Source organism: Nitrosomonas nitrosa, assembly GCF_003051105.1.
In the GTDB taxonomy this organism is placed as follows: Bacteria; Pseudomonadota; Gammaproteobacteria; order Burkholderiales; family Nitrosomonadaceae; genus Nitrosomonas; species Nitrosomonas nitrosa.
The window spans coordinates 57,672-115,342 of record NZ_QAOO01000003.1; the positions used below are offsets into that span (position 1 = coordinate 57,672).

50 protein-coding genes and 2 pseudogenes (2 of these 52 cut by a window edge) are annotated in these 57,671 nt (G+C 50.8%); 28 read left to right on the top strand and 24 right to left on the bottom strand.

The window, feature by feature from the left end; genetic code table 11:
* Positions 1-1,530, bottom strand: partial view of a leucine--tRNA ligase gene (gene leuS, locus C8R30_RS02110; RefSeq protein WP_107789423.1) — the 5' portion only. 1,068 nt of this gene lie to the left of the window's left edge; only the first 1,530 of its 2,598 coding nucleotides appear in the window; it begins with the start codon at positions 1,528-1,530; its stop codon lies off the left edge, out of view.
* A 117-nt stretch (positions 1,531-1,647) separates the two neighbouring features.
* Between leuS and C8R30_RS02115 the strand changes: the two genes are divergently transcribed.
* From C8R30_RS02115 to C8R30_RS02125, 3 genes are all read left to right on the top strand, one after another.
* Positions 1,648-2,445 (top strand): M48 family metallopeptidase, encoded by a 798-nt coding sequence (locus tag C8R30_RS02115; protein ID WP_090667211.1) that lies wholly within the window; start codon positions 1,648-1,650, stop codon positions 2,443-2,445.
* 188 nt (positions 2,446-2,633) lie between these two features.
* Positions 2,634-3,503, top strand: coding sequence for a phosphoribulokinase (locus tag C8R30_RS02120; protein ID WP_107789424.1), 870 nt, complete (start codon positions 2,634-2,636; stop codon positions 3,501-3,503).
* A 130-nt stretch (positions 3,504-3,633) separates the two neighbouring features.
* A complete protein-coding gene (locus C8R30_RS02125; RefSeq protein WP_107789425.1) occupies positions 3,634-5,874 on the top strand; it encodes a UvrD-helicase domain-containing protein in 2,241 nt (746 codons plus the stop codon).
* Between the two features lie 3 nt (positions 5,875-5,877).
* On the opposite strand, the gene C8R30_RS02130 is transcribed toward C8R30_RS02125, so the two are convergent.
* The 4 genes from C8R30_RS02130 to C8R30_RS02145 form a co-directional block, all read right to left on the bottom strand.
* Complete coding sequence (locus tag C8R30_RS02130) at positions 5,878-6,690, bottom strand: BPSS1780 family membrane protein (RefSeq protein ID WP_090667202.1); 813 nt, start codon at positions 6,688-6,690, stop codon at positions 5,878-5,880.
* Between the two features lie 300 nt (positions 6,691-6,990).
* Entirely contained in the window at positions 6,991-7,944 is a 954-nt protein-coding gene (locus C8R30_RS02135) for a homoserine kinase (protein ID WP_107789426.1), read from the bottom strand.
* 81 nt (positions 7,945-8,025) lie between these two features.
* Positions 8,026-8,403, bottom strand: a complete 378-nt coding sequence (locus C8R30_RS02140) for a DUF2782 domain-containing protein (protein ID WP_107789427.1) — start codon at positions 8,401-8,403, stop codon at positions 8,026-8,028.
* Positions 8,404-8,455: 52 nt separating this feature from the next.
* Positions 8,456-9,175 (bottom strand): LOG family protein, encoded by a 720-nt coding sequence (locus tag C8R30_RS02145; protein WP_107789428.1) that lies wholly within the window; start codon positions 9,173-9,175, stop codon positions 8,456-8,458.
* A 16-nt stretch (positions 9,176-9,191) separates the two neighbouring features.
* Here C8R30_RS02145 and polA point away from each other — a divergent pair, with 16 nt between their 5' ends.
* From polA to C8R30_RS02160, 3 genes are all read left to right on the top strand, one after another.
* Positions 9,192-11,930 (top strand): DNA polymerase I, encoded by a 2,739-nt coding sequence (polA, locus tag C8R30_RS02150; protein WP_107789429.1) that lies wholly within the window; start codon positions 9,192-9,194, stop codon positions 11,928-11,930.
* A 74-nt stretch (positions 11,931-12,004) separates the two neighbouring features.
* Positions 12,005-13,312 (top strand): aminopeptidase P N-terminal domain-containing protein, encoded by a 1,308-nt coding sequence (locus tag C8R30_RS02155; RefSeq protein WP_090667240.1) that lies wholly within the window; start codon positions 12,005-12,007, stop codon positions 13,310-13,312.
* Positions 13,309-13,659, top strand: a complete 351-nt coding sequence (locus C8R30_RS02160; protein WP_090667188.1) for a hypothetical protein — start codon at positions 13,309-13,311, stop codon at positions 13,657-13,659. The genes C8R30_RS02155 and C8R30_RS02160 overlap by 4 nt, the downstream gene beginning before the upstream one ends.
* A 186-nt stretch (positions 13,660-13,845) precedes the next feature.
* On the opposite strand, the gene C8R30_RS02165 is transcribed toward C8R30_RS02160, so the two are convergent.
* From C8R30_RS02165 to argH, 3 genes are all read right to left on the bottom strand, one after another.
* Positions 13,846-15,390 (bottom strand): dynamin family protein, encoded by a 1,545-nt coding sequence (locus C8R30_RS02165; RefSeq protein ID WP_107789430.1) that lies wholly within the window; start codon positions 15,388-15,390, stop codon positions 13,846-13,848.
* Between the two features lie 273 nt (positions 15,391-15,663).
* A complete protein-coding gene (locus C8R30_RS02170) occupies positions 15,664-16,569 on the bottom strand; it encodes a fructosamine kinase family protein (RefSeq protein WP_090667184.1) in 906 nt (301 codons plus the stop codon).
* 5 nt (positions 16,570-16,574) lie between these two features.
* Positions 16,575-17,972 carry an argininosuccinate lyase gene (gene argH / locus C8R30_RS02175; RefSeq protein WP_090667181.1) on the bottom strand — a complete coding sequence of 466 codons (1,398 nt, stop codon included), beginning with the start codon at positions 17,970-17,972 and terminating at the stop codon, positions 16,575-16,577.
* Between the two features lie 432 nt (positions 17,973-18,404).
* On the opposite strand from argH, the gene C8R30_RS02180 reads away from it, so the two are divergent.
* Entirely contained in the window at positions 18,405-19,073 is a 669-nt protein-coding gene (locus C8R30_RS02180) for a hypothetical protein (protein WP_090667179.1), read from the top strand.
* Positions 19,074-19,128: 55 nt separating this feature from the next.
* On the opposite strand, the gene murA is transcribed toward C8R30_RS02180, so the two are convergent.
* Positions 19,129-20,385, bottom strand: coding sequence for a UDP-N-acetylglucosamine 1-carboxyvinyltransferase (gene murA / locus C8R30_RS02185; RefSeq protein WP_090667174.1), 1,257 nt, complete (start codon positions 20,383-20,385; stop codon positions 19,129-19,131).
* Between the two features lie 116 nt (positions 20,386-20,501).
* On the opposite strand from murA, the gene C8R30_RS02190 reads away from it, so the two are divergent.
* On the top strand, positions 20,502-20,897 hold the full coding sequence (locus C8R30_RS02190; RefSeq protein ID WP_090667171.1) for a RidA family protein: 396 nt from the start codon (positions 20,502-20,504) through the stop codon (positions 20,895-20,897).
* A gap of 53 nt (positions 20,898-20,950) precedes the next feature.
* Complete coding sequence (gene recG, locus C8R30_RS02195; protein ID WP_258191915.1) at positions 20,951-23,017, top strand: ATP-dependent DNA helicase RecG; 2,067 nt, start codon at positions 20,951-20,953, stop codon at positions 23,015-23,017.
* A gap of 717 nt (positions 23,018-23,734) precedes the next feature.
* On the opposite strand, the gene C8R30_RS02200 is transcribed toward recG, so the two are convergent.
* The gene (locus C8R30_RS02200) at positions 23,735-23,956 is read right to left on the bottom strand and encodes a type II toxin-antitoxin system HicA family toxin (protein WP_107789431.1); all 222 of its coding nucleotides are present in this window, start codon (positions 23,954-23,956) and stop codon (positions 23,735-23,737) included.
* Positions 23,949-24,173, bottom strand: coding sequence for a type II toxin-antitoxin system HicB family antitoxin (locus C8R30_RS02205; RefSeq protein WP_090667165.1), 225 nt, complete (start codon positions 24,171-24,173; stop codon positions 23,949-23,951). The genes C8R30_RS02200 and C8R30_RS02205 overlap by 8 nt, the downstream gene beginning before the upstream one ends.
* 27 nt (positions 24,174-24,200) lie before the next feature.
* Between C8R30_RS02205 and zapE the strand changes: the two genes are divergently transcribed.
* The 4 genes from zapE to C8R30_RS02220 all read left to right on the top strand — a co-directional run bounded on the left by zapE (position 24,201) and on the right by C8R30_RS02220 (position 25,618).
* Positions 24,201-24,470: an AFG1/ZapE family ATPase gene (gene zapE / locus C8R30_RS16345; protein WP_258191916.1), complete on the top strand. Its 270-nt coding sequence runs from the start codon at positions 24,201-24,203 to the stop codon at positions 24,468-24,470.
* A 204-nt stretch (positions 24,471-24,674) separates the two neighbouring features.
* Positions 24,675-24,848, top strand: coding sequence for a hypothetical protein (locus tag C8R30_RS16350; RefSeq protein WP_181258684.1), 174 nt, complete (start codon positions 24,675-24,677; stop codon positions 24,846-24,848).
* Between the two features lie 178 nt (positions 24,849-25,026).
* Positions 25,027-25,308 (top strand): BrnT family toxin, encoded by a 282-nt coding sequence (locus C8R30_RS02215; RefSeq protein WP_107789432.1) that lies wholly within the window; start codon positions 25,027-25,029, stop codon positions 25,306-25,308.
* A complete protein-coding gene (locus C8R30_RS02220; protein ID WP_107789433.1) occupies positions 25,283-25,618 on the top strand; it encodes a helix-turn-helix domain-containing protein in 336 nt (111 codons plus the stop codon). Before C8R30_RS02215 ends, C8R30_RS02220 begins: the two co-directional genes overlap by 26 nt.
* Before the next feature lie 336 nt (positions 25,619-25,954).
* Here C8R30_RS02220 and C8R30_RS02225 read toward each other — a convergent pair whose 3' ends face one another.
* Positions 25,955-27,910 carry a DNA repair helicase YoaA gene (locus tag C8R30_RS02225; RefSeq protein WP_107789434.1) on the bottom strand — a complete coding sequence of 652 codons (1,956 nt, stop codon included), beginning with the start codon at positions 27,908-27,910 and terminating at the stop codon, positions 25,955-25,957.
* Positions 27,911-28,291: 381 nt separating this feature from the next.
* Here C8R30_RS02225 and C8R30_RS02230 point away from each other — a divergent pair, with 381 nt between their 5' ends.
* From C8R30_RS02230 to rsmA, 4 genes are all read left to right on the top strand, one after another.
* On the top strand, positions 28,292-30,571 hold the full coding sequence (locus C8R30_RS02230; RefSeq protein ID WP_107789435.1) for an LPS-assembly protein LptD: 2,280 nt from the start codon (positions 28,292-28,294) through the stop codon (positions 30,569-30,571).
* A gap of 106 nt (positions 30,572-30,677) precedes the next feature.
* Positions 30,678-32,009, top strand: coding sequence for a peptidylprolyl isomerase (locus tag C8R30_RS02235; RefSeq protein WP_107789436.1), 1,332 nt, complete (start codon positions 30,678-30,680; stop codon positions 32,007-32,009).
* Between the two features lie 13 nt (positions 32,010-32,022).
* Complete coding sequence (gene pdxA, locus C8R30_RS02240; RefSeq protein WP_107789437.1) at positions 32,023-33,009, top strand: 4-hydroxythreonine-4-phosphate dehydrogenase PdxA; 987 nt, start codon at positions 32,023-32,025, stop codon at positions 33,007-33,009.
* Between the two features lie 62 nt (positions 33,010-33,071).
* Entirely contained in the window at positions 33,072-33,848 is a 777-nt protein-coding gene (rsmA, locus tag C8R30_RS02245; RefSeq protein WP_181258691.1) for a 16S rRNA (adenine(1518)-N(6)/adenine(1519)-N(6))-dimethyltransferase RsmA, read from the top strand.
* A gap of 143 nt (positions 33,849-33,991) precedes the next feature.
* Here the strand turns inward: rsmA and hemF are convergent, their stop codons facing one another.
* Complete coding sequence (hemF, locus tag C8R30_RS02250; RefSeq protein ID WP_107789438.1) at positions 33,992-34,894, bottom strand: oxygen-dependent coproporphyrinogen oxidase; 903 nt, start codon at positions 34,892-34,894, stop codon at positions 33,992-33,994.
* Between the two features lie 170 nt (positions 34,895-35,064).
* On the opposite strand from hemF, the gene aroC reads away from it, so the two are divergent.
* On the top strand, positions 35,065-36,237 hold the full coding sequence (aroC, locus tag C8R30_RS02255; RefSeq protein WP_107789439.1) for a chorismate synthase: 1,173 nt from the start codon (positions 35,065-35,067) through the stop codon (positions 36,235-36,237).
* Between the two features lie 94 nt (positions 36,238-36,331).
* Here aroC and C8R30_RS02260 read toward each other — a convergent pair whose 3' ends face one another.
* The 7 genes and pseudogenes from C8R30_RS02260 to C8R30_RS16550 all read right to left on the bottom strand — a co-directional run.
* The gene (locus C8R30_RS02260; protein ID WP_090667142.1) at positions 36,332-36,823 is read right to left on the bottom strand and encodes a methylated-DNA--[protein]-cysteine S-methyltransferase; all 492 of its coding nucleotides are present in this window, start codon (positions 36,821-36,823) and stop codon (positions 36,332-36,334) included.
* Positions 36,824-36,858: 35 nt separating this feature from the next.
* Positions 36,859-37,725: a DNA-3-methyladenine glycosylase family protein gene (locus C8R30_RS02265; RefSeq protein ID WP_090667139.1), complete on the bottom strand. Its 867-nt coding sequence runs from the start codon at positions 37,723-37,725 to the stop codon at positions 36,859-36,861.
* Positions 37,726-37,763: 38 nt separating this feature from the next.
* On the bottom strand, positions 37,764-38,573 hold the full coding sequence (locus C8R30_RS02270) for a TrmH family RNA methyltransferase (protein WP_107789440.1): 810 nt from the start codon (positions 38,571-38,573) through the stop codon (positions 37,764-37,766).
* A gap of 369 nt (positions 38,574-38,942) precedes the next feature.
* Positions 38,943-39,260: a P-II family nitrogen regulator gene (locus C8R30_RS02275; protein ID WP_090667133.1), complete on the bottom strand. Its 318-nt coding sequence runs from the start codon at positions 39,258-39,260 to the stop codon at positions 38,943-38,945.
* A 636-nt stretch (positions 39,261-39,896) separates the two neighbouring features.
* Positions 39,897-40,085: a hypothetical protein gene (locus tag C8R30_RS02280; RefSeq protein WP_107789441.1), complete on the bottom strand. Its 189-nt coding sequence runs from the start codon at positions 40,083-40,085 to the stop codon at positions 39,897-39,899.
* 82 nt (positions 40,086-40,167) lie between these two features.
* Positions 40,168-40,590, bottom strand: coding sequence for a transposase family protein (locus C8R30_RS16545; RefSeq protein WP_338065844.1), 423 nt, complete (start codon positions 40,588-40,590; stop codon positions 40,168-40,170).
* Between the two features lie 144 nt (positions 40,591-40,734).
* Positions 40,735-40,947: pseudogene (locus C8R30_RS16550) on the bottom strand (Druantia anti-phage system protein DruA); the annotation flags it as partial.
* Positions 40,948-41,409: 462 nt separating this feature from the next.
* Here C8R30_RS16550 and C8R30_RS16755 point away from each other — a divergent pair.
* From C8R30_RS16755 to C8R30_RS02315, 8 genes and pseudogenes are all read left to right on the top strand, one after another.
* Positions 41,410-41,487 (top strand): annotated as a pseudogene (locus tag C8R30_RS16755) (hypothetical protein); the annotation flags it as partial.
* Positions 41,484-41,627: a hypothetical protein gene (locus C8R30_RS15790; RefSeq protein ID WP_181258685.1), complete on the top strand. Its 144-nt coding sequence runs from the start codon at positions 41,484-41,486 to the stop codon at positions 41,625-41,627. The pseudogene C8R30_RS16755 and the gene C8R30_RS15790, both read left to right, overlap by 4 nt.
* A gap of 16 nt (positions 41,628-41,643) precedes the next feature.
* On the top strand, positions 41,644-41,883 hold the full coding sequence (locus C8R30_RS15795) for a hypothetical protein (RefSeq protein ID WP_181258686.1): 240 nt from the start codon (positions 41,644-41,646) through the stop codon (positions 41,881-41,883).
* Between the two features lie 347 nt (positions 41,884-42,230).
* Positions 42,231-44,639: an EcoAI/FtnUII family type I restriction enzme subunit R gene (gene hsdR, locus C8R30_RS02295; RefSeq protein ID WP_107789478.1), complete on the top strand. Its 2,409-nt coding sequence runs from the start codon at positions 42,231-42,233 to the stop codon at positions 44,637-44,639.
* A 14-nt stretch (positions 44,640-44,653) separates the two neighbouring features.
* Entirely contained in the window at positions 44,654-46,450 is a 1,797-nt protein-coding gene (locus tag C8R30_RS02300) for a class I SAM-dependent DNA methyltransferase (RefSeq protein ID WP_107789443.1), read from the top strand.
* Entirely contained in the window at positions 46,447-47,586 is a 1,140-nt protein-coding gene (locus C8R30_RS02305; protein ID WP_107789444.1) for a restriction endonuclease subunit S, read from the top strand. The genes C8R30_RS02300 and C8R30_RS02305 overlap by 4 nt, the downstream gene beginning before the upstream one ends.
* Before the next feature lie 22 nt (positions 47,587-47,608).
* The gene (locus C8R30_RS02310; RefSeq protein WP_107789445.1) at positions 47,609-49,441 is read left to right on the top strand and encodes an ATP-dependent nuclease; all 1,833 of its coding nucleotides are present in this window, start codon (positions 47,609-47,611) and stop codon (positions 49,439-49,441) included.
* Entirely contained in the window at positions 49,438-50,775 is a 1,338-nt protein-coding gene (locus tag C8R30_RS02315) for an ATP-binding domain-containing protein (RefSeq protein ID WP_107789446.1), read from the top strand. The genes C8R30_RS02310 and C8R30_RS02315 overlap by 4 nt, the downstream gene beginning before the upstream one ends.
* A gap of 363 nt (positions 50,776-51,138) precedes the next feature.
* Here the strand turns inward: C8R30_RS02315 and C8R30_RS02320 are convergent, their stop codons facing one another.
* Positions 51,139-53,544: a Tex family protein gene (locus tag C8R30_RS02320; RefSeq protein ID WP_107789447.1), complete on the bottom strand. Its 2,406-nt coding sequence runs from the start codon at positions 53,542-53,544 to the stop codon at positions 51,139-51,141.
* A gap of 243 nt (positions 53,545-53,787) precedes the next feature.
* Positions 53,788-54,936, bottom strand: a complete 1,149-nt coding sequence (locus tag C8R30_RS02325) for an HD domain-containing phosphohydrolase (RefSeq protein ID WP_107789448.1) — start codon at positions 54,934-54,936, stop codon at positions 53,788-53,790.
* Positions 54,937-55,223: 287 nt separating this feature from the next.
* Between C8R30_RS02325 and C8R30_RS02330 the strand changes: the two genes are divergently transcribed.
* Positions 55,224-55,436: a hypothetical protein gene (locus C8R30_RS02330; protein ID WP_090667124.1), complete on the top strand. Its 213-nt coding sequence runs from the start codon at positions 55,224-55,226 to the stop codon at positions 55,434-55,436.
* A gap of 106 nt (positions 55,437-55,542) precedes the next feature.
* Positions 55,543-56,415, top strand: a complete 873-nt coding sequence (locus C8R30_RS02335; RefSeq protein WP_107789449.1) for a PA4780 family RIO1-like protein kinase — start codon at positions 55,543-55,545, stop codon at positions 56,413-56,415.
* A 96-nt stretch (positions 56,416-56,511) separates the two neighbouring features.
* Here the strand turns inward: C8R30_RS02335 and hpnA are convergent, their stop codons facing one another.
* Together hpnA and C8R30_RS02345 are read right to left on the bottom strand one after the other, a co-directional pair.
* The gene (hpnA, locus tag C8R30_RS02340; RefSeq protein ID WP_107789450.1) at positions 56,512-57,498 is read right to left on the bottom strand and encodes a hopanoid-associated sugar epimerase; all 987 of its coding nucleotides are present in this window, start codon (positions 57,496-57,498) and stop codon (positions 56,512-56,514) included.
* A 100-nt stretch (positions 57,499-57,598) separates the two neighbouring features.
* A protein-coding gene (locus C8R30_RS02345) for a phytoene/squalene synthase family protein (RefSeq protein WP_258191917.1) crosses the window boundary here: on the bottom strand, positions 57,599-57,671 show its 3' end. Its footprint extends 995 nt past the window's final position; the window shows 73 of its 1,068 coding nt (coding positions 996-1,068); its start codon lies beyond the right edge, outside the window — the gene reads right to left on this strand; the stop codon is at positions 57,599-57,601.

Here is a 57,671-nt window from a genome sequence, read left to right on the forward strand (position 1 = left end):
GCAGGCGTAGCGGATGTAATACCAGGAGGAATCGACGAAGGTATCCATGGTGTCGGTTTCGCGGCGTGCGGCCTGACCGCAGCGCGGGCAACTGCATTCGTAGAAAGCGGGTGATTTGGCAAGCGGGTTGCCCGAGCCATCCGGTACCAATTCTTCCGGTAAAACTACAGGGAGCTCTTCGTCGGGTACGGGCACCACACCACATCGATCGCAATGGATCAATGGAATGGGGCAACCCCAATAGCGTTGGCGTGAGATGCCCCAATCGCGCAGGCGGTAGCGCACCCGTTTTTCACCCAATCCTTTTTGTGCCAGGGCGTGCGCGATGGCCTCCACGGCAGCGTCAAAATCCAACCCTGAGAAGTCTCCCGAATTGAAAGTGACACCATGCGCAGTATAAGCCTGGGTCAGCGGCAGCTCGATTTCCTCATCTTTAGGGGTTACGACCGCTTTGATGGGGAGCGCGTATTGTGTGGCGAATTCGAAATCGCGTTCGTCATGTGCCGGAACCGCCATGACTGCGCCCTCACCATAGCTCATGAGGACATAATTGGCGACCCATACCGGGAGACGTTCTCCCGTGAGGGGATGAAGCACGTGCAATCCGGTAGCCATGCCTTTCTTTTCCTGGGTGGCCAGCTCCGCTTCCATGGTGGCGCCGTGTTTGCATTCTTCGATGAATGCGGCAAGCTGTGGATTGTCCTTGGCAGCATGCTGCGCGAGCGGATGCTCAGCGGCAACGGCAACATAGGTCGCGCCCATCAGCGTGTCGGCGCGGGTGGTGAATACTTTGATGTCCTGTGGCGTACCCGATGGTTTGTCTGCGGGAAAAACGATATCTACCCCATAACTTTTACCAATCCAGTTGGCCTGCATGGTTTTGACGCGCTCGGGCCAACCAGGGAGTTTTTCCAGATCATTGAGGAGCTCGTCCGCGTATTGGGTGATGGCCAGGTAGTAACCCGGTATTTCACGTTTCTCAACCAATGCGCCGGTACGCCAGCCGCGTCCTTCGATCACCTGTTCGTTAGCCAGTACGGTTTGATCGATCGGGTCCCAGTTGACGACTTGCGTTTTTTTGTAGGCGATGCCTTTTTCGAGCATGCGGAGAAACAACCATTGATTCCATCGGTAGTAATGGGGATGGCAAGTGGCGATTTCCCGGTCCCAATCGATTCCCAGCCCCAGACTTTTCAATTGCTTGCGCATGTAGGCGATATTGTCGTAAGTCCATTTGGCGGGCGGGACGCCATGTTGCATGGCGGCATTCTCGGCAGGCAAGCCAAATGCGTCCCAACCCATGGGCTGGAGGACATTGTAGCCCTGCATGCGCCGGTAGCGAGACAATACATCGCCTATCGTGTAATTACGTACATGCCCCATGTGCAGTTTGCCGGATGGGTAGGGGAACATGGACAGGCAGTAATATTTGGGTGTGCCAGGTGTTTCAGTGACATTGAATGCGGCCGTTTTTTCCCAGTGTTGCTGTGCATCGTGTTCGATTTCCTGGGGATGGTATTTTTCTTGCATGGGACGAGTTTCCTGGCTATGAACAAAAGGCGAATTATACCGTGAACGATTGCGCTTGATATGCCTCAACTGCTCATGATAGCCTCATCTCACACATATTTGTTGAGAGGGTTTGAAATGATGATCGATCGCTACCTGAAGTCGCTTTACGTTTTGCTGCTTGTTTCTTTTCTGACCGCATGCGCAACCTCCCCAATGGGCCGCACGCAGCTCGCTTTTCTGCCGGATGCCGAACTCGATAGCATGGGGCTCCAGGCATTCGAGAACTTGAAAAAAGAAAAGCCAATCAGCCGCAACGCGCGGGAAACTGAATTCGTTCGTTGCATTACCAGTGCAATCGCGCGTGAAGTGGGTGGGGAATGGGAAGTGGTCGTTTTCGAAGATGCTTCTCTCAATGCCTTTGCGTTGCCGGGTAGAAAAATTGGCGTTCATACCGGCTTGATCGATCTGGTCGATAATCAAGACCAATTGGCTGCAGTGATCGGGCACGAGGTGGGTCATGTGATGGCGAGACATAGCAATGAGCGCATGTCGCAGCAAATGGGCGCACAAGCTGGAATAGCTTTGGTGCAGGCCGTCGCTGCACCTCAGACTGCGATGGGGCAGACCGCTGTCAGTCTGCTGGGAATCGGCGCAGAATACGGAATCATCATGCCCTTCAGCCGATTGCACGAAAGTGAAGCTGATATGATTGGGTTGGATTTGATGGCGAAAGCGGGTTTCAATCCTGCGGAAAGCGTCACTTTATGGCTGAAAATGGCGCAAGCGAGTCAGGGTCCACGACCTGTCGAGTTTCTCTCGACCCACCCTTCTCATGAAACGCGCATCGAAGATTTGCAAGCGCGTTTGCCGCATGCCCTACAGTTACAGCAACAAGCGATCGCTGCGGGCAAGAATCCGCGTTGCGCAAAATGATTCGGTCGCGATTGATTGAACCTCAAGTCGTAGCCTAGAACGCAATACGGGATTTTTTTGTTCACATTTTCAAATGATTCCCTGCCAAAACAGTATGGAAAGCAGGTATCATACGCGGTTATCGCCAATGGTATGGAAGCCAGGCGCCATAGATTATTATTTTTTAAATTTAAGGAGATAGTAGCAAAATGTCGCAAAAACACCCCGTAATTGCCGTGACTGGTTCATCCGGTGCGGGCACATCCACGGTTAAGAATAGTTTCGAGCATATCTTCCGTCGTGAAAAATTGAATGTTGCGATCGTGGAAGGGGATAGTTTTCATCGCTATGACCGTGAATCAATGAAAAATGCCGTGGCCGAGTCTGAAAAAAATGGTGGTCGCCCGATCAGCCATTTCGGGCCGGAAGCGAATGAATTTGAAAAGCTGGAAGCGTTGTTCAAAGAATATGGCGAAACGGGTTCGGGTATGACCCGTTTGTATCTGCATAACGAAGAAGAAGCTGCACCTTATAATCAAAAGCCAGGTACATTTACACCGTGGAAAGCGATTACCCCTGGCACGGATCTGCTGTTTTATGAGGGTTTGCACGGTGGCGCGAAGAGCGATACGGCGGATATCGCAAAATATGTCGATTTATTGGTAGGGGTCGTGCCGATCGTCAATCTCGAATGGATCCAGAAGATTCATCGCGATACGAATGCACGCGGTTATTCGGCCGAAGCCGTTACCCAAACCATTCTGCGCCGCATGCATGATTATGTGCACTATATTACGCCGCAGTTTTCACGCACCCATATCAATTTTCAGCGTGTTCCGACGGTCGATACCTCCAATCCCTTCATTGCGCGCGAGATTCCGACATTGGATGAAAGTCTGGTGGTGATTCGTTTCCGCGATTACAAGATGGTCGATTTTCCTTTCTTGCTGAACATGATTCATGATTCGTTCATGTCGCGCCCCAATACCATCGTAGTGCCAGGTGGCAAAATGGGAATGGCGATCGAATTGATTCTGACCCCCCTCATCCTGGATTTGGCTGCAAAAAGCAAGCGATAGATGTTCTCCATCCTGCCTGGGAAGATCAAAGCAAGCTATTGGTCGCTGGTCGCAGCGGCACGAACAGCTTGCTTTTAAGTATTCCCAGGTAGGGTGACTCCATGCACTTACTGAAGTTGTTCTCTGAGCGATGACCTCCCTACTCGCTGGATTGAATCCAGCGCAACTCGAAGCCGTTACTTTGCCTCGCCTATCGGCGTTGATATTGGCAGGTGCAGGTAGTGGAAAAACACGTGTACTTACCACGCGTATCGCCTACCTGATTCAGTCCGGCCAAGTAAGCCCGAACGGTATCCTTGCCGTCACGTTTACCAACAAAGCGGCCAGAGAAATGATGGTGCGGATTGCCTCCATGCTGCCCATCAATACACGCGGCATGTGGATCGGTACCTTTCACGGGTTATGTCACCGCATGTTGCGTGCGCATTATCAACATGCCGGGTTGCCGCAAACTTTCCAGATTTTCGATGTGAGCGACCAACAGGCGGTCATCAAGCGGTTGCTCAAAACGCTTGCGGTCGATGAAAAAGCTTATCCTCCCCGGCAAGTTCAATGGTTTATCAACCATGCAAAAGAAGAAGGGTTGCGGGCGGCGCAAGTCGAGGTGCATGATCGTTTTACACAGACTATGCAGCATGTTTATGACGCCTATGAGGTCTTGTGCCGACGGGAAGGGATTGTCGATTTTGCTGAACTCTTGCTGCGCTGCTACGAATTGCTCGCGCAGCATGAAACGCTGCGCAATCATTACCGGGAGCGTTTCAGTCACATCCTGGTCGATGAATTTCAGGATACCAATCGTTTGCAATATCAATGGCTCAAGCTGCTGGCGGGGATGGGATTGCCAAATCCTGCAGCCGTATTTGCCGTCGGCGACGATGATCAGAGTATCTATGCTTTTCGTGGGGCACGTGCCGGTAACATGCAAGATTTCGAGCGTGACTTCGCGGTGCAGAAGATCATCAAGCTGGAGCAAAATTATCGTTCGCACGGCAATATACTGGAAGCGGCAAATGCGTTGATCGAACACAATCGCGGACGCCTCGGCAAGAATTTGTGGACTGCGGAAGGTCAGGGCGAGCCTGTGCGCGTGTATAACGCGATGACGGATTTTGATGAAGCTGCGTTTATCGTCGATGAGGTTAAAGCGTTGCATGCCGAAGGGGTTGCACTTTCCGATATGGCCTTGCTTTATCGATCCAATGCGCAATCCCGTGTACTCGAGCATAGCCTGTTCAATGCCGCCTTGTCTTATCGCGTTTATGGCGGCATGCGTTTTTATGAGCGCCAGGAGATCAAGCATGCCTTGGCCTATTTGCGGTTGATCGCGCATCCTGATGATGATCAGGCGCTGTTGCGCGTCATCAACTTCCCGCCGCGCGGCATTGGCGCACGGAGCTTGGAGCAACTGCAAGACGCGTCAAGATTACAGCATACGAGCTTGTGGGCGACTGCCCTCAACAAGTGCGGGGGCGAGCAGGCTGCTATGGCTGAACAACGTACCCTTAAGAAAGGCTTGCCCAGTTTTGTATCGTTGATTCTGACCATGCAACGCGCATGCGCGGATTTGCCGCTACCCGAGACGATACGCCATGTGCTGGCGCAAAGCGGTTTGATCGATCATTATCAGGCCGAGCGGGAGGGTGCGGATCGGCTGGAGAATCTGAATGAGTTGATCAACGCGGCAACCAGTTTTGTGCATGAAGCAGAAGACGATAGCTTGATGGCTTTTCTTTCTCATGCGTCGCTCGAAGGTGGGGAGCACCAGGCAGACTATCATCAGGATGCGTTGCAGCTCATGACCGTTCATTCGGCCAAAGGGCTGGAATTTCATACGGTTTTTCTGAGTGGGTTGGAAGAGGGGTTGTTTCCGCATGAAAACAGCCGCAACGAAGCCAATGGCCTGGAAGAAGAGCGGCGTCTGATGTATGTGGCAACGACTCGCGCACGGCGGCGATTATACTTGAGTTTTTCGCAAAGCCGGATGCTGCATGGCCAGACCCATTACAATGTCCCGTCGCGGTTTATCAATGAAATTCCGGAACATTTGCTGAAATGGCTGCAGCCTTCATCTAAGGGAAGCGGTGGATCGTTCCGATGGACAAGTCCCCAGGGCGAGTTTTCTACGGCGAATCACTTGACGAATCAGACCACGAACCATTCGATGCGGGCAGGGAGAACGCCTGCCGATCCAACAGCGCATCCCTACGCTTGGCGCATCGGGCAGACGGTTTCGCATGAGAAATTTGGAACCGGCGTCATTATCAACTATGAAGGGCAGGGTGTTGATATGCGCGTGCAAGTTCAATTCAGCCGAGCAGGCACCAAATGGCTCCTGCTCGAATACGCCAAGCTCACGCCGTTGCAATGAGCGTCAGTTTTTGGGTTGCCGGTCGCTTTCTGTCGTTTCTTGATTTTCAGTCGTTTCTTTATTGGCTTCGTTATCTTCTTTTGTTAGCTCGTCACTGCTTGGTATCGACTCGGATTGGAAGATGTCTTCGTAGCTGACATAGATTGAAGCGAATACGGTCGGAATCCAGATAATGAGACCTAATCCAAAAGGCATGATGGCGAGCACGAGGAGTACGATCAGTATGATGGCGTAGATCTGAAACGGAATGATATTCTTCAGGCAGGCAAAAAAACTTTTGCGCATGGCTATGACGGGCGGCATGTTTTCGAACATGATCAGCAAGGGAGCGAACCACATCGCCATCATCAGCGGTATCGTCAACAACAGGCCGGCCAGCGAAGCGGAGAGGGCGTTATCCATGACTTCCATCAGCTCACGTTCATCGAAGCGCTTGCCATACAGCAGCATATCGACCAGCGAGCTGCCCCCGATCATCATGAATACGCCGATGATCAATACTTGCCCAATTAAATACATGCCGCCCAGTGTAATCAACTGCGCCGTATTTCTTTTGAAACCGACAAATAAGTGAACTAACTCCAGTTGATCACCCCGTATTTGGCTTCTACAGCCCACCATGATGCCCGCCATAAATACCGGTGAAATGAGTGTGAAAATGAATTTCCCCAATAAAGGCAAAAGCTCCATCGTCATCGCTATCAATAGCAGGGTAAAACATAGCAAGATCCACACTAAAGGCGCCTGGCGAAATAGATAAAAGCCACTGAGTATCCATTGCAATCCTTGTCTACCACGAACTTGTCGAGCTTCCATTAGTTTGTTTTCTCCAATAAATTGTGTGACGGGTTATCTGATTTGAATAATAGCGAATACGAGAGCGTCTGTGTTCGGAGTCTTCTTTTTTATTATTCTAAATCGACCATCCTAAATAGCCTAGGTGAAACGGCTTTATTTTCGATTCTTGTTATTGTCGTCAAAGCGCAGATGAGCGGATGCGCTGAGTGATGCCTACGCACATCACAATGCAGTTTCTATCATCCCTCATTCAGCCTTCTCCAGCGGGAGAAGGTAGCGACGCCGAATTTTGAGGTGCGAAGCGTCTATTTTAGTCGATTAATCAACCCAGATTTGCATCAATTGGGCATGATGGGATAAATGCAGTTGCAGAATGGCTTTGAAATGCGTTGGGTCTTTTTTATGCGTCAGCTCGCCTGCACGCGGCAAATGGTAATCATACAAACGAGAGATCCAGAAACGTAAAGCGCCTGCGCGCAACATGCGTGGCCAGGCCGCATGCTCTCCCGCGGCGAGAGGGCGCACTTGGTGATATGCTGTCAGGAGCGCCTGGGCGCGTTTTTCATCCAGCGCCATTTCTTCGGAAATACACCAATCATTGACTGTGATGGCAAGGTCATACAGCAGCGCATCGTTGCAGGCAAAATAAAAATCGATAATACCGCCTACCGTGTTATCGCTAAACAGGACGTTGTCGCGAAATAAATCGGCATGAATCACGCCTTGAGGAAGGAGTTCCGTTTGATGCTGCGATTGAAACCGGAGTTCTTCTTGGAGCAGCGCTTGCTCTGCTTCGTCTAAAAAGGGCATAACGGCTTCTGATGCGCTGCGCCACCATTTGAAGCCGCGGGGATTATCCATTTTTGTCGGATAAGATAAACCGGCAAGGTGCATTTTGGCCAGTATTTCCCCTATTTCAGCGCATTGTGCCGGAGTAGGGTGAATGAGCGATTTGCCTGGCAGGAAAGTGACGATGCTTGCGGGTTTGCCATTCAGCTCACCCAAGAATTTTTGTGCTCGTGTGGCGACTGGATGAGGGCAAGGAATGCCACAATCCGATAGATGCGCCATGAGATTGAGATAGAAAGGCAGTTCCGCTGCCGTCAATTTTTCGAAGAGCGTTAGAATGTATTTACCCAGCGATGTCTTCACAAGGTAATTGGTATTTTCAATACCTGATGAGATCCCTTGAAGATCGATCAGTGAACCAAGTTCATAATTTTGCAGCCAGAAGGCGAGTTGTTCCTGCGTAACCGGAGTAAAGACAGACATGAGTGGACAAGTAGAGTTAACTTCAAAAAAAGAGAGGCATGTTACGTTGCGATCATCGTCTTGTGTCGATCTCCTTGCCTATTAGAATCTGTAAAGTTCCCACATCGGCACGCTGATACCTGACTCAAGATCGCCACGATGCGGTTCACCCACGGGACTTCGTTTGTTCATCAAGTAAAAAGGCTTGCCAATGCGAGGAATGACTTTGATCATATAGAGTTGGCCATTGACCCGGTATTCTTCGATCGTTTCTTCTTTGCCTTGGATGATCGTGACTTCGGGTTCCAGTGCAGGGTCCCCGCCCAGATCGGGAAGATCGGGTTCTTCATGCGCTAAATCAGGCAACTCGGGAAGCGGTTGCAGATCTTTGGGTGGCTGATCGGACTGATTGGATTGTGCTAGTACGGATAACGTAAACCCAATCGCACATAAGAATGAAATAATCTTTATGGGTTGCATGCTGATTCCTGGCGACTCGGGGCCTCCATTCTATCTGAAATAGGGCCGATTGTTACAAATTGAGCTGAATTTCTCTTTCAGCGGGCGTCGGTTCGAAGCCGGACGTTTCATAATACTGAAAAATGGCGTTGACCACTTGGGCAGGCTCATCGATTACATGGATGAGATCCATATCTTCAGGAGAGATGTAGCCTTCCGCAATCAACACCTGTTGGAACCAGTCGAGCAATCCACTCCAGAAATCGGAGCACACAAGGATGATCGGCATTTTTCTCGTTTTTCCCGTTTGAACGAGCGTCAATGCTTCCATCAATTCATCCAATGTGCCAAATCCACCTGGCATAACGACATAAGCCGTCGCAAATTTGATAAACATATATTTACGGGCGAAAAAGTGACGGAAAGTTTGGCTGACATCTTGGTAGATATTGCGGTGTTGCTCGTGGGGAAGTTGGATGTTGAGGCCAACACTGGCCGATTTGCCAAAAAAAGCGCCTTTGTTGGCGGCTTCCATGATGCCTGGCCCGCCCCCGGAAATAACGGAGAAACCCGCATCCGACAATTGCCGTGCGATCGCTTCAGTTAATTTATAATAAGGGTGATCCGGCTTGGTACGCGCACTGCCGAAGATACTGACCGCGGGTTGGATATATTCCATGCGCTCGGTACCTTCGACAAACTCTGACATGATTCCAAAGACACGCCATGACTCCCTTACTGACCAAGGTTTATCAAGCGACATGATACCGCCTAGTTTTTCTTGCAAGCTCATAGAGGTCCTTTACTAGATGAAAACACTTTTATTGGTTGATGGTTCATCTTATTTATATCGTGCTTTTCATGCGCTACCTGATTTGCGCAATCGACAGAATGAACCGACCGGCGCAGTTTACGGCGTGCTCAGCATGCTGCGGCGTTTGCACAAGGATTTTCATGCCGATTATAGCGCGTGCGTGTTTGATGCAAAAGGCAAAACTTTTCGTGACGAAATTTACCCGCAATACAAAGCGCACCGTCCTCCCATGCCTGCCGATTTATCCGGGCAGATCGAGCCATTGCATCGATGCATCGAAGCGATGGGTTGGCCGATCTTGGTGATCGACGGCGTGGAAGCGGACGATGTGATTGGCACGCTCGCCATGCAAGCGACGCGTTCAGGAATCCAATGTGTCATCTCGACCGGTGATAAGGACATTGCGCAATTGGTCGATTCCCGCATCAAGCTGGTGAATACCATGAGCAACGAGATCCTGGATGAAGAGGGCGTGCGGCAGAAATTCGGCGTGTCACCTGCGCAGATACGGGATTACCTCGCCTTGGTGGGGGATAGTACGGACAATATTCCGGGGGTCGAAAAAGTAGGCCCTAAAACGGCTGTGAAATGGTTGCTGCACTATGGCAGCCTGGATAACATCATCGAACATGCGTCCGAGATCGGGGGTGTCGTGGGCGAAAATCTGCGAAAAGCGATCCCGTGGCTGCAGCAAGCGCGTACTTTGTTGACGATCAAGTGCGATGTTGCTTTACCGATCGAATTGCAGGATTTGACTATTAGGCCGCAGGATACCCAAAAATTGGCTGAGCTTTACGCGCGCCTGGATTTCAAAACGTGGCTACGGGAGCTTCAGCAAGCTCAAAATTCCGTTAATGGAGGCGCCGGATCCCCTGCAGCACAGCTTCAGTCACAGGATACGTCATCCGGCTTGTCCGGTAGCGAGTTGTCGCTTGGTTACGAAACCATTTTGACAGAAGCGCAATTAGATCAGTGGCTAGCGCGCTGCGATAAGGCCGCGCTGGTTTCGCTCGATACGGAGACGACGAGTTTGAATCCGATGCAAGCGCAGCTTGTCGGTCTTTCATTATGTATCGAACCGGGGGAAGCGGCGTATTTGCCGCTCGCCCATCGTTCTTGTGAAGAGACACGGCAACTGGATCTCGATTGGGTGCTTGGAAAAATGAAACCCTGGCTTGAGAGCGAGACCAAGTTGAAAGTGGGGCAGAATCTGAAATACGATAAGCATGTGTTCGCCAATCATGGTATTCAACTGAGTGGGATCGTGCATGACACCTTGCTTCAATCGTATGTGCTCGAATCTCATCAATCGCATGATATGGATAGCTTGGCGTTTCGTCATTTGGGTGTGAAAACCATTACCTACGATGAAATAACGGGTAAAGGCGCCAATCGGATAGGATTCGACCAGGTGTCAATCGAGCAGGCGACCCGTTATGCAGCGGAAGATGCCGATATTACGATGCAACTCCATCGATGTTTGTATCCGAGCATTGAAAGTCAGGAGCAGCTTCATTATGTATATCGTCATCTCGAGATGCCGCTGCTGAACGTACTGTTTCAGATCGAGCGCAATGGGGTGTTGCTGGATCTTGAGCGATTGCATGCACAAAGCCGCGAGATCGAAGCGCAGCTCATGACGTTGGAACAGCGCGCTTACGGGGAAGCCGGGCAGGCGTTCAATCTGAATTCAACCAAGCAAATTCAGGAAATATTGTTTCATCGGCTTAAATTGCCGATCATCAAGAAAACCCCCAAAGGGGCACCTTCCACCGACGAGGAAGTATTGCAGCAGCTTGCGCTCGATTATCCCTTGCCCAAGATTCTGCTTGATTATCGTGGGCTGGCAAAACTCAAATCGACCTATACCGACAAATTGCCTCAGATGGTCGATAGCCATACTCAGCGAGTTCATACCAATTATGCGCAAGCCGTTGCGGTGACCGGACGATTGGCGAGCAACGACCCCAATTTGCAAAATATTCCTGTGCGCAAACAGGAAGGGCGGCGTATCCGTGAAGCCTTCATCGCGCCACCTGGCAGCCACATTATTTCAGCGGATTATTCCCAGATTGAATTACGCATCATGGCGCATATTTCACGCGATCAAGGATTGCTCAGAGCGTTTGCTGCGGGGGAGGATATTCATCGTGCGACGGCTGCGGAGGTATTTGGCATACCTGTCGAACAGGTTGACCAGGAGCAGCGCCGCTATGCCAAAGTGATCAATTTCGGTTTGATTTACGGGATGTCGGATTTTGGTTTGGCTTCGCAATTGGGTATCGAACGCGGCGCTGCACGCGTCTATATCGATCGTTATTTCGCACGTTATCCGGGCGTGGCGGATTACATGCAAAGAATCCGGTTGCAGGCGAGGGAGCAGGGATATGTGGAAACCGTTTTTGGGCGAAGATTGTGGCTGCCAGAGATTAACAGTTCCAGTCACAACCGCAGGCAAGCGGCGGAGCGTGCCGCGATCAACGCGCCCATGCAAGGCACCGCCGCGGATATCATCAAGCTTGCCATGATTGCCGTGCACGATTGGTTGCAAAGTGAATGCTTGCGGAGCAAGCTCATCATGCAAGTACATGATGAGCTGGTGTTAGAAGTGCCTGATGAAGAAGCCGAGCTCGTTAAAAAAGTATTGCCGGATTTAATGGAGAATGTCAGTAAACTTGATGTTCCTCTCCGTGTCGAAGTGGGGATGGGCGATAATTGGGAGCAAGCGCATTGACATTCATTGAGATCGGCCAAGCAGGGTGGGCCAGCGTTGCTTTCCCTTTCATTTCCTGTAAGAATCGGACTATTATGAATCCAATCAAGACATTTAGCGATCGTCGATCACGTTTATTGACACAGATGCAGCAAGGGGTTGCCATCATGGCCACTTCTCCTCCTCGGCTTAGAAATCGAGATGCTTTTTATCCTTATCGTTTCGATAGTTATTTCTATTATCTGACGGGTTTTCATGAACCCGAGGCGGTATTGGTGCTGATTTGCGGGAACGCTCAGGGAAAAACCGAGCAAATACTGTTTTGCCGGGAAAAGGATAAGGAGCGTGAAATCTGGGATGGTTTCCGTTACGGGCCGGATGCAGCGCGCGAAGCATTTGGCTTTGACGCGGCTTATCCCATTGGGCAATTGGATGAACGCATACCCCAGTTACTAGAAAATCAACCGGTCATATACACCCTGCTCGGGCAGGATCCGGCTTGGGATGCGCGGCTGGTTGGTTGGATCAATCGGGTGCGTGAGCAGGTGCGAAGTGGTATTTCGGCACCCGATCAAATCCGTGATGTGCGCCGTAACTTGGATGAAATGCGTGTATGCAAAGACGAGCAAGAGCTTTTGCTCATGCGTCATGCAGCCAAAATTTCAGCAGAAGCGCATTGCCGGGCAATGCGGGTGACACAGCCGGGCATGCATGAATACGAAATCGAGGCGGAATTGCTGCACGAGTTTCGCCGTCAGGGCGCACAAGCTCCCGCCTATACGTCTATTGTAGCTGGCGGAGCGAATGCCTGTGTGCTGCATTACATCGAGAACAATGCGCAGCTTCACCCCGGTGATTTGCTGCTCATCGATGCTGGCTGCGAGTTTGACGGCTATGCTGCCGATATTACGCGCACGTTTCCTGTTAATGGTAAATTTTCTTCGGTACAGAAAGATATTTATCAGCTTGTGCTGGCTGCGCAAATGGCCGCCATTTCGACGGTGCAGGCTGGCAGTACTTGGGACGCTCCCCATCAAGCCGCTTTACAGGTGCTTGCACAGGGTTTCATCGATCTCGGTCTTTGTCATGGCACCGTGGATGCTGTGATTCAGTCGGGAGATTACAAACGATTTTACATGCATCGTACTGGACATTGGCTTGGATTAGATGTTCATGATGCGGGAGAATATAAACAAGATGGCAAATGGCGCCCTCTGCAAGTGGGCATGACGCTTACAGTAGAGCCAGGGTGCTATATCCGGCCGGCGGGTGATGTGCCGGAACATTTCTGGAATATCGGGGTGCGCATCGAAGATGATGTGGCCGTTACCCCAACAGGCCATGAAGTGTTGACGGTAGCGGTGCCTAAAACGGTTGCAGAAATAGAGGAGCTGATGCGATGAACGATGATCATAGAAAAATAGTCATTAGTCGAATAATCGATTATAAGCAAGCTGGAATCCCGCCGAACGAATCTATCCCGCCTTCTCCTTTCCAGCGGTGGTTATTTTATTTGCTGCTTATTCCAGTAGCCATTCTTATGCTGGTTCTGGGGGCATTCTTTTTTTCTATTTTCCTGGCATTGTTCGTGATTGCCGCAATCGGGGTGGGTATCCGATTGTGGTGGCTGCGGCGTAAACTTCAGAAGGCAGCCGGTCAATTTCAAGAGGAAACCCATCCACACCATAATGTGGATATCGAAGATGCTGAAATTATTGAAACCAAAACAAACAAATCGGAGCGCAAGTAGGTGACATCATTAAACGATGTGGCTTTGATGATTTATCAAATGATAGAACATATCGTTTAGCCGAAACTCGCTAACTACCCCGGTCGATGATCGATCCAGGGTAGTCAATTAGTGAGCCAGTTTCAACGTTTCTATATCTGACATTTCTGCCATGTATCGCGAAGACGGAATACATGGCAGATCACGCTATTGCTTCGCTTCCGTTTCTTTCGCAGGCTCGGTATGGCTGTCGGTTTCTGCAGCGACTTCAGCTGTAGGCTCAGTTAGCGGTGCCTGTTCGGCTTCAAGCTTGCGGCCAGAAGGGTTGGTAAACTGATCGTTCAGAGACTGGATATAATCATTGGCTTCATTCTTGACTTGTGCCAGTATCCGCTGATTGGCGCTGTTCCATCCCGCCGGTTTGTTGAGAAACATGGGGCGCAGGCCCGAGGTGCTTTTGATGAATGCCTGGGTGTATTGCTTGCAAGCATTATGATCGTGACCAAATTCAGCCGGTAGCTTTTTGATGATGCTGTTTGCAACCTTGCTGCGGACTGTGAAGTGAATATATCCGATCACACCGGCGAGCACAGCCAGGGTGACGAGTGAGCTCGTTTCGGTAGCAGCGATATTTTCGATGAATGTTTTTACCCAATTCCAACTATCTGTCATCGATAATGCGACAACGCTGAGAATCAATAACAAGCTGAATAAAATACCATCGATGAGGAAGACACGTTTTTTCCAAGTTTGCAGCATATTGGTCAGCTTATTGATCACCTGATTTTCTATGGTCTCAGCTGTTTGTTCCAGCATACCTGCAATGCGGTAGGAGCGTTCCACTTCGATTTGCTGCATGCGCGCATTGATTTCTTCCATATCTTCTATACGTTTTTTTTCATAACGTTCTCTGATCTGCGGGTCTTCGATCGGCGTGGCTGCATCAGGATTATAGATTCGGTAGAATTTGCCTGCGAGCAGGCCTGCTTGGGAGAGGGAGCGTTGCCAAGCCGACACGACTTCTTCAGGGTTGTCTTCTTTGGCGGTAACATCCATCTGATTGAGAATGTAGAGGAATTTATTCGAGTCGGCGCGATTGATGGTGCCGGAGACTAAATATTCCAAGGTATCTTTCATCGCGCCCGGCTCCGGATGACGGGCATCAAAGAATACGAGAACCAAGTCGGACAAATCGATGATATGTTGCGTCAAACGCAAGGTGGAATTGCGTTGGCTATCTGCATCAAAACCCGGAGAATCAATTAGAATTTTGCCACGTATTTTTTCCGATGGGCATGTTTTGAGTTGGATGTAGGCATCGATGCGTTGGGGTCCGGTTTCCGATATTTCAGCGATGCTGCGGCTGATCTGGAAAAAGGGGAAACGGGGGTCGGCATCCAATGCGACGCCGGGTAATGTTTTGATTTCATCATGGCGGCTATAGCAGATAACCGTAAATTTGTCATCGACTGCCTGGTTGCCAGTCCGTTGCAAATGCAAATTCAAATAGGAATTGATAAAAGTCGATTTGCCGGCAGAGAATGTTCCCAGTACGGCAATCATTGGCCACCAGGTCACATAGGTTGCGTACGATTCATTTTTGTCCAGCAAACCGATATCTTGCGCTACGTGATCCAATTTGCGGAAACTATGCACCGCTTTGGCCAACACGGGATTATCGGGGTGCTCTTCAGCAAGATGTGTTTCAAGACTTCTAAGACGCTTATTAATGTTTGTTGAGCTTTGTGGCATAGCAGTCCTTTTTTGATTCGTTAAATAACAAAAAGTCTAATCAGTTACTTTAGCGTGCAATCCTACTTCGGGCTTATTCTATTGTGTCTGTCATACCTTTACAATCCGATACCTAAGCAGGCTATCAAATTGTGTTCAACGTAGAGTGAAAAATAGATTAAATGGTGAACGCTTTGGTAATTTGGCGCTCCGTGAACCTATTTTGAACACTGGCAGCAACCCAATCTGTTTTTCCGGCAGCTTGCTGGATAACGGCAATTCGAAGCAATCGCTTTATTTTACTTCAGCCAGCAGACGATCCAGCATCTGTTCTGCTTGATGCAGGTATCTACCTCCAAACAAATTCAGATGGTTGAGAATATGATAGAGATTGTAGAGAGTTTTGCGCGTTCGATAGCCTGTATCGAGCGGATAGGCATTCTGATAGCTGGCGTAGAAGGATGACGGGAATCCCCCGAAAAGTTCGGTCATGGCAAGATCCGCCTCGCGATCCCCATAGTAAACGGCAGGATCGAATATGACAGGTTGTCCGGACGAATCAAACGCATAATTTCCACCCCATAGGTCACCGTGTAAGAGCGACGCGCGGATTGGCGCATTCGTGAAGAATCCCTCCAGCCTGAGCAGGAGTTGTTCACCCCGCTTTTGCAGTTTGCCGGTGTGGCCGTTTGCGCTAGCAAGCTGGAGTTGATAACCCAAACGCTGCTGGCGCCAGAAATCGATCCAGTCGGATGAAACATCGTTTTTTTGCAAGGTGGTGCCTATCGTATTATCTCGAGTCCATCCATAATGAGAGGAGAAAGTGCGATGCATATTGGCAAGACCCAACCCTAACGCTTCTCCGCATGATTTGCCAGGACCTGTCAGATCCAGATACTCCATTACCAACCAGGCACTGCCATCAGCCTGCCCCCAGCACTGCGGCTCAGGAGCGCGCAATGTGCCGGTGTTTTTTATTTCTATCAGACCGGCTGCTTCTGCCTCAAACATGGGCAGATAGTGCGCTTTGTTGAGCTTGACGAAATAGTGCTGGCCGTTTCCCTGTATATGGTAGGTTGCGTTGATACAACCACCGCCCGTGGACGTGATCTTCTCCAGAGAAAAATGCGTTTTTAAGGAAGAGGCAATTTGCGCTTGGATAGCGGGCCAGGGTGGTTGCGTGAAAAGGGGAGATGGCATCGTTATCAGGTCGTCGATGAATCAAGCAACGCTTGTCTGGCGTGTGAAATTGCTTTACGCACTTGCTCTGGGGCGGTGCCGCCTGGATGATTGCGGCTTTTCATCGATCCTTCCAGTGAGAGCACTGAATAAATATCTTCCTCGATGACGGGTGAAAATTTTTTTAGTTCTTCCAGGGTAAGTTCACTCAAATCACGGTGTTTGGTTTCTGCAAATCGTACGGTCTGTGCGACGATTTCATGCGCATCGCGAAAAGGGATGCCCTTTTTGACCAAATAATCCGCCAGGTCGGTAGCGGTAGCATAGCCTTTCATGGCTGCCTGACGCAGGGTATCTTGATTGACGGTGATCCCTGCCAGCATCTCGGTATAGACGCGCAGGGTGTCGGTCAACGTATCGACGGCATCGAATAGGGGCTCTTTATCTTCCTGATTATCCTTGTTATAGGCCAGAGGCTGAGATTTCATGAGGGTCAGCAAAGCGACCAGATGGCCATTGACGCGCCCGGTTTTTCCTCGAACCAGTTCGGGAACATCCGGATTTTTCTTTTGCGGCATGATGGATGAGCCTGTGCAGAAACGGTCTGCAAGTTGAATGAAACTGAACGCTGGGCTCATCCATATAATCAATTCTTCGGAAAAGCGGGATAAATGCGTCATGATCAGGGCTGCGCAGGCACAAAACTCTATTGCAAAATCACGATCCGATACGGCATCGAGCGAGTTGCGGCAGATACCGTCAAAACCGAGTAGTTGTGCCACCATGTCACGATCGATGGGGTAGCTGGTCCCCGCGAGAGCTGCCGCCCCCAAGGGTAATCGATTGACGCGTTTGCGGCAATCGAACAATCTTTCGGTATCCCGTTGTAACATTTCGTGATAAGCCAGCAGATGGTGACCAAATGACACCGGTTGAGCGACTTGCAGATGCGTAAAACCGGGCATGACCGTTTCACTGTGCCGTTCGGCGATATCGAGCAGGACCTGCTGCATCGATTTGATCAAACTAATGATTTCGTCGATCGAAGCGCGTAGATAGAGCCGTATATCGGTTGCTACTTGATCATTGCGCGAGCGGGCGGTATGCAATCTTTTTCCGGCATCGCCAATGAGCGCAGTGAGGCGTTTTTCGATATTGAGATGGACATCTTCCAGCTCGATTTGCCAATCAAAATTGTTGTTGCGAATTTCCTCGCGTATTTGGCCGAGACCTTGCTCAATCGCGCTGAAATCAGCCTGGCTGATGATTCCGGTGGATGCAAGCATACGGGCGTGGGCAAGCGATCCTTGAATATCATATTCAGCGAGTCTGTTATCGAAACTGACGGAAGCGGTATAGCGCTGTACCAATTGTGAAACAGGCTCATTGAATCGGCCTGACCAGGTTTTTGAATTGTTTTCCACGATGATCGTTTTCTTCCTTTGCGTGTGTTTAGCAAGTATTTTTGATATAAACGCATCTCACCTCAAAATTAGGTTTTATCATCCCTCTTTACGCCTTCTTCAACGGGAGTAAGTATCGATGCCAAATATTGAGGTACGATGAGTATAGTTTAACAGGCTGTTGGGAAAGTATCTGTATGGCGATGGCATTGGTATTATTGAATAGGTATGTATTGCGTATTGCGCCATTTATCAATGCTTGCAAAGTCATACCTATGCTTATGGCAAGGCCATGAGAATGACGGCTTGCTGAGCTAATTATTAATTCAAAAACAAAGTTATAACATTGTTTTTCCAGCGGATACAAAATATTATGAACTTTTCTTTTCCTTCAATCCGGAATAGTGGATAATTAGAGGCTTTCATTCCTGTCACATCAACAAGGAGCTATTCATGACAGATCAGTACAAGCAAAACGAAGGTGATCAAAGCGAAAAAAGTAAAGTGGAGTGGGCAAAACCCGCTTCGTTGCTCAATGTTTTGAGTAGTAAATTCGAATCTATCGCCAAACTCCAGCACATGCAATTACCTTCATGGTCTCTTCTGGTTTTTTTGGGGATCATTTTATTGGTATTTGCCTGGAAACATATTGCAGTCAGTCAAGCTGAATCGCGTCTAGAGAAAGAGCGCACTGAAATGACGCAGAACCTAGAAACCGAACGCTCGATTATCATAAGAAAAGCGCGTGAGTATGCCGACAGTCAGTATAACAAAGAGGAAGAGCGTTTTGGATTGGTATTGTCTTGGGCCGTTCGTGGGGAATTGATTCGTAATAACCTGGATCAAGTTAGCCAGTATTTGAACGAGTTAGTCAAAATGAGAGATACCGAACGCGTCGTTCTGATCAGCGATGAGGGTAAATTACTGGTATCGACAGATAAAAGATTGGAAGAAGCGGAAGGAACTGATCTCTATCCGGCAAGTGTACTCGACCAACGTAAAGTAACGATCATGTCGGATGTGAACGGTAAGAAGTTGCTGGTTGTTCCCGTAATGGGGCTAAACAGCCGTTTGGCTACCGTTGTGGTGAGTTATAAACAAGCGGCGCTTTCTGGTAGCTGATAATTCTTGCTTCAATCATCTCCAACCCCAGTGGTGTTACTGGGGTTTTTTATTGTTATGCGTTGATGCGCATTATTTCTGCACCCAATTGCGCTAGTTTCTCTTCGATTCGCTCATATCCTCGGTCAAGATGATATATTCGGTCGATCATCGTTTCGCCCTGTGCTGTCAATCCGGCGATGACTAAGCTTGCGGAAGCGCGTAGGTCGGTTGCCATTACGCCTGCACCATCGAGTTGCGGGATGCCATGCACGATTGCAGTGTTGCCTTCCACCGTAATTTGGGCGTTCATGCGTTTCAGTTCTTGAACATGCATGAAGCGGTTTTCGAATATGGTTTCGGTGATGATGGCGGTACCTTCAGCTACGCAATTGAGTGCCATGAATTGAGCCTGCATGTCTGTTGGGAAGGCAGGATAAGGCGCTGTTCGCAAGTTAACCGATTTTGGTGGCGTATTCATGCTGAGATGAATCCAATTTTCTCCTGAATTGATGATCGCGCCTGCTTCCAGCAGTTTATCGATGATCGCATCCAGGGTGTCGACCCGCGTCCCTTTAAGATGAATTTCGCCGCCGCTTGCGGTCACCGCAGTCAAAAAGGTGCCGGTTTCAATACGATCGGGCATGATATCGTGCGAGCAACCATGCAAAGTTTTGACACCCTGGATGGTAATGACATCCGTTCCTGCGCCTTCGATTTTTGCCCCCATCTTGATCAGGCATTGCGCTAGATCGACAACTTCCGGTTCACGTGCTGCATTTTCCAATACGGTTACGCCTGAAGCCAAAGTAGCGGCCATCATGAGATTTTCGGTTCCGGTTACCGTGACGATGTCCATGACAATGCGCGTGCCGGTCAATTTTTTGGCTTTGGCGTGGATATAGCCATGCTCGATGGCAATTTCCGCGCCCATGGCTTGTAATCCTTTAATATGTTGATCGACTGGGCGCAATCCTATGGCGCATCCGCCCGGCAGAGAAATGGTCGCTTCCCCTTTATGAGCAAGCAATGGGCCAAGTACCAGGATGGCGGCGCGCATCGTCTTGACCATTTCGTAAGGTGCGGTGGGGTTGGTGAGATGGAGGGCAGAGAGTTCCGTTTCCGACCGACTATTTGCTAAGATGGTTACCCCCATTTGCTTCAGTAAATCCAGCATGGTTGAAACATCCTTGAGATCGGGAATATTCCTGAGCTTGAGCGCATCGTTTGTTAATAAAGAAGTGCAGAGGACGGGCAGCGCAGCATTTTTTGCGCCCGAGATACTGATTTCGCCGCAAAGCGGCTTGCCGCCATGAATGACAAGTTTTTGCATGAGGGGGTTTTATTTTCGAATAATCGGTAATTAACATTCAAGCATTGAAAAGATCGAGTGCTTGGGTGAAGATCATTTACTGAAGTTATATTATCTTAATATTTTAAGGAGACGGAATGAATAAACAAATTATCCAGACATCCGATGCGCCGCAAGCTATCGGGACATATTCGCAAGCAGTTCGCATCAAAGGGGGGGAGACGGTCTACCTTTCGGGGCAAATTGGGTTGGACCCAGTGACGATGCAGATGGTAGAGGGTTTTGAGGCGCAGACCGAACGGGTTATACAGAACATGAAGGCTGTAGCGATTGCGAGTGGTGGCAGTCTGGATGATATCGTCAAGCTCAATGTTTACTTAATTGATCTGACAAATTTTTCCAAAGTTAACGACATCATGGCTAGATATTTCAGCCAGCCTTATCCCGCGCGCGCAGCAATTGGTGTGGCTGCACTTCCCCGCGGTGCGCTGGTTGAGATGGAGGCGGTATTGGTTTTACCCGATAAAGCGTGACCGGACGCGCCTTCAGGGTGGAAGAATAATAAAAAATCATTCAAACAGTTCATTTGAATACCTCTCTGCGCAATCCATTGTCTTGCATCGATCAGCCATTTCGGCAAAAGCTTGCCAAGCTGGGTATACGCAGTGAATTAGATCTCATTTTGCATTTACCCCTTCGATACGAAGATGAAACCAAGCTTTATTCCATCCGGGGCGCCCCGGAAAGTAAAGCGGTTTTAGTCGAAGGGGTGATTATTCATTGTGAGATCATCACGCGGCCACGACGACAATTGATTTGTCGGATCGAGGACGCAACAGGTGTGCTTTCGCTTCGTTTTCTTCATTTTTATCCCAATCAAGTGAAAAGCTATACGATAGGGACCCGATTAAGGGTGTTTGGCGAAGTGCGCTCGAGCTTTTTTGGTATGGAAATGATTCATCCAAGGTGCCGGATTGTTCATGAGGGTGCATCGCTCGCCGATGCCCTGACGCCTGTTTATCCAACCACTTCGGGTATTACGCAAAGAAATCTCACGAAACTGATTCAACAAGTGCTGCAAAGCGATCGGGGTGCCGATTACTTGGCAGAGATACTGCCAGAAGCGGTGCTTGCCAAATATCGTTTGCCTGGATTCAAAGAGAGTATCAACTTCCTGCACCACCCACCTTCTGAAACAGCTTTGGCGCAATTGGAATCGCGCACTCATCCTGCATGGCAGCGAATAAAATTCGATGAATTGCTCGCCCAGCAACTCTCTCTGCGCATGCACTATCGCCAGCGGCGTAACTATCAGGCGCCCGCTTTGTATCAAAAAGGCTATTTGACTAAGATGCTACGAAACGCACTGTCTTTTGCTTTGACGAGCGCACAGGAAAAGGTGCTGGTTGAGATAAGCCGGGATCTCTCGACGGCGCACCCCATGCAGCGTTTATTGCAAGGTGATGTCGGCAGCGGTAAAACGATCGTGGCGGCGCTTGCAGCTTTGCAGGCTATTGAAAATGGTTACCAGGTCGCCATCATGGCGCCCACAGAAATTTTAGCTGAACAACATTATCAAAAATTTCTGACCTGGCTGGTGCCACTTGGCGTCAAAGTGGCGTGGTTATCCGGGAGCCAAAGAAAAAAAGAACGTGAGCGCGAATTGACAGAGATCGCCGGAGGCTATGCCATGTTGGCTGTCGGTACGCATGCTTTGTTTCAGGAACAAGTTCAATTTCATCGTTTGGGGTTGGTGATTGTCGATGAGCAGCACCGATTTGGCGTGCATCAGCGACTGGCGTTGCGCTACAAGGGGACGGATACAAATTGGATTCCCCATCAATTGATGATGAGTGCGACCCCCATTCCACGCACACTTTCAATGAGCTATTACGCTGATTTGGATGTGTCTGTCATCGATCAATTGCCTCCCGGAAGATTGCCTGCCATGACCAAGCTGATCGATGAAAGTCGGCGTGACGAGGTGATTACGCGTGTCAGGGAGGCGTGTCATGCAGGGAAGCAGGCGTACTGGGTTTGCCCGCTGATCGAGGAGTCTGAAGTGTTACAACTCAAAACTGCTGTGGAGACTTATGAACAGCTAGGCCGAATATTTCCTGATCTCAAAATTGGCCTCGTGCACGGGCAGCTCAAGGTCAAAGACAAATCGGCTGTGATGACCGCATTCAGTCTAGGAGAAATTCAATTACTGGTGGCGACCACTGTGATCGAGGTGGGTGTGGATGTGCCTAATGCCTCGCTTATGGTCATCGAACACGCTGAACGCATGGGGCTATCGCAACTCCATCAACTGCGCGGCCGCATTGGCCGAGGGAATGATGAGGGGGTGTGCGTGTTACTTTACCAAAAGCCGTTATCTCAGATTGCACGCGAACGGCTGCGTATCATTTTCGAGCATAATGATGGATTTGAAATTGCACGGCAGGATCTTAACCTACGTGGTCCAGGGGAATTCCTGGGAACTCGCCAAAGTGGCGTTCCGCTGTTGAGATTTGCGGATCTGCAGTGTGATATGGATTTGCTGGAGGCGGCTCGTGAGACTGCGGATTATATGTTGAACCATTTCCCTGAGAATGCTCAATGCCACCTCCAGCGCTGGTTGGGAGACAGGAAAGATTATCTGCGGGTATGATTCATGCATAAAATACCTCGAATAAACTCTCAAATAGATAGAAATAGAAGCTGATAACCTACCCGTTTTTCGGCGACAACAAGATAATTTTTTTGTTCACTTTATGTGTTGCCATTCTGGGGAAATATGCGTAGAATCTTTCTCAACCCTACCAAGTTTATGGGTTTCTAAGGACTAGACAAAGAAATAAACTTTCAAAAGGAGATAAAGATATGGATGAAAATAGATGGGATGATGGCAAGCTATTCAAACTCGTTGCTGCAACCACCATTGGCCTTATCGTTGTAGGTATAGTGGTATTTTATTCAGGAATTGGCGGCGCTTACTAATTAGCCGTAATTAGAAAATACCAATTTTTCTGAGTAGCCACCCCTTAGCATCAATGCTAAGAATGGATATGTCAAGGGGTGGCTAATATATAAAAATCTCTTCATAACTGGCTAGTGTCCTATAGCATTACGCTAGAAAGACCTGCTATGAAGTAATTCATTATCTTATATAGATGATGAGATTTTCTAGGCAAGGTTTAGGAAATTTTTAAAGCATCAAAAAAAGCCGGGTAGTTAGGGTGTTTAATCCTTTTTAGTCCAATAGATTTTCTATCTCGCACCTGCTTGCTCCTGATTCATGTTGGCATTCACAACCACGATTTAGATCCAATCCCGAAAATTGCGCGATCGATAGCCCATGAAGTGCGCCCGCCCTTCTGTTGCTTGACTATGACTCGAATTCGCTCCTGGGGACGCCGGACTGACGGATGATCGATTGAAGCGTACCAAGACGGCGTTCATTGTGGTTTGGAACTGGCACAGTGATCGTTGTCTCCGATAATTTTTTCTGCATGATGATGTGGCTGCCTCGCCGATGTGCCTCCAGAAAACCGTGACGTGCAAGAATAGCGCAGGCTTGCTTTCCAGAAAGGATGCGTAGCTTACCCAATGGCAATCTCTACTTGGGTTATATAGACTTCCTCGTGTAATCGCGCCTGAATCTCTTCTTGGGATGCCGTTTCAAAAAAAAGCTCCAACGCTTCTTTAAGGTTATCACGGGCATCAGTGATTGTTTCTCCTTGACTGGCTATATCCAGTTCTGGGCAGAACGACACATATCCAGACCCTTCACGTTCAATTATGGCTGTAAGCTGTCTTCGCATCATCCTGGTACCTGTTTGTTGAAATAATCAATGAAAGGGGAAAATAAGGAACAGATATTTCGATTTTACTATAGCCGTTCGCTCGCTTTTAACTTTAATCGTCATAGCGGCATAGAATTAAAAAATACTGTACAGAAACGGGTGCAGCGACAGAGTTGTACTCGCGCTACCGATTCGTTCCCGATGATTGCCCGAGCGCTAGCAAGTGAAGCGGCTCTACTCTGCTTTGACGAGTTGCAGATCACGGATATCGCCGATACCTTGGTACTCACGCGATTGTTCAAGGAACTGTTTGTTTAGGGTGTATTGCAGTGGCAACACCCAACTACCCACTTGATGATCTTTACAGGCATGGCCTGAATGGGCAGTGTTTTCTGCCCTTCATCAAGCATCAAGGAAAAACTTCAAGGTATTCCCCTCGAGGGCCCAATCGATTATCGGTACAACTGACTAAAACGAGCAGACACATATTATTTCCCGTTTAACAAAGAAACGACCGCTAAATTGTCGGCCACTTTTTCTCGGCTAACCGATCGCCGGGTGGAAGACCGGGCGAAGGTTTCCAGCGAAAGGTTGTTAGTGCAAGGCCGTTCCCTGTTTGTGCCGAAAGCGGCGCGTGGCGGAGAAGTTTTCTCCTCCAAGCGATTATGGGCGAATTTACTTGGTTTGGTAGACTAACTCGCCATCGCCAGAACTTACCATGAGGTCATTATGGTTGTGATGCCACAAATTTCTACTAGAATAGAAATTCTTGATTCTGTACCTGACCCCGTTGTTATTTTGCGCAATTTGGAAGTTGATTTCATAAGCACCCTCCAGGCTTGCTATATATAGGCCAATGAACTACACTTAGCAGATGAATTTCGAATGGGATGAAGCCAAAAGCGAAGCCTGCTTTCGCGAGCGTGGATTCGACTTTGCTTATGCTGCACGCGCTTTTTTCGATCCAGATCGTGTGATTCAGCTGGATGATCGCTATAGCTACAATGAAGAGCGCTATCAGCTGATGGGCATGATTGAACGGCGCCTGTTCGTCCTAGTCTACATACCCAGAAGCAATGCGATGCGCATCATTTCCGCTCGCAAAGCCAACCAACGAGAGATCCGCCACTATGAAGACCATAAGCGTGAAGATTGACCCTGCTATTCCTACCACGATCAAACTGGGACGCATTGACCCTGCGCGGGTGGATGCCACCACCGAACAGGACATTGCCGTCCAGCAGGTTGCCGATGAAATAGAAGCCATGCAAGATGCAGCCAAATTCACACGCCGCGTGCGCAAGCGCCTGGGATTGAGCCAGCTTGAGTTTTCCGAACGCATCGGTGTTTCGCTCAACACTATTCGCAACTGGGAACAGGGCAAGCGCTGCCCGACCGGGGCCGCCAAAGCCTTGCTCAAGATACTGGATAAAGCTCCCGAAGCAGCGCTCGCTGCACTTGATTGAAACAAAGAAATAAATGGGTTTCGAGATAGTGACAGGTATGATAATGTTAATAGATGATGCTGTTCTCTGTGTTGCTCGGTTGGCCACAATCCTATGAGCAAGAGTAGTATTAAAAAAAATACTGGTGCAATGTGTTTCGTTTATCGGCATCCTAAATCTGCAAATCGTCAGGAACAATCTCAGGAAAGGGGGTCCTATGTGTTTGCCCACTACTGCGCTAGATCACGATAACTTCTATCAAAGCAATAAATAAGCAATGAATAAGCAACAAATAGAGACCTGTATTAAGCATTGTTGCTTCTGCATCAAACATGCTTCACAGCATAAATTGCTTGTTTACTGAGATTTATCTACTTGATCGCTTTCAGCAAAAAAACGTTCTACCTCAGCTAAATTCCGCGTGCGTTTCATAGGCGGTAAGCTTTGCCAAATGCGTTTGCCATAGGGTTGAGTAATCAGGCGTGGATCACAGATCATCAATACCCCCCGATCTTTTTCATCCCGAATAAGGCGGCCTGCGCCTTGTTTTAAATTGATGATAGCGCGTGGCAATTGATATTCCATGAAGGCATTACGGCCTTCCTTGTTGAGTTTATCAATGCGTGCCGACAATACCGGATCATCGGGTGAGGCAAACGGTAGTTTATCAATGATGACCAGTGAAAGTGCTTCTCCCCGTACATCCACGCCTTCCCAGAAGGACTGGCTGCCGATCAGAATGGCGTTACCCAAATTGCGGAAGCGTTCCAGCATGGTGGTGCGTGAGCCTTGTCCTTGCAATAGCAGAGGAAAATCCAGTTGCGCTTGCTCAAACAGCGTTTGGAGTTGCTCATAAACCTGTTGCATGGCGCGTAAGCTGGTGCATAAAAAGAAGGCTCGGCCTCGGCTAGCTTTTATAACCGGCAATGCCGCTTTGACTACGCTGTCGGTGTAGCTGCGGTCATTGGGGTTGGGTAAGTCTGTAGGGACATAAAACAACGCTTGTTGTGAATAATCGAAGGGGCTACTCCAACTGAGGGACTGGGCTGTCGCGAGTCCCATCGCTTGGTTATAATGGGTGAAATCGTTTCTGACCGCCAAGGTTGCCGAAGTAAAGATCCAGGCACGTGGTGAGGCATTTAATTGTTTATTGAAAACTTCGGCGATAGAGAGGGGGGTGGCATTGAGCTGCAAAGCCTGGCTAAATGTTTCAACCCAACGAACATAGCCTTCATCTTCGATTTGCTCACTCCAGCGCTTGATGACAGCGTGTAGGTCGCAAGCGCGGCGCCAGCAATTTTCTAGGCCTTGCGAACGTGCCGCTTGATTTTCAAGTAAGCTGGCGAGTTGCGACAGTTTGTCCAGTAAGCTATCCAGCGTATTTTTAAACTCCACATTTTGCATCACTTTTGTTGCAGCTAAGCGTGAGTTTTCTCCGGGAATGGCTAGCCGTAAATCACGAGCTGTTTTTTCCATAGCAGAAATTGCATCGGGGAGAGGGACGAAATCTCTGGCGCTAGCGATGGCCTCGGTCTGCGCGTCACGCGCAAGTTCCAGTAACTGACTGGTGCTGACCGATTCGCCGAAAAAAAGACTGGCGACCTCAGGCAGTTGATGAGCCTCATCGAAGATCACCGTATTGCATGCAGGCAATAGTTCCGATAGTCCCTCATCGCGCAGCATCACATCAGCAAAGAACAGATGGTGATTGACGACCACGACATCGGCAGAAAGTGCGCGCTTGCGTGCTTCCATGACAAAGCATTGTTTATAATGCGGGCATTCGGAGCCGAGGCAATTGTCGCGAGTGGAGGTGACATACTGCCATATGGCGGCATGCTCGGGCACTTTGTTGAGACCGCTTTTATCGCCGTGTTGGCTGGTGTTGGCATAGCGCTCGATCAACCCGAGATAGCCGATCTCCTCGCGGGATGCGAAGTTGAATCGATCGCTCTGTAATGTTCTTTCCAGGTGATAATGGCAGACATAATTAGCACGGCCTTTTAATAACGCAACCGTAACCGGAATCTTCAGTGCTTTACGGACAGTAGGGATATCACGATTGAACAATTGGTCTTGTAACGTTTTTGTGCCGGTAGAAAGGATGACTTTACCTCCCATCAATAGTGCAGGCACTAGATAAGCAAAAGTTTTCCCTGTACCGGTACCGGCTTCCGCCACCAGCACGCCATGATGCGCTATCGTCTCTGCAATCGATTCTGCCATTGATAATTGCTGGGGACGAACGCGGTAGCCCGGAATAGTCGATGCCAGGAGGCCATTTACAGAAAAAATGTGAGCGAGATCGGACATGAAAAATTATTGTCGGCTAAAATAGCGCTTTTACCAAAAGAGTGATGAATTGACAGAGTAGGCTGGGTTCAATTTTGCCTGTTTTATCTGAATTCAGGAAACCTTTATTGGATTTGCCTGGAGTGATTGGCTGAATGTTTAAACCAAGAAATGATCATTTTTGTTTCACTTTTTTATTGTTGCCTTGTCATGCAGCAAATCTTGCCTGAGAAAACTCAGGGGAATGTCTAAAAATTCAGCGTTTTGAACAAGATGAGGCCAGAACAAAAAATGTTGACGCAGCATATGATTGATATGTAAGGAAACATTTTTTGTGAATAACGCTGTATTGTGACGAAATATGGATTTTTAGAGATACCCTCAGGATATATTCCATCTGTAATGAATAATTACTTTTTCCAGATTTTTGTATTTTTTTTATTGACCAGTTTAGCTGTGGTTGCAAATGCGACCGACCAGCCAGTTAATTCAGAAAAACCCATTCCAGAAAAAAAGCCCCTTCCTATCCATATCGAGGCTGACAAAATAGAAGGCTATCCCCAGCGGGAAGTTGACGCAATAGGGAATGCTAAATTGCTGCGGGGTGATGAGGTAATTACTGCCGACCAAATTAAATATTACCCTGCTACCGAAGATGTGGTGGTTGAAGGGAAAGTACATTTAGAGCGCAAGAAAGACGTGCTGGAGGGTACTGATCTCAAGATAAATCTGGAAAACAAAAAGGGGGAGCTTGGTCAACCGAGCTATTTTCTGAAAGAAGGCGGGGGGCGGGGAACCGGTAGCCTGTTCGTATCCGAGGGTGAAGACTATTACCGGTTAAAAAAGGGAGAATATACAACCTGTCCTGTTGGCAACGATGATTGGTTCATCCGGGCGGATGATTTGCAAATCGATCAAAAGGAAGAAATCGGTACCGCCCGCAATGTCAGTGTATTATTCAAGAATGTACCCATTCTGTATGCGCCATGGATGGATTTTTCCTATAGCGGTAAGCGGAAAACTGGGCTACTCGCGCCGATCATGGGGAATACAGCGCGCAGTGGGGTAGAAATATCGCTGCCGTTTTACTGGAATATCGCACCCAACTATGATGCAACGATCTCTCCTCGCGCCATGAGTAAGCGAGGCATCATGTTCAACAACGAGTTCCGCTACATGGGGGAAACGATGGGAGGGCAGGTGCTGTTCGATATCTTGCCGGATGATCTGATTACGGATAAAACACGTTACGGTCTGTTCCTAAATCACGCTCAATATCTGGGAAAGGGTTGGACGGGCAACCTCGACTATAATCTGGTTTCCGACCGTGATTTTTTCCGCGATCTTGCCAATAACGTTGGACTAACCTCGAGAACCAACTTGCTGCAACAGATAGCGACCTCTTACAACAGCCATCTGGGGCCTAACGGGGCGATCAACTTCACCGCACTGGTTCAAAGTTTCCAGACGATCCAAGATCCACGCGCACTGATCACGCCACCTTATAAACGGCTACCGCAATTCTCCGTGACAGCCTCGCAACGGAACATCTATGGGTTTGATTTCGATTTTACTGGCGTCTGGACTCATTTTTATCATGGAGGACAACGCACCCCTGATGGGCAACGTGTAAATCTGGTCGATGGGTTGCGTCTGGTACTTTTTCCCAGTGTCAGCGTGCCTCTGCAAACCTCTTTTGGTTTTATCAAACCCAAAGTTGGCTTGCACCATACCCGCTATAATTTGAGTGATCCAGTCAGTGAGATGGGAGAATCAAGCCCTAATCGTACTGTACCGATATTCAGCCTTGATAGTGGCGTGGTGTTCGAGCGCGATACCACGTTTAGAGATGAAAGTTTCGTGCAGACTTTAGAACCGCGGATTTATTATCTTTATGTCCCTTACCGGAATCAGGATGACCGCCTGTTCCCCAACTTCGATTCTGCAGAAATGGACTTCAGCTTTGCTCAGATTTTTACCGAGAACCGGTTCAGCGGTCATGATCGAATCAATGACGCCAATGAAATCACATTCGCCTTGACTTCCCGTCTGATCGAATCCTCTACAGGGAATGAACGATTACGGATAGCCGCTGGACAAAGGATACGTTTTTCAGATCGTCGCGTTGTGCTGGGTTCACAGCAACAACAAACGACCAGCGATAAATCTGACTTTATTGCGGCGATAACGGGGCGGATTACCCCTGTAATTACGACGGATACGAGCATACAGCTCGATCAGAACGAGTTACGGACAGAAAAAATCCGTGCCGGTATTAGCTATCACCCAGAGCCTGGGAAAGTACTCAATCTGGGTTATCGTTTCACACGAGGCATACCTGGCCTGGTTCAGACCAACCCGTTTTTTCTACCGCCAGGGGTGGGGCTAGAGCAAGTCGATGCATCCACGCAGTGGCCCATACTCAAGAATTGGCAGGCCATGGCCAGTGTGAATTACTCGTTGAAGGATGATAAGCTGCTAGCTGGGCTGGTAGGAATAGAATACAACTCGTGTTGCTGGTCATTGCGCATGGTGCTTAACCGATTTATTACGGCAACGGAAAGAACTTCAACGGCATTTTTTGTCCAACTCGAATTGAATGGTTTGATGCGTATCGGAAACAATCCGATACGGGCATTGCAGCAGGGGATTCCCGGCTACACCCGAACCAGTGAACAGTGATTAGGTTGAACAACTTGTTAAGGGATAAATAACAACGGTGATAAGCGTAGGTAGGAAGATACGGTTCTGCAACGATAATTTGAGAAGATTTGTGCAATGCGTGTTCATGCTGTTCTTCGTTTTGACGGGGGGATATGTCATGGCGCAGGAAGAGACTATCCCCTTGCAGGAAGAGACTGAACCCGCGCAGGAAGTGACTGTACTCAATCAAGTGGTGCCGATCGACCACATTGTCGCCGTCGTCAATGAGGAAGTTATCACACGCAACGAACTCAACGATTTGATTGAAAATACCGTCAAGCAATTACAAAAACAAGGTACCCAATTGCCTCCCTATGACGTGCTAGAAAAGCAGTTGCTGGAGCGCCTTATTATGACGAGAATCCAATTGCAGCGCGCCAAAGAAATAGGTATTTCCGTGAGCGATACCGAGCTTGATCAGACCCTGAGGAATATTGCTAAGGAAAATAATCTCTCCATGGGCGATTTCTATGCTGCGCTTGAACAGGAGGGTATCGGTCTCAGCCGCTTTCGTGATGAGATCCGCGATGAAATGCTCATGGTGCGACTAAAAGAGCGTGAGATCAGCAGCCGTGTCAATGTGACGGAAGGGGAGATAGATAATTTTCTTCGAACACAGGAAACGTCAGCGATTGGAAACGATGACTACCATGTGGCGCATATCCTGGTTCAGATTTTTGAACAAATGGACGCTGCCCAAGTGGAGGCGAAACGATTACGTGCCGAGGAGGCATTAGCAAAATTGCAAGAAGGGGTTGAGTTCGCTCAAGTATCCGCTGAGTTTTCCGACGCTCCGAATGCGCTGCAGGGCGGTGATCTTGGCTGGCGTCCTATCATGCAGATGGGGCCGGCTTTTGCCGAGATGTTGATCAATATGCAACCGGGCGAAGTGACGCCTGTCATTCAAAGCCCTGTCGGCTTTCATATTCTCAAGTTAATGGGCAGGCGCCCGCAAGAAACGCCCGTTGTCATTATCAATCAAACGAATGCACGCCATATTCTTATCAAGATCAATGAATTGACATCGGAGGACGATGCTCATCGCATGATTATGCAAATCAAAGATCGCATCGATAGTGGCGCGAATTTTGCTGAAACGGCCAAAGCCTATTCCGAAGATGCAAGCGCTTCATCTGGCGGGGATTTGGGTTGGCTTTCTCCAGGGGATACCGTGCGTGAATTCGAGCAGGCGATGGATGCGCTACTTCCTGGACAAATTAGCCCGCCGGTCAGAACACAATTTGGTTGGCATTTGATTCAAGTCGTTCAACGCCGAACACAAGATGTGAGCGAGCAGCAACAACGTCAGCATGCCCACAAGGCGATCCATGCCAGAAAAGCCGATATGGTCATGCAAGAATGGTTGCAACAGCTGCGCGATCAGGTTTACGTCGAATATCGGGCCGAAGATATTTAATGGTTGATTTGAGTTGAAACCGCTTCTTAAGCTCGCGCTGACGGCCGGCGAACCTGCCGGCATTGGTCCTGATTTATGTGTTCAGATAGCGCAGGAAGCCTTGCCATGCCAGTTAGTGGTCATAGCCGACCGTAACCTGATAAAGGAACGGGCTGCGATGCTGCAACAACCTTTGAAAATCATCGACTATACCCCTGATTGCGTCCGCGAGCATAATGCGGGTAGCTTGCAAATTTGCTCTATTTCGGCCGAGGTGCCAGTATTGCCTGGAAAACTGGATACGGCCAATGCGGCTTATGTGCTCAAGACATTGCGGTACGCAACAGTGGGCTGTAGCAGTGGAATATTCGACGCACTGGTGACCGCGCCTGTACACAAGGGCATTATCGTCGAGGCAGGTATTCCTTTTACCGGCCATACTGAATTCTTGGCAGAAATGACCGGTAGTGACGTAGTCATGATGTTGGTGGGCGGCAATATGCGAGTGGCACTCGCTACGACACATTTGCCATTGCGGTCTGTAGCCGATGCGATCACATTCGAACAACTGGAACAAAAATTGCGGATCATTCATCACGATTTGCGCGGCCGTTTTTTAATCGACAAGCCTTGTATTGCTGTTGCAGGACTCAATCCGCATGCGGGTGAATTCGGTCATTTGGGTCGTGAAGAGATTGACATCATTATTCCAGTACTCGATCAGCTTCGGAACGAGGGTATGAACCTCGTCGGTCCTTTACCGGCTGATACGTTGTTTAATCCAGCACGCTTGCAGCATTACGATTGTGTTTTTGCGATGTATCATGATCAAGGGTTGCCAGTGCTCAAATATGCAAGCTTTGGCTCGGGTGTCAACGTGACATTAGGGCTGCCCATTATCCGTACCTCGGTCGATCATGGCACTGCACTTGATTTGGCGGGTACCGGAAATGCCGATGCAGGGAGTTTGCGCATGGCGATAGAAATGGCGATAACGCTTGCCCAGAAGAAACATGCTTGATAACGAGTCTACATTTTGCTGCAGCGATCACTGCGGGCTTAAGTATTTGTATCGATGAGATCGTGAAACCTATTCCACGCAAGCGTTTTGGTCAGAATTTTTTGATCGATCAGCAGATCATCGCGGCTATCATCCAGGCAATCCGGCCAACGAGCGGTGATCTGCTCGTTGAAATCGGCCCTGGATTGGCTGCATTGACACGTCCATTGCAACAAGTGCTGGGTCATCTTCATGTTGTGGAAGTCGATCGTGATATCGTGGCGCATTTACACCGGGAGTTCACGGAAGAGCAGCTCACTATTCACTCAGCCGACGCATTAAAGTTTGATTTTTCGCAGTGGGGGAATCGTGTAAGGATTGTCGGCAACCTGCCTTACAATATTTCTACTCCGTTGTTGTTTCATCTCGGGCAATTTTGTATGCATATTCTCGATATGCATTTCATGTTACAGAAGGAAGTGGTAGAGCGCATGGTCGCCATGCCTTCCACACCCGAATATGGCCGCTTGTCCGTCATGCTGCAGAATCGTTTTGAGATGGAGCAAATACTGCTCGTTCCAGCAGATTGTTTCCGGCCAATACCCAAAGTGCAGTCTGCGATCGTCCGCATGCTTCCGTTGGAACATTCCGTCGTACCTATCGAGCAAACACCGCTATTTTCCAAAGTGGTGACCGCTGCTTTCTCGCAGCGGCGTAAAACATTGCGTAACACATTGCGAGGTTTCCTGGATAGTGATGACTTCAGTGCGTTGGCATTGGATGCGGGATTGCGGGCAGAAAATTTGTCTGTTGCGCAATTCGCAGCAATCACCAATTATTTAAAGGAAAACAACAGCTGATGTAAGCTTGGCTTGTATCGCGCATCATCAGCCAATTGATATGGGTACCTCGTAAGAGACAAAAAATCGGCCTTGCGACCGGTTTTGGGGAGTCGGACAGATGACAATAGGTAACCCATTTATACAGGTCATGTGGCAGTTTCCTAGCTATCTACCCAATCTTTTCCTGTTAAGAATTCAGTGTAAAGCGCGGCTTCCGCACTACCCGCTTGCGGAGTCCAGTTGTACCGCCATTTGACGATAGGGGGGAGTGACATCAGGATGGATTCCGTTCGCCCGCCCGTTTGTAAACCAAACAGGGTACCGCGGTCCCAGACCAGGTTGAATTCGACATAACGCCCGCGGCGATATGCCTGGAAATCGCGTTCACGCTCACCATAGGGGGTGTTGAGGCGTCTTTGCAGGATAGGAAGGTAGGCTGTCAAAAAATGATTACCCACGCTTTGCATCAAGCTGAAGCAGGTGGTGAAATCAGGTTGGTTGAGGTCGTCAAAAAAAATACCGCCAATTCCACGCGGCTCTTTACGGTGTTTTAAATAAAAATAATCGTCACACCATTTTTTGAAGCGAGGGTAGTACTCATCGCCAAAAGGCTGGAGCGCCGTTTTACAGGTTTGGTGAAAATGGATGGCATCTTCTGTGAAGCCATAATAGGGTGTCATATCCATGCCGCCGCCAAACCACCAGACAGGTTCTGTGCCTTCTTTCTTGGCCTCAAAAAAGCGGACATTCATGTGAACCGTAGGCGCGTAGGGATTACGAGGATGCAAGACCAGCGATACACCGGTCGCTTCGAAGGAACGTCCGGCCAATTCGGGACGTGCAGCGGTTGCCGAGGCAGGCAAGCCTTTGCCATGCACATAGGAGAAGTTAACGCCGCCTCGTTCTAGTACATTGCCTTCTTCAATTACGCAGCTCAAGCCACCGCCTCCCTCAGGGCGATCCCAGGCATCATGCACAAAAGGCTTGCCATCGATTTGTTCCAGGCCAGCTACGATTCTTTTTTGTAAATTTGTCAGAAATGTTTTGACATATTCGGTATTCATGCTTTCCCCTAGGCTTTATTTATCAATCGAAACAATATTTTTTAGGCTGTATAGCATTCTACCGATAGGCTCACAGTGAGGGAAGAAAATCAGCGATCTCGAGGAAGGCCATGAGAAAATCGTTGCCTGCTATGATAGACTTGGGCCACTGAGATAACGAGAAAAATACGATGTCAGGCAATACACTTGGAAAGCTTTTTTGTGTCACTTCGTTTGGTGAGTCCCACGGGCCTGCGATTGGCTGTGTGGTGGATGGTTGTCCGCCAGGTATGACGTTAACCGATGATGATATTCAGCATGAGCTAGATCGGCGTAAACCAGGAACATCGCGCCACGTTACGCAGCGGCGTGAAGCGGATCGGGTGGAAATTCTTTCAGGTGTGTTCGAAGGAAAAACAACAGGGACACCCATTGCCTTGTTGATTCGCAACGAAGATCAGCGCAGTAAGGACTATAGCAAAATCATGAATGTATTTCGTCCAGGTCATGCCGATTACACTTACTGGCAGAAATACGGAATTCGTGATTATCGCGGCGGCGGGCGTGCGTCTGCCAGAGAAACGGCGGTGCGTGTGGCAGCGGCAGCCATTGCCAAAAAATGGTTGCATGAAGTCTACGGTATTGTCATCCGCGGCTATATGGCGCAGTTAGGGTCTATCCTGATACCTTTCAAGCAATGGGAAGATATCAATCAAAACCCTTTCTTCGCGCCGGATAACAGCCTTGTTCCGGAACTGGAAAGTTTTATGGATCGCTTGCGCAAGTCGGGAGATTCGGTGGGGGCGAAAATCAGCGTAGTCGCCGAGGGGGTACCCGTCGGATGGGGAGAACCTGTTTATGACCGGCTGGATGCTGAAATAGCCTATGCCATGATGAGCATCAATGCGGTTAAAGGTGTGGAAATCGGGGCAGGCTTTGCAAGTGTTAGTCAGAAGGGTACGGAGCATTCCGATGAAATGATGCCCGAGGGTTTTCTGAGTAATAATGCAGGGGGTATCTTAGGTGGCATTTCTACTGGTCAACCCATTACCGTCAATGTAGCGATCAAGCCGACATCGAGCATCCGGCTGGAAAGACGATCTATCGACAAGACGGGGAATCCCGTTATCGTCGAGACACATGGCAGACATGATCCCTGTGTTGGCATTCGTGCCACACCGATAGTTGAAGCGATGCTGGCATTGGTGCTGATGGATCATGCATTGCGGCACCGTGCTCAGAATGCTGATGTGGTGTGTAATACGCCGAAAATTCCGGGCACAGTGATCAATGACCCGATGGCGGCTACCTCCTCTAAACCGAAACCGCCAATGGCAGACGATCCCGAGCCTTATGAAGTGTAACTGAGTAGCCATGCTTCGGACAGCTCCTATGATGTTGCCTGTCTTCTACCGGGACTAAAAGCACTGGTTGCTTTTATCGGATAGGCAGTGACGCTCAGAGCCCTGGCAGCTCACTTTGTTTTGTTTCATGCGCCAGCAACCATTGTTTGCGGGGAAGACCACCGCCATAGCCAACCAATTTGCCGTTGGCACCGATCACGCGGTGGCAGGGAATAATGATGGAAATAGGATTCTTGCCATTTGCCAACCCTACAGCCCGTACTGCCTTGGGTGATTGAATGCGTTCAGCGATACTTTTATAACTGACAGTTTCGCCATAGGAAATCGTCGTAAGTAATTGCCAAACTTTTTCCTGGAACGCCGTTCCCGTTGCTTTGAGCGGAAGATCGAACTGATACAGCTCTTTTGCAAAATAAGCTTTTAACTGACTGATGGTTTCAGTAAAGCGCGATGGATCATGCACCCAGGTTTCTTTCATGTGTGGCAGGTAATTGTGCACATCCATATACAAGCCCGTAAGATGTTCACCATCACTCGTCAGTAACAGTGGATCGATAGGGCTCTCCATAATCGTGTAGTAGTTCATCGTTTAGCCTCCTGTACTTTAACCTAGATTCCTATCTAGGTTAAATGATGCCATAAGTAAATTGCGCCGTAAGCACGCCAGGGTTGCCATTTTTCTGTACGACGCCGAACTTCCATGGGGTTTTTTAACTGAAGTGCGCGCATAAGCCCTAGATCCGATTCGGGAATGGCATTGGGATCACCTAACGCACGCATGGCAATGTATTGTGCCGTCCATGGTCCGATTCCTGGCAACTCAAGCAGCTGTCTGAGGATCTCAGTCCGATTTTCTTGTTCCAGATCTAATGCGCCTTCCCTTATTTTTTGCGCGAGCTGGTGAATGGTGAGGGCGCGTCGTTGCGTTAAGCCGAGATCGATAATGGTTTGCAGCTTAGCGTTGGCGATCGCATCCGCCACGGGCGCGGTGCGATCCAATCCAGGAAACGGGGTTTCTACTGGCTTACCAAAAGCTGTCACAAAACGGCTATAGAGCGTAGTGGCTGCCTTAACGGTAACTTGCTGTCCCAGTATCGCGCGCAAACTCAACTCGAAGGCATCCAGAGTACGGGGAACGCGTAAACCGGAGTTATTGGCGATGAGTTGCCGTAGTGTTTTGTCGTTCTTGAGATGCGCTTCGATAATGGCGGGTTCTGCATCCAGGTCAAACAAAGTGTGTAAGCGTCTCTGGAGACAGGACAGATAAGGCGATAGCGACGGGGATACCTCCACGACGATCTGGTTATGCTCGGTATCCTGCCTTGCTGCAACCCAGCCGGTATGATCGTCGAGCTGGATCGTTCGCAGGTAGCGATTTGCCATAAGCTGCTCTACCCGAAAGCTGCCCCGGCTGCAAAAAAAACTGATTAAGGCGTGCCATGCCAAGGGTGGGTGATAATGCAGGTATAAAACGATCGATTTTTCCATTTCGTTAGTAACTCGGCTTCAGGTACGGTGGTCTATGGCTAGTGTTCATAATACTGCTGCCTCATTTTTTCGAAAAAACAAATCGCCGCCGCAGCGGCTACATTGAGTGATTCCGTGTTGCCTTGCATTGGAATGGCGATCTGCTCATCGATGACACCCAGTATCTGCTGTGACAATCCAGCGCCTTCGTTGCCAAAAACAAGCGCAATTGTACCTTTGAGATCCACTTGATAAAGGTGTCGTGGCGCTCGTAACGTGGCGGCAATGACCCTGCCGTTACTATTCTTAAAACGTTGAATTACCTGCGCCAGATCTGATGCCTCATGGAGAGTGAGCGCGAAATGGGCACCCATTGCCGCCCGCAATGTTTTCGGTGACCAGACATCGGCACAACCGTCGGATAAATAGATATCGCTGACACCAGCTGCGGCAGCTGAGCGCAGTATCGAACCCAGATTGCCAGGATCTTGTATCGCTTCCAGTAATAAGCAAAATGTTTGATGGTCATTGACAGTATTCGGTACGGTTGTGGGTATGGTGATGAGCGCAATGATACCAGTCGGTGTTTTAACGGGTGAAACTTGCTTGAATAGGCCATCGCTGAACATCACGGCGTGAACTTCCGCATTTTTGCTTATTTCGCTGACTAGACTACGAATTTCAGGGTGTTGGTAGCCTGATTCGCTCACGATCAGTTTGGTTGGCAGGCCTTGGGCACGCCGATAGGCTTGAATGAGGTGAGCCCCATCAAGCAGTGTTAGACAGTCTGATCGCCGCTGCCGAGCTGATTTCTCGAGTTTGATTAACTGTTTGAATAGAGCATGCTCGCGAGAAGTGATGGTGTGCATGAGGCGAAATTCATAAAAGCTATCGTTGATTGAGCTCGTTATTTTCGCACATCATGCATTCATGCATCGCACATCCATTGCGGATTTTTAGGGGGAGTCAGGGTAGGGCAAAAATTCGTTGAAAAAATAATGATGATCGATGACGCATGCTCATAAGCTTGGTTGTGAAAATTAATAGAATTGCGAATAGGGTATTGGAGCACAGGATTGTTTTACTGAACTCAAGCATTGCTGGCGTGAGCGTCCTGCCAGACTAAAATGGAATGCAAAGTAAGCAGATATGCCATCATTGGGTAGACACAGACAGGATCCGGCCGACTGATGAAGGATGAAAAACCACCGGATTGTTATTCGGTGGTTTTTCAATAATTAATATGAAACGGCAGGTCCTTCTACCCATTTGCAGTCAGAAAGCAGGCACATACCACCAAACTCTTTCAGTTTTGGAGATAATCCTGCCACAATCTTGGCTGCCTGATCTTCTTTGCAGGCCAGAACTACAACGGCATTCCCGTCATCCCAGAGCACTTCATTCGGATCACGTGTACCCCTTGATCCTAAACCACCCGCGTTTCTAAGCACTGTGTAGCCTTTGGCGCCGGCTTTCAATAACAAGCTAACAAGTTCTTCGAGTTTTCCAGCATCGATGACGATCTCGATGCGTTTCATTGATATTGTTGAATCCATATTGTCCTCCATGTGAAATTTCAATTAAGCTTTTAACAAGACCTTTCGCCGGCAACGTGGTGAAACCGTAGTTGCCAGCGCAGCGGAAACTGAGCACCTTCGGAAAATAAGCTGAACATGATTCTAGAACCCACCTGTATTCAACCAGCGCCTAATCAAAAGATTTTAAAAGCATTCACAGAATTACTTATCCGAAGTGTGTTCTGAAAAAATCATCAAAGCAACAGAACGTGGTCCGTTCCAGTGAGTTGAGTTTCTGCGGTAATGCTACCTGCCTCGTTGTTATGAGGTTGTTAAAGAAAGATTAAAAAAGAATGAATGAGTGGATGAGACTGTGTTTTGGTCTGGCGATATGAGCGTTGCGTATTACCACGTTTAATTGTATTAACACTGCATGCCTGCTGCCACCTAGGAAGCGACTGATTAATAAAAGGTAAGCTTCAGATTCTGCGAAGGTATTTCATGAGAATGGGCCGTTACAGTAGATATCGTAACGTTCTTGTCTCAACCACGGGACGAGAAGTTGTTAATGAAGGGCATTAAAGTAGAGGCCATACATGCTGGAATTGTATACCTTTTGTTCATGGAAATTTGGCCTATCAAATCCACGCTACTACCTAACTTATTGGATCAGGGTTAGAGTGGTATGTTCTGAAAATAGAAAGAAAGATCAAGCAAAGTTGGTTGATTCCCCTTTACCGTGAAATGGTAGTTTGCATTCCGTTCCTCGACGAGGTATTGCGCCAATTCACGCTGGGTAAGCAGCGCATCTGCTGTTATGGTTCTGCCTTCAATCGCAATGGCATCCAGCATGGGTGCAGCCATCTTGATTTCATTGGTTTGTTTTTACTCTGACGGGTGTTTGGAAGGGAGCACCCCTACTTTTTTGGGTGTAGCAGTAACCACTTTAGTGGCCAATGACACTCATGATATGCGTTTGTCTGCCCTGGTCATCAAGCGCGTTGCACATGGTTTTTCCGTCGATGGCTAGTCTTTCATCCAGATAGCCATAGTGTGCATTCCAGATATTCAGCGCCTGATTCAGTTGTTCAGGGTCAACATTAACTAAGGCATTACGGATTACCGTGCGGCTTGGCGCTTCATAGCGGCCATTTCGTTTCCTGCACCGAAAGCGGCTGCGTGCATTGTTACCAAGTGATTGCACCCACAGAGCAATATCTTTGTAACCACGCATCCCGCAGAGAATGGCAGCTACTGATAGTGAGAGTATTGTGGGCAATTGGTGCTTCTTTCCTTGCGCTCCACGGGGGGCATTGATTGCCTTGAAGGCATCATAAAGAGATAACATCTGGTTGGCTGTCAGTTTCATATTCGCTTTTCCTGTGAGGTAACGGTCATTGAGCACAGGACGAGAAAGCAGTGCGCGCGCATTGCGTTGCAGCGGCAGGATAAACACACACTTGGATGATTGTGTTCGTTCATAACCCTCCCTTGTGCGCCGATACCCTTTGGTCGAACCGGCTAGAATCCAGTTTGAGGCGCGGTAGATCGTGCCATGAAAGCGATCAGGATCTACAAATGTTTCCAGTAGCAGGAGAGGATAACCAAAACGCTCCAGCCAGTCTTGTTGAATTCGGCGTCTACAGTGCGACAAGACTTGGGAGGCAAGGTTTGGGTGATGATGCTCCGGGAGAATAAGAAAACGCGAGTTATTTGCTACCAGATGGAGGCGGTCATACTGATGACGATAACGCTACCCAATCCATTTATCGCGTGCAGAGCACTTGAGGGCGGGTACTGAAAAACTCAGTAACGCTAACTATTAAAATTGCGTGCCTGTGAGGAGTGAACGGATGCTTCTTGGAGGTTGTATCAGACAATCTGTCTCTCAACAGTTGATTTAAAATTTACGTTTAACCCTAAATCGAGCGGGTTATCCTGAATCTAGGTCTATCTTTATGTTTTTATAAATGTTGTGGAGCTAGGCGTAAATCCAACCTGCGAAATGCGCCGTTACAGCTGACAGATAGTATGTTTGCGTGATAGCATCACGGAATCACAACCGGAAAAGAACAATGCGCAAAGTGATTGGCATCCGTCCCGCAAAGTTACTGGCGGGACCGCGGATGATAGCAGTGATACCACTTCCACCGTCTGGTTCGTTTCCTGGCGGAAGTTGGCCGGCTTATTGTCGGAAGAAAACCGCGCGCTGCTGCTTCTGATGCACGAACGCCAACCCTGCACCGTGCTGGAGCTGGTCCAGTGGTCAGGCCGTGTGGCCAGCAACCTGTCGCGCACCTTGCGACATTTAGAGCGCCACGGCCTGGCAAACTGCATCGCAGTCCGAACACGCGTGCCGTGCGACCCGAGGCGCTGGCCACTGAGTTTCTGGTCGTGCTCAATTGATCTGAGAGGAGCGGAAATGAAGTTCGAGGTGAATTACGACGAGGCCAATCCGGATGTGCTGACAGCCGCGAATCCGCGTGTGCGACACCACATGATTAGCAGCCTCTGGCGATCCGAGGAATTGCGTAACGAAATCAAATCACGAGTCAGTGTACAGCAGCACATTGATTGGATCAAAGCGACCTTAGGGTACCCCACAGCAGCGCTGTTCGAAGGGTGGGACAAGAATATCGCGCCTCCGACTATTGGCAGGTGATCCGTGATAGCAACCCAGAAAATACAAAGACCGCTGATTCGCTACGCGGGTACAGCGGCCGAGACCTCGATAGGTTCAAAGCCGATAGGCAGTGAACTCAACGCGAAAGAATATCCTGAGCGGCTTGTTTGTCAAGCTGAGCTGATTTTGGCTCAAACTCGGGCTTATCCGCTCAATTTGCACCAAACCGCCGAGTCAAGTGGCAAGAAAATCGCTGTAACTCTTTGTCCTGTCAGGATATACCGTTTAGCTCATGTTCGATGTCCGAGCCAAAAAAATGTATCAATTGCATCCTTCTGCCGCGCAGCAATGGGATTGCCTCAAGAGGAGTAGAACAGGTAGGCTTGATGACGACAACGACACAGATCATGACCGAGGCCGACACTTGCCGAGAATTGGTCACGCCTAAGTTGGTCAATGCCGGATGGGGCTGCGCGCCACACGTGATCGGCGAGCAGCGCACCTTCACCAATGGCCGCATCATTGTCACTGGCGGTCGCGTGCGTCGTGGCAAGCAGAAACGTGCGGACTATGTGCTGTACTACCGGCGTGACTACCCACTGGCCGTCGTGGAGGCAAAGGAACTGAGGTTACCAGCAGAGACCGGGGTGCAACAGGTCAAGGACTATGCCGAAATTCTTGGTCTAAAATTCGCCTATGCCACCAACGGCCATCGCATTATTGAGATCGACTATACCACCGGCACCGAGCGCGAGGTGGATCGCTTCGCCACACCCGCCGAACTCTGGCAACGGCTGATTGCCGCCACCGCGCTGCCCGATCCGGCCACACCCCATTTGCTTGAATCGTTCAATCTGATCTCGGGTAAGGTGCCGCGCTACTATCAACAAATCGCGATCAACCGCGTGATCGAGGCCATTCTGCTCGGCCAGAAGCGCGTGCTCGTCACCCTGGCCACCGGCACTGGCAAAACTTGCGTGGCGTTTCAGCTTTGCTGGAAATTGTGGAACAGCCGCTGGAACCGCACTGGCGAATACCGACGGCCGAAGATTCTATTCCTGGCCGATCGCAACATTTTGGTAGATGATCCGATGGCCAAGATGTTCGCACCGTTTGGCGACGCCCGCCACAAGATCGCTGGTGGTGACGTGAGCCAGAGCCGGGACATGTACTTCGGCATCTATCAGGCGCTGTTCACCGCCAACGAAGAAGTGTTCCGTCAGTATCGCCCCGACTTCTTCGATCTGATCATCATCGACGAATGCCATCGTGGCTCCAGCCGCAACGACAGCAACTGGCGCGAGGTGCTCGACTATTTCTCGCCCGCCGTGCAGTTCGGCATGACCGCCACGCCGCTGCGCGAAGAATCGCGTGACAGCTACGAATACTTCGGCAACCCGGTCTACACCTACAGTTTGCGCCAGGGCATTGAGGACGGCTTTCTCGCCCCCTATCGGGTTCATCGTGTCATCACCACCGTGGATGCCGCTGGTTGGCGGCCATCCAAGGATGAGCTCGACCGCTTTGGCCGCCCTGTGCCGGATGACGAGTACCAAACCAAGGACTTCGAACGGGTCATCGTACTACGCGCGCGCACCAAGGCAATTGCGAAGCACCTTGCCGACTTCCTCAAAGGCACTGACCGCTTCGCTAAGACCATCGTGTTCTGCGTCGATCAGGAGCATGCGGCCGAAATGCGCCAGGAACTGGTCAATCTTAGTAGTGATCTAGTCAAGCAATACCCCGATTACGTCTGCCGCGTTACCGCCGATGAAGGTACCATTGGCCTAACCCATCTCGCCTACTTTCAGAACGTGGACAAACCTACGCCGGTGATCCTCACTACTTCACAACTGTTGACCACCGGCGTCGATGCCGAGATGGTCAAGAACGTGGTGTTGGCGCGCGTGGTCGGCTCACGCTCCGAGTTCAAACAGATCATCGGGCGCGGCACCCGGCTGAGGGTCGACTACGGCAAGGAATACTTCAACATCATCGACTTCACCGGCACTGCTACCCGGCACTTTGCCGATCCGGATTTCGATGGAGAGCCGGCACGCATCGAAGAAGTAACGATCGATGAATTGGGTGATCAGATCAGCGCAACGTCGACTGAGCTCGAGACGCCATCCGAAGAGCAGGCGGTGGAGTATGAGGTGCCTGAAGAGCAGATCGGGCTGGGGGGTGCCGGTATCTCCATTAATGAACCACCTCTGGAACCGCGCAAGTTCTATATCGACGGCGGCGACGTCGAGGTGATCGGTCATCTGGTCTACGACCTCGATACCGACGGCAAGAAGCTTCAGGTGGTCAAGTACACCGAATATTCTGGCCGCACCGTTCGCACCCTGTACCCGACCCGCGATGCGCTGCAATCCGCCTGGGCCAATTCCAATACCCGCGCCGAGGTGCTACGTGAGCTGACCGAGCGTGGCATCAGCTTCGAGGAGCTGGCAGCCAGCGCCGACCAGTCGGACGCCGACCCATTCGATCTGTTATGCCATCTGGCCTGGAATGCGCCGCTGCTCACTCGTCGCCAACGCGCTGAACAAGCCAGGAAGGCAGCGCAGGATCTGTTCGGCCAGTACGGCGATGCTGCCCGCGAAATCCTCGCGCTGCTGCTCGATAAATATATCGAGCGCGGCATTATCCAGTTCAATGCCCTGTCCGAACTGATGAAGGTGCAACCTTTCGACCGCTTCGGCAGCCCCACCGAGATTGCCACCCGGCATTTTGGTGGCATCAAACCCTTCAAGGAAGCCGTTTCGCGCCTGCAGACGGCCCTTTACCAATGACGCGACATTTCTGAATGACCGCAACCGAAAAGAAAATTAGAACCAAACGTGCCAAGGCACCGCTGACAACGCGCGACAACCTGTCGGCGCTGATCGGCAGCGCCCGCAAGATCTTGCGCAAGGATAAGGGCCTAAACGGCGACGTTGACCGTCTGCCACTGCTCACCTGGGTGATGTTCCTCAAGTTCCTCGACGATCTCGAAGTCGTGCATGAGGAAGAAGCAGAGCTCGACGGCAAGCCCTACCAACCCATCATCGAATCCCCCTACCGCTGGCGCGACTGGGCTGCGCGCGAGGATGGCCTTACCGGCGACGAACTACTGGCTTTCATCAACCAGGACGAATGCCATCGTGCCGACGGCTCACGCGGCGCGGGCCTGTTCGCTTATCTGCGCGGACTGGCTGGCAGCGGCGAGAGAGGTAGCCAGCGCGAGGTTATCGCCAACGTCTATCGTGGTGTACAGAACCGCATGGTCAGCGGCTATCTGCTGCGTGACATTATCAACAAGATCAACAGTATCCACTTCAGCTCAAGCGAAGATATCCATACCCTCTCGCACCTGTACGAATCGATGTTGCGTGAGATGCGCGACGCTGCCGGCGACTCCGGCGAGTTCTACACTCCGCGCCCCGTGGTGCGCTTCATGGTGCAGGTGACCGACCCGCGCCTGGGTGAAACAGTGCTCGATCCGGCATGCGGTACCGGCGGGTTTCTAGTGGAAGCCTATGGCCATATTGCCCGGCAGGTGACCAACCCGGACCAGCGCCGCACCCTGCAGCGCGATACCCTGTTCGGCCAGGAGGCCAAGCCGCTGCCCTACATGCTGGCGCAGATGAACCTGCTGCTGCACGGGCTGGAAGCCCCGCAGATCGCCTATGGCAATACGCTGGAACGGCGCATCACCGAGATCGGCCACAGCGATCGGGTGGACGTGATCCTCACCAACCCGCCCTTCGGCGGCGAGGAAGAAGTCGGCATCAAGGTCAACTTTCCGGCCAACATGCAGACGGCGGAAACCGCGCTGCTGTTCCTGCAATACATCATGCGCAAGCTTCGCTATGCTGGCCATGGCGCCGACCAGGGCGGCCGCGCCGCCGTGGTGGTACCCAACGGCACCCTGTTCGGCGATGGCGTCTGCGCCGTCATCAAAGAGGAGATGCTGAAGGAGTTCAATCTCCACACCATTGTGCGCCTGCCGCAGGGCGTGTTCGCACCCTACACCGATATACCGGCCAATCTGCTGTTCTTCCAGCGCGGCGGCCCCACCGATACCCTCTGGTACTACGAACTGCCCCAGCCCGAAGGCCGTAAGAAGTACAGCAAGACCGCGCCGCTGCCCTTCGAGGCCTTCCAGCCGGTGCTCGACTGGTGGAACCACCGCGAAGAAGGCCCGCAGGCCTGGCGGGTGGAATTCGCCGATAAGCGCACCGCCGCCATCGATGCTGCCACGCCACATTGGCAACGGGCGGAAACCGAGCGCGCCAACGCACTGGCCCTGGGCAAGCCCATTCGAGAGCTGGAGCAGGCCATCAGCAACGCGACCAATGGCGATAAGGCTACCTTGCAGGTGCAATTGCGCGAGCTGAAGACCAAGCAGCAAGCCCATGAGACCGCCGCCAAGGCCTCGCAGGCCGAGGGCGATGCGCTCTACTGGCCGATCTACAACCTCGACCTGAAGAGCCCGCACGCCGCCGGTGGGCTGGAACACGCCAACCCGAAGGATCTGGTCGCCGCCATGCGTGCGGGTGAAGAGGATGTGCTGCGCCTGATCGGCGAGATCGAAGCGCTGGTGGCTGAGGTGCAGGAATGAGGCAGTGGCCGAAGGTTGCGTTGGGCTATGTGCTCTGTCGATCCAGCGAGCCTGCGGTGTGTACTCCGGACGCCGAATACGATGAAGTCACTATCAGACTTTGGGGTAAGGGTGTCATCAGCCGCGGTAAGGTTCGTCGTGCAGATGTGACAACACCACGACGGGTGGTGCGTGCCAATCAGTTGATCCTTTCCAAGATTGATGCCCGCAACGGCGCGATCGGGCTGATCCCACAAGAGCTCGATGGCGCCATCGTCAGCAACGACTTTCCTTCTTTCGAGTTTGCCGACAGCAAGCAACTTGACCCGGTGTTCATGGGATGGATGGTGCGCTCCCGGTACTTCGTTGAACTGTGCAAAGCGGCCAGTGAAGGCACGACCAACCGTATGCGCATCAAGGAAGATCGGTTTCTCGCACAAGAGATTCCCCTGCCGCCGCTGCCAGAACAGCAAGCCATCGTCAGCCGACTCGACACGCTCGACGACAAGGTTCGGCAGGTGAACGAACACCTCGACGCCATCGAGCACAACGCCGATCGTCTGCTCGCGGTGCGCTTCCGTGATGCCATTGCCGATGCGCCCATGCGACCGATGGCGGAGGTGGCGCCGCTAGTGCGGCGCGAGGCAACCATCGAGTTGGAAGGCAGCTATCCCGAGCTGGGTATCCGCTCCTTTGGGAACGGCACGTTCCACAAGCCCCCACTCTCTGGCGCCGACGTGGGCACCAAGAGGCTTTTCAGTATCGAACCGGGAGATTTGCTCTTCTCCAACGTGTTTGCCTGGGAGGGCGCCATTGCAGTTGCCCAACCGGAGGACGCGGGCCGTTTCGGGTCGCATCGTTTCATCACCTGTCGCGTTGATCCCAATATCACCTCGCCGGAGTTCCTGCGCTACTATTTTCTGACCGATGCTGGCCTGGAAAAGATTGGCAAGGCATCACCGGGCGGGGCTGGCCGTAACCGAACACTGGGCCTTGAGAAGCTGATGGCTATTCAAATCCCGGTTCCATCGTTTTCAACACAGCAGGCTTTCGATACCCTGCAGGCCAAGGTGGCAAAACTCAAAGCCCGACACGCCACCATCCACCAAGCAAACGACGCACTGATCCCAGCGACGCTGGAACGGGTGTTCTCATGACCAATCTGGAGGATAGCGCCCCATGAAAGTCGTTCGATTGACAATCAACGGATTCCGGGGCATACGTTCGGCAGATGTCGTTTTGGGAGATCATTCAGTTCTCGTCGGCCCTAATAATTCCGGCAAGACCACGATCATCGAGGCGCTGGCACTGTTATTCGGGCGTGACAAGTTGGTGCGTCGCCTGACCGAACACGATTTCTACGGCAGCGAGCCTGATGCAACCGCACGCATTCTGTGCATTGCTACCGTATCAGGCTTTACAACCAATGATCCGCAGCATTACCCCTCGTGGTTCAATCTCGAGCGTGGCGTTGAAAAATGGCTCGACCCCAACACCAAAACTCTGAGTGCCGCGCTGGATCAGCAACATACGGACCTGGCAGTTCAGATCGGCTTTGCTGCACGTTTCGATCTTGATGAACTGGAAGCTGAGACGATCCGGTTTTTCGTAGACGATGAAGCGACGTTAGGTGACCCGTTTGCGGAAAATGCCCATCTACGCCCCATCCCTGCAAAGGCGTTGCAGGAACTCGGCTTCTTCCTGGTTCCGGCATCACGCACATGGGATCGCTGGATTTCCTTTTCCTCTGAGTTGTTCCGCCGTGTGGTAGCGACACTCGGGGGTATACCCGCGGAAACTGTGCGAGCAGAGCGGCAGAGGCTCTGGAAACCGCCGGAAGGCACGCAGCTCGAAGACCAGGATGGGCTTTCCGAGATCATCAGCTCAGCCAATAACGAATTGCGCGGGCTCATATCGAACGCCCCTAGACTCCAACTACGCCTGACCTCAACCGACAGCGAATCCATTCTCGATACTATCGTGCCGCACTTCGTTCACGGAGAAGGGCCTGGCCTTCCCTCGCGACGGCATGGAACGGGCCTCGTTTCCCTTCAAAGTCTCTTGCTGCTCATGCAGTTCGGAAAGGCGCGGGCGGAAACAGGTCAGTCCTTTGTGCTGGCGGTTGAGGAACCGGAACTGCATATCCAGCCCTCGCAACAGAAGCGGCTGATCAACCGCCTCAATGCACTGTGCGACCAAACGATTGTCACGACCCATTCGCCTATCGTGGCTGCGATGTTTCCGCCACCCGCCACGCTCTTCATTGAGACGCGCGAGGGTGTTTTGAACGCCAGGCCGCTGATGAATCCGGTGCCCGCGCAACCGACCAACCACCAGCAACATTTGTTGTACGCATGGCGGCAAAAGCTGGTAGCCGCGCTCATGCACGAATGCGTACTGATCCCCGAAGGGGTTTCTGATGTGGCATGGCTTGAGGTGCTGCAAACTGCCCTTGAGCAGCATCAGGGTTGGGATAACGTACAAGAGAATACGCCGCTTTTCTCCACTTTCGTAGGCGTCGTGCCGACCATAGACGCTAAGATTGCCGATACATTTGCGCTGGTCAGCGCCGTTCACCCGCGGCTTTGCATCCTCGTAGACGGGGACAATGATGGGCGTGGTTACTTCGATGCGGTGAAGGTCATCGATCCGCCGCCGCGCTGTGTAGTGTTGTGGCCGCAGGATTGGGCGATGGAGCATGTGGTTTCGTGGATTGCGGGCGCAGATGAAGCAGCAATGCTGACAGCACTCGAAGTCGCGCTGGGTACTGCTTTCGCTGACCGTGCGGCGCTTGCCGCTCATTTGCTCACCCAAAAATCCTACGCGCCGACCCATGAGAATGTCGCCGTAACCCTCATGGCCAATGCTGCGTGCCGGGCATGCGCCGCACAGTTGCTGGGCGCTTTGTGCGACGTGCTCCGCGATCCCGCGAGCGCGAAAACACCACTCTTTACTCGCATTGACGAGGACTCGACCGCTGACATGCATGTTTTCCGGTTTGCGCCGACATGACATTCGATTTCTTCGAGGGTGCGGCGGGCACGGGCAAGACCTACAACCTCGTGAGCCGTGCGGGAGAACTCGTACTGGACGGGTCGCTGGGTGAAGGGCAGAAGCTCTTGGCGCTCACTTTCATGAATGGTGCGCGTCGCCGACTGGATGCGCGGCTGGGCGAGAACCCAACTTTCCGCAGGCGCTTTGATTGCCAGACCTTCGATGTGTTCGCCCGGACACTGGCCGCGCGGCGCAGGAGCTTGATTACGCCAGAACTGCAGGAGCAGGTCGCTACACTGAACGAATTTGACGGGCCGTGCGCCTTGGCAGCCGGCCTTATGGAACATGAATCTGTCCGGCAATGGGTAGCAAGAAGCTTTCCATTAGTTCTGGTCGATGAAGCACAAGACCTCGACGAACACCGTATGTGCATACTTCAGGGACTTTCGCAATCCTGCCGGATCGTCGCGGCAGCAGACGCTTTTCAGTGTCTTTATGACGGTCGCGACACTGCGCCCCTTATGGGCTGGCTTGAAGGCGCTGGGCAGACCCACCGTCTCACTAAGGTCCAGCGCACGCAACAACAGGGTTTGCTGACCGCCGCCCTAGCCTTGCGCGAGGGCTGGGATGTGAAAGCGCCTCTCGCAGCCAAGGCGTACAAAAACAGGACGACATGGAACGGTGCGGGCTTCCGGCTTCTGGACGTGCCTGCGACAAATGCCAATCACGCACTTCTGGCATGGTCGATTGCGAATGAGATTGCGCAGCGCCAAGGCCCGGTCGTCATTCTCACCCCGGATGCGGGCAACGCGATTATCTGCGCCGCGCTCAACACCGTTCAGACGAAGCCGCATAAATGGAAGAAGACCGGAGCGACGTTCGGACCGTATGCGCTTGCGTGGGATCGTCACGACAACGAAGAAGCCGACGGCTTGCTGGGCGATATCGCCTTACCGGAGGCAGCGTCTTACGCCGATCTTCGCGCGCTTCTAACGCCTTTGGCTGGGCACGCCGCCATCGCGCAGGCCATCAACCGCATGGATCGCTTGCGTAGAGCGCACGGGCAAGCAGTTTTCACCGCCGCGAAAGTTACCGAGTTCGTCCGGGAGTCCGTGCGTAACCGTTTACGCCAGGGCTTTCGGCAGCAACACGGCCATCTTGCCATGACGATCCAGCGCGCCAAGAACCGCGAGTTTCCGAATGTCATCGTACTGTGGCCGCACACCGCTACAGGCAGCGCGGAGCATTTGCGCAGGTTGCTCTACAACGCCATCACGCGAGCGCAAAACCATTGCACTGTCATTGTGCTCGGCCAAAACCGACTGAATACTCCGCCGTTTGCTCCCGCATGATCCCCTCGGCACTGTCATGACGGAGACTAAGCGCCAGATGCCGTGGTGGTCAGCTATCGTCCTGCTCTCGAAGACCAGTATGCTAACATGAATTAGTAGCTGATAATCTTGGTGCAGTTAATGATGTATTCATCGCTCGAGTGTCAACTGCCGTACTACGGAAGTTGTCACTCGATGCTTGGATGCCAACGGTTAATTTGATCAGCCAGCTATGATGTGTCAGGGAAAGCCGGTGTAAGTCGAAGCGGTTGTTTTATGCGAAATTTAGCCTTCGAAGAGAACCTCTGCGGATGATTTAAACATAAGGTACGAAGAGATTATCAAACCAATCGATCGGCAATATGATCTCTGATCAACGTCCCGCTACTTTTTCTCCTTGGCGCGCGCTAGTGCCAGTGCCAGGGCACTGACCGGCTCCTGTTTCCGTGTGGATTTTTGCTGTGTATCCCGTGGCTGCTGCTTGCGAGTTTTGTGAGGTCGAGGCGTACGGGTTGTATCGGTAGCTGAGAGCGGCGCATCTGCTTTGTCTTCAAGGCGCATGCTTAGGCTGATACGCTGCCGGGCGGCATCGACTTCCAGTACTTTGACTTTGACGATCTGACCGGGTTTGACGATTTGGTGGGGGTCCTTGACGAATGAATTTGCCAGGGCGGAGACATGCACGAGTCCATCCTGATGCACACCGATGTCGACGAAGGCGCCGAAAGCGGCAACATTGGTGACGACACCTTCGAGGATCATGCCAGGTCGCAGGTCGGCGAGCGTTTCAACGCCTTCCTGAAAGGTAGCTGTTTTGAATTCCGGACGGGGGTCGCGGCCGGGTTTTTCCAGTTCGGTGAGGATATCCTGAACGGTCGGTAGACCAAAGGTGTCATCGGTGAATTCGCCGGGGGAGAGGTTCTTCAATACTTCCGGTTGGCCCATGACGTGTTCGATACCTTTTTTCAGGCGCGTGAGGATACGTTCCACTACCGGATAGGCTTCCGGGTGGACGGCGGAGCGATCCAGCGGGTTGTCGCCATCATTGATGCGCAAAAAACCCGCGGCCTGTTCGAATGTTTTTTCACCGACACGTGGTACGTTGCAGATCGTTTGTCGATTCGGGAAAGGGCCATGGGTATCACGGTAAGCCACAATGTTCTGTGCCAAAATGCGATTCAGGCCGGAAACTCTTGCCAACAGGGGCGCCGATGCCGTATTGACATCGACACCGACCGCATTGACGCAGTCTTCCACAGTGGCATCGAGCGTGCGCGCCAGGATGCGCTGGTTGACATCGTGCTGGTATTGGCCGACACCGATCGCTTTCGGTTCGATTTTGACGAGTTCGGCCAAGGGATCCTGCAGGCGTCTGGCAATCGATACCGCACCGCGCAGACTGACATCCAATTCGGGAAATTCGGCTGCAGCGAAGGCCGATGCGGAATAGACCGAGGCACCGGCTTCGCTGACGACGATTTTTGTAACTTTGAGCGCAGGCTGCTGTTCTGTAACAAGTTGGATGACTTCAGCCGCCAATTTATCTGTTTCGCGGCTGGCGGTGCCATTGCCAATCGAGATCAATTCCACGCCATGCCGGATGACCATTTGTGCGAGGGTCGCGAGCGATCCTTGCCAGTCGTTGCGTGGCTGGTGAGGGTAGATGGTACCGGTTTCCAGCAGCTTGCCGGTTGCATCGACTACCGCTACTTTGCAACCCGTACGGTAACCGGGGTCGAGGCCGAGCACGGCCTTGGCGCCAGCCGGCGCGGCCAGCAGTAGCTCACGCAAATTACGGCTGAAAATTTTGATGGCTTCCGCTTCGGCTGCTTCGCGTAATTGCAGCAGCAATTCAGTGCTGAGATGCAGATGTGCTTTGACACGCCAAGTCCATTGACAGACATCCACCAGCCATTTATCTGCGCTGCGCCCCCGATGCTCGATACCGAAATGAGCGGCAATCATGGCAACGCAAGGGTGCGGAACCGTGGCTTCCGCTGCATCGTCCAGATTGAGCTCCACTCGGAGTACACCCAAGGTGCGGCCCCGGAACAAGGCGAGTGCACGGTGCGAGGGGATGGTGCGGATCGGTTCGGCATAAGCGTAGTAATCGCGGAATTTTTCTTCTTCCGCCATTTCCTTGCCGGCGATGACCGTGGAAGTCACAATCCCTTCATGCCAGAGTTTGCTCCGCAGAGTAGCAAGTAACTCGGCGGTTTCAGCAAATCGTTCAGCCAAAATGTCACGTGCGCCCTCGAGTGCAGCTTTGACATCGGGTACGTTGATCGCTTCTACGCCTGCAGCAGCAGGTTGCACCTTGATATATTTGGCCGCTTCTTGCTCAGGAGATAAGGTGGGGTCAAGCAGCAGCGCATCGGCCAGCGGCTCCAATCCGGCTTCACGTGCGATTTGCGCGCGGGTGCGGCGCTTGGGCTTGTACGGCAGGTAGATATCTTCCAAAAGCTGTTTGGTTGTCGCTTGTTCGATCGCCTGGCGCAATTCATCCGTCAGCTTTCCTTGTTCCTCGATTGAGGCCAGAATGGTCTGACGGCGTTCTTCCAGTTCACGCAAATATTGCAGGCGCTCCTCGATGGCCCGCAGTTGCGTGTCATCCAGATTTTGCGTGACTTCCTTGCGATAGCGGGCGATGAAAGGGACGGTTGCGCCACTGTCGAGCAGGTTGACCGCTGCTGTCACCTGCTGCGGCATGACGGCAAGCTCAGTGGCGATCAGTTGCACAATTTTTTGCTGGGCGTTATCAGAAATCGTGGATATCGGAGAAGGGGTCATAGGCTTCAATCTTGCTGGTGAATTACAAAAGCGGTGTGAAAGGACTGTGCACCGCGCGTTTAGGGTGTTTGTTTAAAGAAAAGGCTGAGTAGTTGTCTAGTCGGATATTTCGATTGGCTACTGTTCGTTGATTATCAGTGATGCTTTATACCATTTTGGATAAGGGTTTTCCACTTGGGACTCGGAGTGAAGGTGAGGATTACTACTGCGTTTTGGGCGTGCCGTCGATCAAGTTATGCCTCGTTATTGGTCTTTATCCTGGAAGCGCTGTTGTATTTGCAGAATTTTATCGTGATTGTTGACCATGGCTTCGACGCAATCTTTGTCCAGCTTGCTGTCGGCCAAGCGCTGCAGCATGGCAAAGGCTTCTTCATTCGACCAGGGTGCTTTATAGGTTCGGCTCGAAGTCAACGCGTCGAATACATCGGCGACTGCACTGATTCGGGCTTCGATCGGAATTTCTTCGCCTTTGAGCATTTTGGGATAGCCGCTGCCGTCGATCGCTTCATGATGATATTCGGCGATATTGCGCAAGATATTCACATGACCAATCGTGCCAAGATTAAAATCTTCGAGAATAGCGTCGATGATCTCCCGCCCTTTTTCCGGATGGGTTTTCATGATTTCAAATTCGTGCTCATCCAGTTTGCCGGGTTTGCGCAATATGCTGTCCGGTATGCCAATTTTGCCGATATCGTGCAAAGGTGAAAACAAGAAGATATGTTCAATCTGCTCATCCTTCAGGCGGTAGCGGGGTGCTAATTCTCTAGCTATCAAGCGTGCGTAATGCGCTGTCCGGTCAATGTGGGAACCTGTTTCTACATCACGATAATGCGTCATGCTGCGGGCCGCTCTGACTGCGGATAGCAGTGTACGGATAGCGGTTAACTCGCTGATGACCATCAATGCGATCAAATGGCCGTATATATCGATTTGGCGCAATATGGAAGATACAAAAGGGTGGGTCTCATATGAATTGAAAAATAAAAATCCCATGAACGTGCCGCTCTGGTAAAGCGGCATGGTATAGCTTGCCCGGTAGCCTTTGGCTGCAATTTTCTGGGTGTGCTGGTGAGTACCCTTGTTAAAAATGGTTAGATCCTGCACCAAGCGGGGTCGACGTCGCTGCATGATTTCCTTGAGCGAGGGCGCTGCATCCAGAGACGTTTCATAGGCGGTCAAAGGGCTGTCACCATCGGTTGCACTATGCGTATAGGTTTTAAGGGTGTTTGTTTTTTCGTCGAACAATGCAATGGCAAGGCGATCGATAAACGGAAAATCTTCGCGGATCAATTGGTGCAAAAAGCTCAATTTATCAGAAAGAGGGCGATTCTCATGCAGTTGAGCCAGCACATCCTGATGTGGGAATAAGTCTTCTTTCTCTGACGTCATTGCAAAACTCCTTGTCGATTTTCACCAGCTTAACACGCCAGGGTTCAAGCCACTTCACCCGTTGCGATACAAAAAAAGTAGATTAGCGCTTAATAATTATGTCATCAAGCCGCTATATCATCCTCATCAACTGTTTGGGGCAGTTGTGATATGTCAGATAAATAGACTGCGACAAATTGTCGCGCGGCAATTTGCCACATTCCAAGGTTGTTTTTTTCTCTCTACAATTTTAATCATGCGGTTGGTTATGACGATCATTGTGTGATGACCACGAACAAGGAGGTAGTATGTTCATCAAACTCAATCAAAGGAATTTATTTAAATCGTTCGTAAGTAAGTTTCTTCTAGGTATGACGGAATCCAGAAAGGACGCAACGTTCACAAACCTGCAGCCTTTTGCAAAATCTCCTGTCGGCACCACACAAACCGATGCCGATGATGCCGTATGGCATCGAAGTAAATCGGCCCGCTATCAGCAAAACCAACACGCTATTCGGTGAGAAATCGGTTTCGAGAATTTCTCATCAATTAAGTGGAGAGTATCAACTTATTTGACAGGAGGAATGGCAAGCATGTGAGAAATGGGCATGCTGACATGAAACGCTTATGAAAATCCCCAAAAGAATCGAACCATTGGTTGAAGAAGGCCTTGTCGACGCCGTGATTTGTCAACTCATGAGTGGGAAGGAAGCATTGGTGTATGTCGTGCGCTGTGGCCGCAGTATCCGCTGCGCGAAAGTCTACAAGGAGACCAGCCGATATTACTTTTCCCAAGAAGACCAGAACTATTCAGACGGACGGCAAATCAGAAGCAACCGATATTGGCGGGCTATGCAAAGAAAGAGGCATGTTGGCCGCATTACCCGCGAAGAAGCTTGGCAGAATACCGAAGTGGATACCTTGTGCCAGCTAGCTGCGGCTGGTGTGCGGGTACCGAAGTACCGTGGTTTTTTTGAAGGTGTGTTACTGATGGAATTGATCACGGATCGACATGGAAGCATTGCGCCTCGTTTGAGTGAGCTGACGTTGACTAAAACGCAGGCGAGGGCATATCACGATTTCCTGATCGGGCAAGTGGTCCGCATGCTATGCACGGGTGTCGTTCATGGAGATTTATCCGAATATAACGTTCTGATCGGTAAACGCGGCCCCGTCGTTATCGATTTTCCACAAGCCATTTTGGCCGCGGGTAATCATTGCGCGCAGCAAATATTCAAACGAGATATCGCCAATATCACAACCTATCTCAGCCGATTTGCCCCTGAGCTTGCCGAAACCGATTATGGCTCGGAAATTTGGTCGCTTTATCAACGCGGCAAACTACACTTGGGTGTTCATCTGACAGGCCAGGCAGTTGAGAAAACGAGACCCGTCAATCTGGACAGCGTATTGAGTGCAATCAAAACAGCTTACCGAAAAGAAATGGCATGGCAGCGTTACCAACAAGAGCGCTTTACCGGTCGCTACAGGCCGTTTTAGCGATAACGCCAGCGTGACGATAGCGATGGGTCATTTAGCATGCCCGGCTTGTCTGAATAGGAACGTTATGTCGTAGCAATGAAGCAATCCGGTTTCTTAGCAGTAATTTGCGCTTTTAAACCAATCAATCGCGTCTTGAATGGCGTGCACGGCCGGTCGCGATTGATACCCTAATTCACGTTCCGCTTTGGCACTGGTAAAAAACATTTTCTTTTTGGCCATGTGGATGCTGTCGACGGTGGCGCGGGGTTCGGTTTTAGTGATGCGCGCAATGACTTCCATGGTGTGGGCGATGGGCAGCATCAACTTGACCGGGATACTTCTGCGCTTGGTCGGTTTGCAGGTGAGTTCATCGATGGTTTGCAGTATCTGCAGGAGCGTCATGTTGTCGCCCCCCAGGATATAGCGCTCGCCTGGCTTGCCAAAACGATATGCGAGTAGGTGGCCGTAAGCAATGTCATCGACATGGGCCACGTTGAGGCCCGTATCGACGTAGGCCGGCATTTTTCCCCGGAGTGTGTCGAGCACGATGCGGCCGGTGGGAGTGGGTTTGACATCGCGCGGGCCGATCGGTGTGGAAGGGTTGACAGTCACCAACGGGAGCTGATGTTGGCGAACAAGTTCTTGCACGAGCTGTTCGGCAAGAAATTTGGAGCGCTTGTAGTGGCCGGCGATTGATGCGAGGTTGGAAGGCGTCTCTTCATCGGCTGGCAGGCTGTTCGGATTCAATCCCAATGTGGCGACACTGCTGGTATAGACCATGCGATCCATGCCCGCTTCCGCACTTTCCAAAATCAGCGATTTGGTTCCATTGACATTCACGTCATACATGATGGATGGGTTAGGCACCCAAAGGCGATAGTCAGCAGCAACATGGAACAGGCTGTCGCAGCTTGCTACCGCACGTTTTATCGAAGTGACATCACGCAGATCACCTTCTATGGTCTCGATAGGAAGCTTGACGAGATTCCTCCGATCACTATTCGGTCTGACAAATGCGCGTACTTCATGACCGGCTGCCAGCAAACATCGTACTACGGCAGAGCCGACAAAACCATTGGCGCCTGTTACTAAAGATTTCATGGAAACCACTCAAAGTCGTTACAGAAAATATAAAGCCAAGCGTCGTTTCGTTTTTTAACTTTCTTATCAGGATGGAACGAAGCAGAGTCCAGCAAGCGTTCTACACCTTTTTGCCGAGAATATCAACTTCTGGGAGTTGCCGAGACGTCCAGGCAAATACTTTTTCTAAGGCC

Excerpts from the sequence above, each read along its gene's own strand:
- C8R30_RS02280 (WP_107789441.1), bottom strand. The coding sequence starts at position 40,085 with ATGGCTGCACCCATGCTGGATGCCATTGCGATTGAAGGCAGAACCATA.
- C8R30_RS02320 (WP_107789447.1), bottom strand. The coding sequence starts at position 53,544 with ATGACCCCTTCTCCGATATCCACGATTTCTGATAACGCCCAGCAAAAA.
- C8R30_RS02155 (WP_090667240.1), top strand. The coding sequence starts at position 12,005 with ATGAATCCAATCAAGACATTTAGCGATCGTCGATCACGTTTATTGACA.
- C8R30_RS02270 (WP_107789440.1), bottom strand. The coding sequence starts at position 38,573 with ATGCACACCATCACTTCTCGCGAGCATGCTCTATTCAAACAGTTAATC.
- C8R30_RS02225 (WP_107789434.1), bottom strand. The coding sequence starts at position 27,910 with ATGTCCGATCTCGCTCACATTTTTTCTGTAAATGGCCTCCTGGCATCG.
- C8R30_RS16545 (WP_338065844.1), bottom strand. The coding sequence starts at position 40,590 with ATGAAACTGACAGCCAACCAGATGTTATCTCTTTATGATGCCTTCAAG.
- polA (WP_107789429.1), top strand. The coding sequence starts at position 9,192 with ATGAAAACACTTTTATTGGTTGATGGTTCATCTTATTTATATCGTGCT.
- C8R30_RS02125 (WP_107789425.1), top strand. The coding sequence starts at position 3,634 with ATGACCTCCCTACTCGCTGGATTGAATCCAGCGCAACTCGAAGCCGTT.
- C8R30_RS02220 (WP_107789433.1), top strand. The coding sequence starts at position 25,283 with ATGAAGACCATAAGCGTGAAGATTGACCCTGCTATTCCTACCACGATC.
- hpnA (WP_107789450.1), bottom strand. The coding sequence starts at position 57,498 with ATGAAATCTTTAGTAACAGGCGCCAATGGTTTTGTCGGCTCTGCCGTA.
- C8R30_RS02215 (WP_107789432.1), top strand. The coding sequence starts at position 25,027 with ATGAATTTCGAATGGGATGAAGCCAAAAGCGAAGCCTGCTTTCGCGAG.
- C8R30_RS02330 (WP_090667124.1), top strand. The coding sequence starts at position 55,224 with ATGTTCATCAAACTCAATCAAAGGAATTTATTTAAATCGTTCGTAAGT.
- C8R30_RS02170 (WP_090667184.1), bottom strand. The coding sequence starts at position 16,569 with ATGCCATCTCCCCTTTTCACGCAACCACCCTGGCCCGCTATCCAAGCG.
- C8R30_RS02235 (WP_107789436.1), top strand. The coding sequence starts at position 30,678 with ATGCTGTTCTTCGTTTTGACGGGGGGATATGTCATGGCGCAGGAAGAG.
- aroC (WP_107789439.1), top strand. The coding sequence starts at position 35,065 with ATGTCAGGCAATACACTTGGAAAGCTTTTTTGTGTCACTTCGTTTGGT.
- C8R30_RS02265 (WP_090667139.1), bottom strand. The coding sequence starts at position 37,725 with ATGGAAAAATCGATCGTTTTATACCTGCATTATCACCCACCCTTGGCA.
- C8R30_RS02230 (WP_107789435.1), top strand. The coding sequence starts at position 28,292 with ATGAATAATTACTTTTTCCAGATTTTTGTATTTTTTTTATTGACCAGT.
- C8R30_RS02305 (WP_107789444.1), top strand. The coding sequence starts at position 46,447 with ATGAGGCAGTGGCCGAAGGTTGCGTTGGGCTATGTGCTCTGTCGATCC.
- C8R30_RS02160 (WP_090667188.1), top strand. The coding sequence starts at position 13,309 with ATGAACGATGATCATAGAAAAATAGTCATTAGTCGAATAATCGATTAT.
- C8R30_RS02335 (WP_107789449.1), top strand. The coding sequence starts at position 55,543 with ATGAAAATCCCCAAAAGAATCGAACCATTGGTTGAAGAAGGCCTTGTC.
- C8R30_RS02275 (WP_090667133.1), bottom strand. The coding sequence starts at position 39,260 with ATGGATTCAACAATATCAATGAAACGCATCGAGATCGTCATCGATGCT.
- C8R30_RS02135 (WP_107789426.1), bottom strand. The coding sequence starts at position 7,944 with ATGTCTGTCTTTACTCCGGTTACGCAGGAACAACTCGCCTTCTGGCTG.
- C8R30_RS15795 (WP_181258686.1), top strand. The coding sequence starts at position 41,644 with ATGAAGTTCGAGGTGAATTACGACGAGGCCAATCCGGATGTGCTGACA.
- C8R30_RS02325 (WP_107789448.1), bottom strand. The coding sequence starts at position 54,936 with ATGACGTCAGAGAAAGAAGACTTATTCCCACATCAGGATGTGCTGGCT.
- C8R30_RS02145 (WP_107789428.1), bottom strand. The coding sequence starts at position 9,175 with ATGAGCTTGCAAGAAAAACTAGGCGGTATCATGTCGCTTGATAAACCT.
- C8R30_RS02180 (WP_090667179.1), top strand. The coding sequence starts at position 18,405 with ATGACAGATCAGTACAAGCAAAACGAAGGTGATCAAAGCGAAAAAAGT.
- hsdR (WP_107789478.1), top strand. The coding sequence starts at position 42,231 with ATGACGACAACGACACAGATCATGACCGAGGCCGACACTTGCCGAGAA.
- C8R30_RS02260 (WP_090667142.1), bottom strand. The coding sequence starts at position 36,823 with ATGAACTACTACACGATTATGGAGAGCCCTATCGATCCACTGTTACTG.
- murA (WP_090667174.1), bottom strand. The coding sequence starts at position 20,385 with ATGCAAAAACTTGTCATTCATGGCGGCAAGCCGCTTTGCGGCGAAATC.
- C8R30_RS02205 (WP_090667165.1), bottom strand. The coding sequence starts at position 24,173 with ATGATGCGAAGACAGCTTACAGCCATAATTGAACGTGAAGGGTCTGGA.
- C8R30_RS02140 (WP_107789427.1), bottom strand. The coding sequence starts at position 8,403 with ATGCAACCCATAAAGATTATTTCATTCTTATGTGCGATTGGGTTTACG.
- C8R30_RS02310 (WP_107789445.1), top strand. The coding sequence starts at position 47,609 with ATGAAAGTCGTTCGATTGACAATCAACGGATTCCGGGGCATACGTTCG.
- C8R30_RS02115 (WP_090667211.1), top strand. The coding sequence starts at position 1,648 with ATGATGATCGATCGCTACCTGAAGTCGCTTTACGTTTTGCTGCTTGTT.
- zapE (WP_258191916.1), top strand. The coding sequence starts at position 24,201 with ATGAAAGGGGAAAATAAGGAACAGATATTTCGATTTTACTATAGCCGT.
- C8R30_RS02165 (WP_107789430.1), bottom strand. The coding sequence starts at position 15,390 with ATGCCACAAAGCTCAACAAACATTAATAAGCGTCTTAGAAGTCTTGAA.
- hemF (WP_107789438.1), bottom strand. The coding sequence starts at position 34,894 with ATGAATACCGAATATGTCAAAACATTTCTGACAAATTTACAAAAAAGA.
- C8R30_RS02130 (WP_090667202.1), bottom strand. The coding sequence starts at position 6,690 with ATGGAAGCTCGACAAGTTCGTGGTAGACAAGGATTGCAATGGATACTC.
- C8R30_RS02315 (WP_107789446.1), top strand. The coding sequence starts at position 49,438 with ATGACATTCGATTTCTTCGAGGGTGCGGCGGGCACGGGCAAGACCTAC.
- C8R30_RS02120 (WP_107789424.1), top strand. The coding sequence starts at position 2,634 with ATGTCGCAAAAACACCCCGTAATTGCCGTGACTGGTTCATCCGGTGCG.
- C8R30_RS02300 (WP_107789443.1), top strand. The coding sequence starts at position 44,654 with ATGACCGCAACCGAAAAGAAAATTAGAACCAAACGTGCCAAGGCACCG.
- C8R30_RS02190 (WP_090667171.1), top strand. The coding sequence starts at position 20,502 with ATGAATAAACAAATTATCCAGACATCCGATGCGCCGCAAGCTATCGGG.